Here is a 56,043-nt window from a genome sequence, read left to right on the forward strand (position 1 = left end):
CCGGCGCATTCCAGTTGCGGTACGAAGAGCGCGCATAGAACGCCCACGTGTGCCACGAGCCGCCGCGTCGCACGCGCACGGTGCCGGTTGACGGGCCCTGCGGATCGTCGCGCGGCGACTGCGCGTAGTACGCATCGTCGTGCCAGTCGGCGCACCACTCCCACGCATTGCCGTGCATGTCGTGCAAGCCGAAGGCGTTCGGCGCGAAGCTGCCGACCGGCGCGGTGAAGGCGAAGCCGTCGCGGCTGGCCAGCGCGAATTTGCTCCAGCGCACCCAGTCGGCTTGCGCGTCGGCGTCGAACACGTTCGCCGCCATCGACAGCGACTGCGGATCGTCGCCGCTGTGATAGCGCGTGCGACTGCCGGCGCGTGCCGCGTACTCCCATTCGGCCTCGGTCGGCAGACGATAGGTGACGCCCTCCTTTTCGCTCAGCCATTTCGCCATCGCCACCGCGTCGTTCCAGCTCACGTTCACCACAGGATGATCGTCGCCCTGCGGGAAGCCGGGATTGCGCCACGAATATCTGGGATGGCGGCCCTCGAACGCATCGCCGCGCGCGGAGCTTGCGGGATCGTAGTCGCGGTTGTAGCCGTAGCCGCCGGTGCCGTCGGCCTCCGATTCCGGCCGGTGGCCGGAGGCGTCGAGGAAGCGCCGGAACTGCCCCACCGTGACCTCGTGCTGCCCGAGATGGAAGGCGTGCGTGATGCGCACCCGGTGCACTGGCGCTTCGTCGCCGAGGTCGAGGAAGCGCTTGCGTTCGTACTGCGGATAGGCGGTGGCGAGCGCCTCGGGCGACTCGTCGCTGCCCATCATGAACTCGCCGGGAGGGATCGGCACGAACTTCATGCCGAGCAGATTTTCAAATGCCGCCGGAGTGTCCGATGCCGTCGCAAGCACGGGCAGCGTCATCAACGAAGCGAGGAGCAGAACCGTCGTGCGTGCAGGCATGGCAGACCCGGGAAGTGGACGATAACGATCAGGGTATGCCGATGCTGTCGCGGCGGTCAAGCGCGCAGCCGATGTCCCGGCGGCCCGTGGCCGTGCCTGCGCGCCCCGCTCGGCCCGTGCGGATTACAATGGCGATCCTGTTCAGTCGCATCGGCATGGCGACACGAATCGCGGCCGATCCTTGCATGAACGCGGCGGTCCGGCGGCTGGATGAAACCGATCACTATCGTTCCAATGAGGGAGAGAATATGAAAAACAGTCTGAGCGTAGTGGCGTCCGCCTTGGTGTTGGCGGGATGCCTGACCACCGAGGTGGCGAAGAAGAGCGAAGCGGAACCCGTCGCATCGACGGCATCGGGCACGCCGGCTGCGGCCGCCGGCACGAGCACGCCAGCGGCTGCGCCGGCCGCATCGACTGCTGCTGCAGCCCCCTGCGCGCCGGGCACGCCGGCCAAGGGCAAGACGGCGGCATCCAAGCGCAAGCTGGCCGCCAAGGGCAAGCAGCCTGCGGCGAAGGACAAGGCGGAAGCCGCGCCGTGCGCAAACGTCGCGGCCGCGCCGGCTGCGGAGGCGAAACCCGCGCCGGCCGATACGGCAGCAGATGCCAAGGGCAAGACGGCCGATGCCTCAGCGGGGGGCAAGCGTGAAGTCAAGGGCCTCAACGACTGGACCGGTTATATCCAGGGCATGCCGGCATCGGGAAGCAAGTTCGGCAAGCTCAAGATCGGCATGGGCGCGAAGGAAGTCACCGACCTCGTCGGCGCGCCGACCGACCAGCAGTCCCACGTCACCGGCAAGGCATGGATCCCGTTCTATGCCGGCTCCGGGCAGTATGAAACGCTCTACTACTACAAGGGAATCGGGCGGCTCCTGTTCGCCGGCAATGGCGGCTTCAGCACCGGCACCGGTCTGATCGGGATCGAGCACGATGCGAGCGAGCGCGGCTACGCGCGATAGCAGTCAGGCGGGCATTGCGTGCCCGCCGTGCTTCGCCATTCGCGCCACAAGCGGCGCGAATGCAAACCCTTCTTTTCGGCCCCTTCTTCTCGGTCATTCCCGATCGTCGGCGTCACCATCGCTGATGCAACGCATGGCGGACGGCCCTTGGTCCGTACTTCCATGATCGCTGCTGGCTGGTCGGCGCAAGGCGACATGTCTGCGACCGGCCTGCCCTTTCTGCCATGTCCATGGGATGGCGCAGCGGCCGTCACCGGCGCTACCATCTCGTGCGGGATTTGCGCCACGACAGCGAATTGCCGACGCCGCGTTTCACGCGGCAGTCCGACGAATGCAGCAAACATTGAGGAGAACTCTGATGGAACTGGAAGTGACCTGGAGACGGACGATGCGGGTGTGGTGGTCCTACTTGTGGCGCAGTGCGCTGGCGATCATTGCCGCCGCGCTGATAGGCGCGATACTCGGCGCCGTGGCCGGCCTGCTATTGGGTCGGTTCGGCGTTGCCGTCGCGACGATCAAGACGGTCGGCTCGCTGCTCGGGGCGCTGGTCGGTCTGGTCGTTTCGGTGTTTCCCATCAAAATGATTCTCGGGAAAGACTTCGGGAAGTTTCGACTCGTCCTCGTGGCGAACGATAAATAAGCGTGATCGCGGCGGGTGCATCGTGCGCCTGCCACTCCACCAGGGATTGGCAGGCGGACCATGCCCTGCATGAAACAGAACACAGTCCGCCCTTGCTGATCTTCTGCATGCGCAAGGCGCATGCCGCGTCACACCACTCCTGCCACTCCTATTTCTGCGGCAAGCTGATCACGGTCCCTTCGCGCCGCTGATCCGCGCCGCCGTATTGCTTGCCCGTTTTCAGATCGATCACCACCCCCTGCACCGAGCCGATGGTGGAGCTGCAGGTCGGCACGCCGTTGACCAGCGGCACCAGGTGGCCGAGCGCCTGCAGTCCGAGCAGGCTGGTCGCCGGGATCGCGGGCGTCATGCCCGGTTCGCACGAGATCGCGCCGGCGGCGCTGGTGACGGACAGGCGCGGTGCATCGATGGCCTGCTGGATCGACATGCCGTGATCGACGAGGTTGAGCGTGATGTTCAAGACGGAGTTGATGATGGTCGCGCCGCCGGGCGAGCCGTAGGCGGCGAATGGTTCACCGTGCTTGAACAGCATGGTGGGCGACATCGAGGAACGCGGCCGCTTGAAGGGCGCGACGTCGTTCGCGCCCGGGTTGCCGGTGGCGGCATTGAACTGCGGCGTGAAGTTGAAGTCGGTCAGTTCGTTGTTGAGCAAGAAGCCGTAACCAGGGACGATGATGCCGGTGCCCCAGGTGTTCTCTATCGTGGTGGTATAGGCCACCACGTTGCCCTGCTTGTCGACGACCGAGAAGTGCGTGGTATGCACGCCTTTTTCCTCCTCCAGCGGCGCCAGCGCGAGTTTGGTCTTCGGCTTCAGGTAGGCCGTGTCGCAGGGCAAGGGATTGCCCGGCAGCGCGCTGGCCATGCGTGCGTTCGGATTGATCAGCACCTTGCGCGTATCGACGTAGCAGTTCGAGATCAGGCCTCGCTTCGGTACCGGCACGAAATCCTCGTCGCCCATCCACACCGCGCGGTCGGCAAAGCCCAGGCGCATCGCCTCCGTCATCACGTGCAGGGTCTTGGTCGCGCCGAAGCCGAAACCACTCTTCTCATTGCCGATGGGGAATTGCTCCAGCATCTTCAGCATCTGGATCACGGTCAGGCCGCCGGAGGACGGCGGCGACATCGACTTGACCGTCACGCCGCGATACGTGCCTGTCACCGGCTGGCGGATCTTCACATCGTAGGCGGCGAGGTCGGACAGGATCATGCGGCCGACGCCGGCGCTGCCCATCGTGCTGCGCTTCTGCGCCTCGACAATGGCCTGCGCGATCTCGCCGGTGTAGAACACTTCGGGGCCGCGCCCTGCGATCAGCTTGAAGGTCTTGGCGAGGTCGGGCTGCTTGAGCAGATATCCTTCCGGCAGCGGACTGCCGTCAGGCAGGCGGAACACGGCCTTTGTTTCCGGCTGCAGTGCGGTGCGCGGATCGTTGATGTTGGCGGCGAGGAAACGGTTGATCCGGAAACCTTTCTCGGCCAGCATGATAGCCGGTTCCAGCGTCTCGGCCAGGTTCATCCTGCCCCAGCGCTTCAACGCGGTGGCGACGCCCAGCACTGTGCCGGGCACGCCGACCGAATGGCCGCTGGTGGAGGCTGCGGCAAAGGTTTGTCCGAGGAACATGTCGGGGGTCGCGGCTGCCGGCGCTTTCTCGCGCGAATCGATGATGAAGGTTTGATTCGTCTTGGCAAGGTAGATCATCATGAAGCCGCCGCCACCGATGCCGGAGAATTGCGGTTCCACCACGTTCAGCGCGAACTGGATCGCGGCCGCCGCGTCGATCGCATTGCCGCCAGCCTCGAGCATCTGCGCGCCGGCCTGCGCCGCGAGCGGATGCGACACCGCGACCACGCCCTTGTGCGTCGCCTTGTCGTTCCCATGGTGCTGATGATGGTCCTTCCTTGCATGATGCGGCGCATACCGCTCCGAATCGTGCTCACGGAAGCTCTCTTCCGAACGGTCCGCCCATGCCGGCGGCGCGATGAAACCGAATGCCAGCACGGCCGGCACAATGAATGCAGATGCGTACGACTTGATTCTTCTTGTCATGTCAAGGCTCCTCGGTGGGGACGAATTGGACGCGCCGCATCGGCAATCTCGGTTGCGGGCGAGAGCTATCTTTGTGCCGATCGTTAAAGGAATGCAATGACAAGAATCAATGAAACCATCGATTTGTTAACGCGTCGTAATGGCGACGGGTGGCAGCAATGGCGCGATGATGGCGGCACGATGATGTGCCGCATGACATCGCTGTTGAAGTGGGTTGCCGGCGAACCTCGGATGCGCTTGCGGATCGTAACGTACACTGCCAATGCGGCATTGATTCAACCGTGACTTATCCGTGACTTGACGACTTGAAAGGAGGCAGCACGATGGAAGTGAATATCGGAATCCCCGAACAGGATAGAAAAAACATCGTCGAGGGCTTGTCGCGCCTGCTGGCGGACACCTACACCTTGTATCTGAAGACGCACAATTTTCACTGGAATGTGACCGGGCCGATGTTCCAGACCCTGCATCTGATGTTCGAGACGCAATACACCGAGCTGGCCGCCGCGGTCGATCTGATCGCCGAACGCATACGCGCGCTGGGCAGCCCTGCGCCTGGCACCTACGCGGAGTTTGCGCGCCTGAGTTCGATCAAGGAACCGAGCGGCGTGCCGCCGGCGAAGGAAATGATCCAGCAGTTGGTGCAGGATCAGGAAGCGGTCGTGCGCACGGCGCGCTCGATGTTCAAGGCGGTCGATGCTGCCAGCGACGAGCCGACCGCGGATTTGCTGACGCAGCGCATGCAGGTGCACGAGAAGACGGCGTGGATGCTGCGCTCGCTGCTGGAAACCTGAGCGGCGCACGGCGCTCGTCCGGTGCGCGGGCCGGCACCGGACATGCCTGACGCCGGATCAAGCCGCCTGCTTGTTCTTGCTTTGGCGCGCGTCGATGCGCCGGCGTATCTTTCAAAGGAAATGCATGGCGGATGGCTATTGTTCTCCGAAGGCAATTACCAGGCCTCTCAACGCCGCCGTTTCTTCCACGCATAATCGGGCCCCGCCTCGGCCACGCCGGGATGGCCGACCGCGTGCGGGTTTTCCGACGCCATGGTGATGAAGCACACGCTCTCGCCGGTGCGCTGCCGGGCCCTGAGTGTTTCCATGAATGCCATCGCACCGCTCATGTCGGCGGAATCGAATTCGCGCGCGTGCGGCGTTTTCGCATCGCCCTCGGCCATCGTCCAGTACACCATGTACATCGTGCTCTCCGCGCTCAATCGTTGCGCGCGTGCGCCACGATCTCGTACGAGCGCAGGCGCGCGGCGTGGTCGTGGATCATCGAATTGATGATCAGCTCGTCGGCCTGGGTCGCGGCGACGAAGGCCTTCAAGCCTTCCTGCACTATTTCCGGACTGCCGATGATGGACGCGCTCAGAGTCGCTTCGACCGAGGCCTGTTCGTGCGGCAGCCACAGGCCATCCATGCTTGCCACCGGCGGCGGCATCCGTCCCGGCACGCCGCGCACCAGGTTCACGTGCATCTGCTTGTGCGAGGTCGACAGGTAGTGCGCCTCGTGCTCGGTGTCGGCGGCGAACACGTTGACGCCGACCATCGCATACGGCTTGTCCAGCACGTCCGAGGGTTGGAAGCGCATGCGGTACAGCTCCAGCGCGCTCTGCATCCAGGCCGGCGAGAACTGCCCGGCGAACGCGAACGGCAGGCCCAGCACGCCGGCCAGTTGCGCGCTGAAGGTGCTGGAGCCGAGCAGCCAGATCGGGATGTTCAAGCCTTCGCCCGGGACGGCATGCACCGCAGCGCTCTCGGACTGCGGCTGCAGGAAGGCGCGCAGTTCGGCCAGTTGCTGCGGGAATTCTTCGCCATCGGACTCCAGCCGCCGGCGCAGCGCGCGCATGGTGGCATGGTTGGAACCCGGCGCGCGCCCCAGGCCGAGATCGATGCGTCCCGGATACAGCGACTCCAGCGTGCCGAACTGTTCCGCGATCACCAGCGGCGCATGGTTCGACAGCATGATGCCGCCGGAGCCGACGCGGATGCGCGAGGTGCCGCCCGCCACGTAGCCGATCACGACGGCGGTCGCTGCGCTGGCGATGCCCGGCATGCCGTGATGCTCGGCCAGCCAGAAGCGATTGAAGCCCCAGCGCTCGGCATGCTGTGCGAGGTCCAGCGAGCGGTGCAGCGCGTCGGCAGCCGTGCCGTTCGCCTGGATGGGAGCGAGATCGAGGATGGACAGCGGAATGTCTTTGAGGTGTTTCATCGGATAGGTGCGTGCAAGGGATGCTTACAGCATAGCCGGAATCCGCGAAGCGGATCGGAGCCCCGATCGAAGCCCCGGATGGAAGCCCCGATCGAAGCCCCGAATTGAAGCCCCGATCGAAGCCCCGATCGAAGCCCCGAATTGAAGCCCCGAATTGAAGCCCTATCTGCAGGCCGCCTGCAGTTGCTGCGCGAACACCGGCGCGAACATGGTCTTGTTCCTGGAGCGCGTCAGTTGCGCGGCAGGCGGCAGCAGGAAATCGCCCGTCGGGTCGTCCAGCCGTTTCCACTGCATGCGATTGTTGACGATCTTCAACTCGACGCGCACCTGCACCGGCGGCGTCCCGCGCCCGCTGATCACGGTGATCGTCGCCACGCCGTCGGCGACATTGCCGGTGATCGAAGGCGTGCCGCCCTCGTCCATCTGCGTCGCGCCGGCGGTGGCGAACACGTGCGAGCCGCACACTTTGTCTTCCTTCTGGAACAGTTCGAGCACGAAATTGGCACACTTGCCCGAATCGGTCTTGATGCCGGCCGGACACATCGCCGCGACCCACGCGCCGTTGAAATCGCCGTCGCCATCCGCCGCCGGCGAGGAAGAGCAAAACGCGGTCAATGCGAACAGCGCGAGCAGTGCCGGAAGGCGCATGATTTTTCCCTGATTGTCGGTGATGGATGAACAGTCGAAAAATACTTTGCCATCAAAATCCGGCCGATATGCTGTCCCTTGTCATGTTTTTGCGGCTTGCATCAGCACGGTATCGCGCAGCAGGCAGTCAAGCGCGGAGAAGTCCTGAAGTTCTTCCTTTGGCATACCGACTGAATCCAGTCGCTCAAGATGGAATTCAATGAACCGATTGATGACGGCATGGCTGCGTCATGCTTCCACTCCAGCACACGCTGCCGGCAATCAGGTGAATTTTTCCGGCAGCGCATGGTCATATTTTTACTTTGGTAATCAAGGAGATCCAAAATGAACTGGGACATCATCGAAGGGAATTGGAAGCAATTCAAGGGCAAGGTGAAAGAGCAGTGGGGCCAACTCACCGATGATCACCTGGACACGATCGCAGGGAAGCGGGACCAGCTTTCCGGAAAAATCCAGGAAGCCTATGGAGTCAACAAGGACGAGGCGGAAAAGCAAATCAAGGAATTTGAAGACCGCAATAAGGATTATCGCCCCTGAGTGACTTCGGGGAAATTCAGTCGGGTGTGATAAATCAGCGAGCAGCGAAGAGGGGAATCTTGCCTTTTTCCTCCCTCGCCTCAATCGAGGCAAACAGAGACGAACTCGTTGATTCAATCCATGTATTGCAAGCTCATCCAAGTGGCGAATACAGAGTCAGGGCAATGGCTTTTGTGATGCTGGAAACCTTGAATGCCGATGTGTGATCACCGGCAAAAACAAACCGCTTCGACTTGTTTCATTCGTCGGCATTCGCCCGCGTCGATGACTCGCCGAACACCCAAGCAATCGCCACATCTGCTGACATCGCCAGCGTGAACTGCAAGCCGGGGTAGCCGCCGGGCGCGGTGGAAATGCTGCAATCCAGGGCCAGGGTCGAAATCGTGCACGTCACCCTGCAAGGGCCAGGCTCCTGCCTTGAATGACATTCTCGGGGCCACGTCGATCTCGTGTTCGCCAACATTCCCGAGTTGCTGCGAGATGGGAACCCCGTTGTTTCTGTTGGAGATTGACGTATCGCCGAAGTGTGAGTTGCAGCAAGCGCGGCCGGATCCGACAGTCGTCCGATCCGGCCGCAGCGGTGGCGGAGATGCACTGCGCCGGATGTGCGCGCCGCGTCTCTGCCCTCGCCTTTGCAGCGATCAGATCACGCCTTGCGCCAGCATGGCGTCGGCCACCTTGACGAAGCCGGCGATGTTGGCACCGTCGATATAGCTGACGCTGCCGTCCGCGCGCGTGCCGTACTTGAGGCAGGCGTGGTGGATGTTGTGCATGATCTCGCGCAGGCGCTGATCGACTTCGTCGCGGTTCCACGACAGGCGCATCGCGTTCTGCGTCATCTCCAGGCCGGAGGTGGCGACGCCGCCGGCGTTGCTGGCCTTGCCCGGGGCGTACAGCACGCCGTTCTTTTCAAAGAACGCCGCTGCCTCTGCGGTGCTCGGCATGTTCGCGCCTTCGGCCACGCAGATCACGCCGTTCTTCACCAGGGTCTTGGCATCGTCGAGGTCCAGCTCGTTCTGCGTTGCGCAAGGCAGCGCCACGTCCACCGGCACATGCCACGGCCGCACACCCGCTTCGAAGCGCGCGCCGACCTTTTCCGCATAGTCCTTCACGCGGCCGTAGTGGTGGTTCTTCACTTCCATCAGCAGCGCCAGTTTCTCCGGCGTGAAGCCGGCCTCGTCGATCACCGTGCCGCTCGAATCCGATACCGTCACGACTTTCGCGCCGAGCGCCATCGCCTTTTCCACCGCGTACTGCGCGACGTTGCCGGAGCCCGACACCGATACGCGCATGCCTTGCAGATCACGACCGGTGCGCTTGAGCATCTCTTCAACGAAATACACGGTGCCGTAGCCGGTCGCCTCCGGCCGGATCAGCGAGCCGCCGAAGCTCAGGCCCTTGCCGGTGAAGACGCAATCGGCGCGGTTCGACAGCTTCTTCATCATGCCGGCCATGTAACCGACCTCGCGCCCGCCGACGCCGATATCGCCGGCCGGCACATCGGTGTCGGAGCCGACGTGGCGGAACAGTTCGCTCACAAAGGCCTGGCAGAAACGCATCACTTCGCCCGGGCTCTTGCCTTTCGGATCGAAGTCGGAGCCGCCCTTGCCGCCGCCCATCGGCAGCGTGGTGAGCGCATTCTTGAAGGTCTGCTCGAACGCCAGGAACTTCAGGATCGACAGGTTGACCGACGGATGGAAGCGCAGACCGCCCTTGTACGGGCCGATCGCGGCGCTGTGCTGGATGCGATAGCCGCGATTGACCTTGACCTCGCCCTTGTCATCCACCCAGGACACGCGGAACTGGATGATGCGCTCCGACTCGACCAGGCGGTCGAGCAGGCCGTGCTCCGCATAGCGCGGGTTGGCGACCACGTATGGCCAGATGCTTTCCATGACCTCGACCACGGCCTGGTGAAACTCGGGCTGGCCCGGATTGCGTTCCTTCACGTAGTCGAGAAATTCCTCGAGGCTTTGATACTTCATTTGATTCTCCGAATGGTTCAATCGCGTTACTGGGCGCCAGAAATGGGGCGTTCATTATCACGGATTGGCCCCGCTTCTGCACCGCTCTTGTGCGTGAAAAACGTGAATGGCGCTATCGGAAAACGAATTTCTTGTGCTTGCGTTGCCTTGTTTTCAACAAGTCTTGTAAACCCGACATGACACCTCGCGCGGACTCGGTCGAGCGCGGGTGCCCGATGTCGTGCCGTGCTTGCGCGACGATCGGCAAGTCACGTGTCGCTCTTCGGGTTTCCTCAGTCCGCCTCCACCCGTGTCGACGACTCGCCGAACACCCACGCGACCGCCACCCCCGCCGACACCGCGCTGCGCTTCCTGACCAGCGAGCTGTCCTCGAAGGCCGCGCCGCCCAGCGTGTCGTAGCGCAGGAAGCCGCCGACCCAGTAGCGCGGGAAGCGCTTCGACATCGCCATCGTGAATTGCGAGCCGGCATAGCCGCCGGGTGCGCTGTAGGCGGGACGTGCCGCCGTCGCATCGGCAGCGCCGACCGAGTAGAAATAATCGTTGTATTTGCGGCTCTGGAACAGCGGTCCGGCCAGCATGCCGAGGTTCCAGCCCGCCAGGCCGGCAGGATCTTTGATGTCGAGATTCAGGTTGGGCGAGAACACCCAGCCGATGGTTTTCGGCGACGATTCGATCGTGATCGCGGCGCGCACCGGCGTGCGCAGATCCAGCTTGACCTTGTCGCCCGGCGTGCGCCACAGCGTGAAGCTGGCGGTCGGCCCCAGCTCGATGGTCGGCTTGAGGTCGCTCATGCCGCGCCGCGCCGGATTGTCCTTGCTGTCCACCGGCAGCGTCGCGTTCAGGCTGATGTTCACCTCGACGCGCTCGCTCTCGAAGAACACGCTGCGGATGCCGTCGCGATCGGCCTTGAAGAAGTCGCCGCGATACACGAAGTACGGCGCGGGCAGCACATAGGTGCCGGACTCGTCCGCGCCGCGATAGTTCGGCAGGCTGATGGTCGCGACGCCGAGACCGGCTTCCCATAGCGGCAGCTGTTCGGCATGGGCCGCCGGCAGGGTCAGGAGTCCGGCGAGGAGCAATGCTGTTTTTGTTGTCGGGATGCTTGATTTCATTGATTTGTTTTTGGCGCGTTGCAGTATTGAATGGAATCGTCCGCCGCCTGATGTCGTGCATATGCACGGATCGCCGGGGCCGCGTTGAGGTCGAGATTGTGCGCCATGAACGGAATGATGTTCAAGCGAGGTTGTATCGCCACGGCGCGCGGCCGATTCAAAACGGCAGCATCCCCTTCTGCCACAAATACCGCCCCAGCATCACGCAGCACACCGTCACGATCATCGGGCGGATGATGCGGGTGCCGCCGCGCACCACGGCGTGCGAGCCGCCCCATGCGCCGATCACCTGCCCCGCAACCATCGCCGCGCCGGTCGCCCATAGCACCTTGCCGCCGAGGATGAAGACCGCGAGCGAGGCGATGTTGCTGCCGAAGTTGAGCACCTTGGCGTTGGCGGTGGCGGTGATCAGGTTCTGCCCGCGCAGCGCGACGCCGGTCAGCGAAAAGAAGGAGCCGGTGCCGGGACCGAACATGCCGTCGTAGAAGCCGATGATGGGCACCACGGTGCTGCGATAGGTCGCATCCGTGATGCGCGGATGGCGCTCGAACGCGCCGGCATTCGGCGCGAGCAGGAAGTACAGCGCGATGGTGACCAGCACCACGGGGATGATGACGTCGAGCGCCTGCACGTTGACGAACTGCACCGCGAACGCGCCGAGGCCGCCGCCGATCAGCGAGCACAGGAACAGCAGGCGCACATCGGAGAATTTCACCAGCCCTTTGCGTATCAGCATGGTCGAGGCGGTCAGCGAGCCGAAGCTGCCTTGCAGCTTGTTGGTCGCCAGCGCATGCAGCGGCGGCACCTGCGCCAGCAGCAGCACCGGGATGGTGATGAGGCCGCCGCCGCCGGCGATGGTATCGACGAAGCCGGCCACCACGGCGGCGCTGAAGAGGATGAGAAGTATTTCCGGCGTCAATGCGAAATCCATGCGTGCTTTCTGGGTGTGATTGTTTGGCGGACGCGCTGCTGCGCTCCCTCATGCCGCATCGAGCTCCATCCCCCTCGCGGGGGCGGGAAGGGAGCATCCACGACGCGCACCATGAGATCCACATCGTAAATGAAATGCTTCAAGGCAATCCAATGCCGACTGCGCATAATTTGTTGAACAGCCATGGTCTTGATGCAACGGCAATAAAAAAGCGCGGCAAGTGCGCCGCGCCTTCACATCCTGCCTGCCCTGCCGCTTGCGTCAAGCGTTCATCACGCCATGATGAAACTGCATGTGATCCTGCATGAAGCTGGAGATGAAGTAATAGCCGTGGTCGTAGCCTTCATGCAGCCGCAGCGTGAGCGGCTGCCGCGCTTCGATGCAGGCCCGCTCGAACTCCACCGGCAGCAGCTGCTCCTGCAGGAATTTGTCCTGCAGGCCCTGGTCGATCAGCAGTCCTTCCGGGAACGGCGTGCTGCGCTGCTTCATCAGTTCGCTCGCGTCGTATTGCGCCCACGCCGCCTGGTCGCTGCCGAGGTAATGCGAGAAAGCCTTCTGCCCCCACGGCGCGCGCATCGGCGAGCAGATCGGTGCGAAGGCCGACACCGAGCAGTAGCGGTCCGGATGGCGTAGCGCCAGCACCAGCGCGCCATGCCCGCCCATCGAATGGCCGAAGATGCCGATGCGCTTTTCGTTGGCGTTGAATTCGCGCACGATCAGTTCGCGCAATTCATGCACGACGTAGGATTCCATCCTGAAATGCCGGCTCCACGGTCCCTGTGTCGCGTCGAGGTAGAACCCGGCGCCATGGCCGAGATCCCAATCCTTGTCCGCGCCTTCGATGCCGGTGTTGCGCGGACTGGTGTCCGGTGCGACCAGCATGATGCCGTGCTGCGCGGCCCAGCGCTGCGCCCCGGCCTTGATCATGAAAGTCTCCTCGGTGCAGGTCAGGCCCGCGAGGTAGAACAGCACCGGCACCAGTTTCCTGCTCTCCACCGGCGGATGGAACACCGAAAAATTCATCGGCAGGCCGATGGTTTCCGCGTCGTGCCGGTAGAACGCCTGCACGCCGCCGAAGCAGCGATGTTCGCTAACGATGTCGAGCATGGCGGCCCTTCAGTAGATGACGACGGAGCGGATCGATTCGCCGCGCTTCATCAGGTCGAAGCCGTCGTTGATCTGGTCCAGCGTCAATCGATGCGTGATCAGGTCGTCGATGTTGAGCTTGCCTTCCATGTACCAGTCGACGATCTTCGGCACATCGGTGCGACCGCGCGCCCCGCCGAACGCCGAGCCTTTCCACACGCGCCCCGTCACCAGCTGGAAGGGCCGCGTGCTGATCTCCTGCCCCGCCGCCGCCACGCCGATGATGACCGACTGGCCCCAGCCCTTGTGGCAGCACTCCAGCGCCTGCCGCATGGTGGTGGTGCTGCCGATGCACTCGAAGCTGTAATCGGCGCCGCCGTCGGTGAGCTGGACGATGGCGTCGACCACATTGTCGACGTCCTTCGGATTGATGAAATGCGTCATGCCGAATTTGCGGGCAATGGCTTCGCGCGCCGGATTCAGGTCGATGCCGATGATCTTGTCCGCGCCGACCATCTTCGCCGCCTGGATCACGTTCAGACCGATGCCGCCGAGGCCGAACACGACCACGTTGGCGCCGGCCTCCACCTTGGCCGTGAACAGCACCGCGCCGACCCCGGTCGTCACGCCGCAGCCGATGTAGCACACCTTGTCGAACGGCGCGTCGGAACGGATCTTGGCGAGCGCGATTTCCGGCGCCACGGTGTAGTTGGAAAACGTCGATGTGCCCATGTAATGAAACAGCGGCTTGCCGTCGAGCGAAAAGCGGCTGCTGCCGTCCGGCATCACGCCGCGTCCCTGGGTCGTGCGGATCGCCTGGCACAGATTGGTCTTGCGCGAGAGGCAGAATTTGCATTGCCTGCATTCGGGCGTGTACAGCGGAATGACGTGATCGCCCTTGCGCAATGTGCGCACATCGGGTCCCACATCGACCACGATGCCTGCGCCTTCGTGGCCGAGGATGGTCGGAAAGATGCCTTCCGGATCGGCGCCGGACAAGGTGTAGTAATCGGTATGGCAGATGCCGGTCGCCTTCAATTCCACCAGCACTTCGCCGGCCTTCGGCCCCGCCAGATCCACTTCTTCTATCGTGAGCGGCGCTCCGGATTTCCAGGCGACAGCAGCTTTCGTTTTCATTGGGTAACTCCTTCGGACGTTGAGAGGGCGTGGTTTGCTTGGATGGACTTTACCGCAACAAATTCCGAAACGTGCGGGGCATGCATGAGTGCATCCATTCTCGCAACCGGCGGTTGCGAGAATATGCGTGACGAAAAGTCACGTCCATGAATGGAATCGTTCATATTGGTTTCAACGCCTCAAGTCGATGTGCGCCCCCGTCGTAATCGTTCATACCCGCATCAGGCGCCCGGTCATCATTTGTTCAATGAATGATTGTCAGCGAAAGGCGGCATAACCAATTGCCATTCCACAAGGGTGTGCGCAGGAGACGACATGAAATTCACGGATATGAAAATCGGAGCGAAACTGGGATTGGCCTTCGGTTTCGTTTTACTGTTCCTGATCGGCACCACGATCCTGGCGACGATCAGCCTGGCCGACCTGAATGCGGGGACGGAGCGCATCGTCAAGACGGAATGGAGCAAGTCGAAGCTCGCGATGCAGGCACTCGACAATGCGCGCGGCAGCATCACGCGCGTGCTGCAGCTGACTGCGGAAACGGATGACAAGGAGTCAGCCAGGGCGCGTGAGCGTCTGGCCGCAAACGCCGCCGCCTTCAACAATGCGCTCGACAAGCTCGACCCGATGCTGACGCGCGCGGAAAACAGGGCCGTGCTGACCAAGGCGAAGGAAAGCAGCGCGAAGTATGTCGCCGCCTACGGCAAAACCCTGACCCTGCTCGGCGAAGGCAAGCGCGAGGATGCGACCAGGCAGGCATTCACGGAGGTCTATCCCGCGCTGCAAACCTTCGCCGAAAATCTGCGCGAGCTGAACGAGTTGCAGCAACAAGTCGTGGAAGCAGCCGGAACGCAGAGCGAGCAGACCTTCCGCTCGACCCGCGCCATCGTCATCGCGCTCGGCGTGATTGCCGTTCTTGTCGGCGTGCTGTGCGCGTGGCTGGTATCGCGCGCCATCACGCAGCCGCTGAACGAGGCGGTGCGGATCGCGCAAACGGTTGCCGCAGGCGATCTGACCAGTCGCATCGAGGTCCGCTCGAAGGACGAGACCGGTCTCTTGCTGCGCGCCTTGAAGGAGATGAATGAAAGCCTGGTGCGCATCGTCGGCGAAGTGCGCAGCGGCACCGACACCATCGCCACCGCATCGGCGCAAATCGCCTCCGGCAACCTCGACCTGTCATCGCGCACCGAAGAGCAGGCCGGCTCGCTGGAAGAAACCGCATCGTCGATGGAGGAACTCACCTCGACCGTGAAGCAGAACACGGAGAACGCGCGGCAGGCGAACGGACTCGCCGCCTCCGCTTCCGAAGTCGCCAGCAAGGGCGGTGCGGTGGTATCGCAGGTGGTCGATACAATGGGCTCGATCAACGAATCGTCGAAGAAGATCGTCGACATCATCAGCGTGATTGACGGCATCGCGTTCCAGACCAACATTCTCGCCTTGAACGCGGCGGTGGAGGCGGCGCGCGCCGGCGAGCAGGGACGCGGCTTCGCGGTGGTGGCATCGGAAGTGCGCAGCCTGGCGCAGCGCTCGGCCTCGGCGGCGAAGGAGATCAAGTCACTGATCGACGACTCGGTGGACAAGGTCGATGCCGGTACCAGGCTGGTCGATCAGGCCGGCGCGACGATGCAGGAGATCGTCGACAGCGTCCGGCGCGTGACCGACATCATCAGCGAGATCGCCGCCGCCAGCGACGAGCAGCAGGCCGGCATCGAGCAGATCAACCAGGCCGTGGTCCAGATGGATCAGGTCACGCAGCAGAACGCCTCGCTGGTGGAAGAAGCGGCAGCCGCCGCCGACTCGATGCAGGAGCAATCGAGGGCGCTCGCGCAGGCGGTCAGCGTGTTCCGGCTGAACGGCATGCAGGCGGTTGCGCCGGTCAAGCGGGTAGCGACGAAACCGGCCGCAGCGCCTGTCGCCAAACCCGTCATCAAGCACACTCGCACCACAGCCCTGCCATCGGCAAACGCAACAAGTGCAAAGGCAATGGGCGGCGGAGAGTGGGAAGAGTTTTGAGCTGGCGCTGACGCCGGCGAGAATTTGGTACGCCAGAGGCGCCCTACCAATCGCACAAGCTCTACCGCCCTACCCGATTCACTCCACGCCCGGTTCCACCGTCTCCCCGTCGCGCTTGCGTCTGCGCCGGTCGAGCCACCATGCGAGCACCGGCAGCAGGAAGAATCCGCCGGGCGACACGAACAGCACGAGGTAAGGGCTCAATGCCGCGAGCTGGCGCAGCTGCGCGCGAATCTGCCGGCGGTCGGCGTCGCTCCAGCGATAGCCGTTGCGCTGCTTCATCAGCAACTGCGTCAGGCCGCGCATCTGCGATATCTCGCGCCGCAGCCGCAGCCGCTCCCGGTGCTGCAGCGACCATGCGCGGCGCAGCAACTGGCGCAGGGAGGCAATGGGTTCACGAAGTGATGTGCGGATGCGGTGAAGCACGATGTCAGGGGCGGAGGAGTTGTTGCGTGGTATCGAAGCGAAAACGGCTGCGTGCCGATTTGCAGGCTTCATCCCTTCCCCGCGCGCGAAAACAGGGATGAAGCCGCCGCATGCCTACGGGACCGTGACCGCATCGAAGCGGTTAGGGCTTTTGCTCGCTTGCGCATAGAAGTACAACAGGATCAGGAAACCGATCAGCGGGATGATGCCGATCAGTTGCAGCCAGCCGCTGCGATCGGTGTCGTGCAGCCGCCGTGCGCCGACGGCAAAGCTCGGCAACAGCGTCGCGAGGGTAAACACCCACGACAACTTTTCGTGGATAACGGAGGTGACGATCGAGCCGATCACCAGAAACAGGAAGAACCACCAGAATTCGGACAGCGAAGCGCGGCCACTGAAGGTGGCGTACTTGGAAAAGCAGGTCTTGATCGATTCGACGAAAGTCATATGTGGTTCTCCCATGGTTGCGTTGCCGGATGGATGTTGAATGCGCCTTTGCCGGAAGGATCGTGGTCCTGCCTCGTCCGGCGGCGCAAGGGCCGCACGACCGGACAGATATACCGCGAACGTTGCAGTATAGAAACCTCACACGGTAGTGTCTATCGGTTTTGCATGAAAAGTGACTGAAAATCAAATGGCGCGGCCGGATTGCTCCGCCGCGCCGTTTGATCTGCTTCCTCCCTCCCCTGATTGCGGGAGAGGCCCGTAGCATCCGGTCGTCAAGGTCGCGTCTGCGGCATGGCTCCCGCATCCGCGACGAAACGCATGCCCGACGTCGCGAAGGTGGTCGCGACGATGCCGAGCAGCAGCGCGCCGCTGCCGATGAAAAGCTGCGCCGGCGTCGCCACGCGCATGACCCAGCCCGTGGCTGCCGCGGCCATCGGTGCGATGCCCATGAAGATGAACATGAACACGCTCATGGTGCGGCCCAGCATGGCTGGCGGCACGCGGCCTTGCAGCCAGGTGTAGACGGTGACTTGCAGGAATCCACCCAGCACGCCGATCGCGAGCAGCAGCACCACACCCTGCCAGGCGGCACTGATCAGGCCCACCGGGATGAACAGCGCGCCGATTACCGCGTCGATCAGCAGCATTGTCATGCCCAGGTTGCCGACGCGCAGCTTCGGCTTGATGCCGGACACGATCATGCCGACCAGTGTGCCCGCGCCATACGCGCCCGCCAGCGCACCGAACGCTGCCGCGCCTTGCGGCAAGCCGTCGGCCAGCACCGGCATCGCGACCTGGATCGGGCCGCTGACGAAGAACGCGACCGCCGCCCAGTACAGGAAACAGGTGCGCAGGCTGCGGTCGTTCCAGCAATGACGCAGTCCCTCCGCGACGGCATGCATGGTCGATTGCGCGCCGGCCGGTTGGGTCGCCGTGCCTGTCCGCAGACCGACCTTTGCGAGCGTCCAGGCCGACAGCGCGAAGCTGAACGCATCGAACAGGAATGCCAGTCCCAGCCCCTTGGCATCGGTCACCGCGCCCGATGCCTCATTGCCGGACAGTGCGATCAGCACGCCGGCCAGCAGCGGCCCGGCAAACATCGACAGCTGGCGCAAGCCCATCATCATGCTGTTGGCCGCCTGCAAGTGTTCGCGCGGCACCACATGCTGCATGATGGCTGTGCCCGACGGAATGCTGAAGGCGGTAGACAGGCCGATGCACAGCGCCAGCGCATACACCATCCACAGCGTCGCCGCGCCGGTGAGCACCAGTGCAGCCAACACACCGAGCAGCAGGGTGTTGATGTATTTCGTCAGCATCATCACGCGCTTGGGCGAATAGCGGTCGACCACCGCGCCGCCGATCAGGATGAACAATGCGCGCGGCACAGCGACCAAGGCGAGCACGGTGCCCAGCGCCAGCGTGTCCCCGGTCATCTTCAGCACCAGCCACGGCAAGGCGATCAGCGTGAACTGATCGCCCAGCATGGAGATCAGTGCGCCGGCCAGCAGCCAGAAGAAATTGCGGTCTTTGAGCAGTTGTCCGCGCAGCGCGGTGGATTCTTTTTCAGGCATGGTTTTACCGAGTTATGTGGATGGACGCTGTCGCATGAAATGCGCGATGCCGTGGGCAAGAAATGCGATCATGGCCTGGTCGAGTCCGGTGCCCAGGAGCAGATCGGGCTCCTGACGGTCGGCGGCAATCACCTTCTGGTGCAACGCCGGATCGTCGCCCCATTCGGCACGGAACAACTCTGCCCACCGCGCACACAGGGATTGCACCTCGGGACTGCACGGATCGGCATGCTGCTCCATCTGCTGTCTCACCTGTGCAATCAGTTCCAGCCATTGCGGGATATTCCTGCCGGTCTTTCCACGCACCGCGTCGATCTCGGCGGGGCTCAGGTATTTGGCATAAATGCTCAGGCGGAATACGGAGAAGGCGCGCGCCATGTAGTCGAGCAGCGCGCCATCGACGCCGCTTCTGGCCTGCACGGCAGGCTCGTTCCGGTGCATCGAATGGACCTTCAGCATGAGACGCGGATCGCCGTCCATCTTGTCCTTTGCGAGCAGCATCCACTGCCGCGACAAGGCCTGAGCCGATTCGCTCTCCGGCGGGATGCCGCGTTCCATCGATGCGCGAATGGCGTTGACGAGTGCAGGCCAGCGCGATGCGGCATCGTCGCGGAACCGTTCCTTCTGCGTGCGCAGCGTTTTCAATTCCTCCGTGGTGAAGTAGCGGTCGTGGACGGCCATCAATTCCAGTGTGGCAAGCCACGTCGGGAGATCGGGTTCCACCTTGTCGTTCAGGTGTTGCAACAGATCCTTGAGCCGGTCACGCAATTCGAGAGCGCGGGCGGCCTGCCGGTCGAGCGCCGCGATCTGCTGTGCGATGACCGTTTGCAGATCGGCACCGTTGCGCTCCAGCAGCGAGCCGATCTCGCCGAGCGACAGGTCGAGCCGCCGCAGCGCCTGAATGCGATGCAGGCGCTCGATGTCGTGGCGGTTGTACAGTCGGTAGCCGGCATCGGAGCGTGCAGAAGGCTTCAGCAAGCCGATGGCGTCATAGTGATGCAGTGCGCGGACGGTCAGCCCGGTGCGTTTCGCAAGTTCGCCGATTTTCAGCAGCATGATGGATTCCCCTCTTTCTGACGGCATTTTGAAGTCTCACGCTGCGTGAGGGTCAAGCAGTTTATTCGCGCATCATGCGCTGGCGGTGTGCCGTGCGCGTGCGGCACTTCATCGATAATACGGTGAACCCCTTTTCCGTCCGCCATCATGCCCAATCCGCAGTCCCAGTGGAAAACCCTCGGCATCCTTTCCTTCACGATGATCGTGGCGTGGGGCTCGCTGTATTACGCCATTGCCATCCTCGCGCCGGACATCCAGCGCGAACTCGGCTGGCGCGCCGAAGTGGTGTTCGGCGCATTCTCATGGAGCCTGCTGATCGCCGGGCTTGCTTCCACGCCGGCCGGCATGCTGATCGACCGCTTCGGCGGACGCTGGGTGATGAGCGCGGGGTCGCTGCTGTCCGGCGCGGGCCTGATCCTGCTCGGCATGACGCACGGTGTTGCGCTCTACTTCGCCGCATGGACCCTGGTCGGACTCGGCATGGCGCTGTGCCTGTACGAAGCCGCGTTCGCGACCATCATTCGCGAGTTCCCGCACAATGCGCGCCAGGGCATTTCCACGCTGACGCTGTTCGGCGGCTTCGCCAGCACCGTGTTCTGGCCGCTGACCCTGCAGCTCAAGACCATGATCGGCTGGCGCGAAACATGGATGCTGTACGGCGTAGTGCACCTGCTGCTGTGCGCGCCGCTGCATGCGCTGCTGGCCGGCGGCCGCAGGCGCGCGTCCGTTGCGGCCCCCGCGCATGCCGACACCGCGAGAAACTACAGCCTGCGCGAAGCGCTGCGCGACCCCGCGTTCTGGAAGCTCGCCTTCGCCTTCGCCGCCAACATGTTCATTTTTTCCGCGCTGTCGATGCAGCTGATCCCGATGCTGCAGCAGTTCGGCCATCCGGTCGCGACGGTGGTGTTGCTCGCCGCATTGATCGGGCCGATGCAGGTGCTGGGCCGCATCGGCGAGATGCGCTTCGCGCGTCACACGCCGCCGCAGACGGTGGGCAAGCTCACCTTCGCCGCGCTGCCGGCGGCGCTGCTCGCCCTGCTGTTCCTCGGCGCGCATCAGTGGGCGGTCGCGGCCTTTTGTGTGCTGTACGGCCTGAGCAACGGCATCCTGACCATCGTGCGCGGCACGGTGCCGCAAGCCATGTTCGGTCGGGAAAACTATGGTGCGATTTCCGGTGCGATGGCCGGTCCCGGGATGATCGCGAAGGCCGCCGGCCCGCTCGCAGTCGCGGCGATCGTCGAGCTCAGTCCCTCGCCGCATCTCCTGCTCGGCGCGCTGCTGGCGATCGCGCTAGTGTCGTTCGGATTCTATGTGGCGGCGGTCAACGCGCCGCGTGGTGTCGAGCGGGGGCGGACAAGCCGGACGGATGCATCGATGCCGTAGGGTAATGAAATGGACGCCTCCCACCCACGACGGCATCGCGATGTGCCAAAGTGGAAGAGTGATCAACCACTGAGTGAGGGGAAGCGTCATGGACAAGATTAGCGTAGTTGGCCTGGATTTGGCAAAGAACGTATTCCAGGTACATGGTGCCAATGCACAAGGGAAAAAGGTTTTGTCGCGGCGGTTCAAACGGGCAGAGGTGCTGGAGTTTTTTGCGAGCTTGCCGGCCTGCCGTGTCGGCATGGAAGCGTGTGGTGGCGCCCACGAGTGGGCCCGGCGCATCAAGGCGCTGGGCCATGCCGTCAAGCTGATGGCGCCGCAGTATGTGAAAGCCTACGTACAGGGCAACAAGACCGATGCGCGGGATGCGGCGGCGATCTGCGAAGCCGCTAGTCGGGACTGTGTGCCGGCGGTTGCCATTCGCAGCCGGGATAGCCAGCAGGTGCAGGCCTTGCACCGGGTACGCGAAGGCTGGATGAAGCAGCGTACTGCCACGGCGAATCAAGTGCGGGGCCTGGTCGCCGAGTTTGGCCAGGCGCTCACGCCCGGCATGCGCCGCCTGCGCAGCGAAGTGAGTGCATGGCAGGACAAGGCACGGGCCGATCTGGGGCTGCTATGCGGATTGATCGACGACTTGCTGGCGCACCTGACGCAACTGGAAGAGCGGATTGCACAAGTAGACAAGCAGCTCATGCAGGTGCATCGGGACAATGCAGCGTGCCAATTGATCGAGAGCATTCCGGGCATCGGAGTCATGACCGCCACGGCCGTGGTGGGCAGTTTCGGCCGAGCGGACATGTTTGCGGACGGGCGCAAGTTTGCGTGCGCGCTGGGATTGACGCCAAGAGAACACAGCAGCGGCGGCAAGCAGATATTGCTGGGGATCAGCAAGCACGGCAACGGTTATGTGCGCAAGTTGCTGGTGCATGGCGCGCGCGCGGTGCTCAAGGCACGGATGGGCAAGCCGGCGTATGCCGACGATTGGGTGGTCAAGCTGGCGGCGCGACGTGGCCACAACGTTGCGGTGTGCGCGCTGGCGGCGAAGAATGCGCGGCGTATCTGGGCCATGCTGCAAAGCGGCGAGGTGTTCCGTGCCGATTATGCGCAGACCAACGGCGTCTGCGCATAATCGGCACGGCAGAAAGATGAACTGAACACGACAACGGAGGAAGTGCAACCGATTGCCATGGCAATCCCAAGTGATGACAGGACAGGTCAGACCGGGGTGGTCACAGCTCGCCGAGCGCACCGTGCGTGAAGCACGATAGGGTGATTGAGCGGCCACCAGCGAATTTCATCATGCGTCAGCAGCCCATACGTCGGCTGCAACAAAGACCGAATGTATGGCTGCAATCGACTTCGTCAGGAAACACTTGAAGATTTGTTCTTGCAAAAGGGAGGCGTCCATGTATGCGCCACGCGCACCGGATATTTGCGGCCTGCGGGGCACATCAATGATTCGGACCGAGGCGATGATTCGCACACATGTCTGCGATCGACGCGAAACGCGCACGGCAATCACCGGATTCCGCCTTTCACGCAAGGGACAGGCGCTGCCCTCAATGCGACATCAAGGTCGGAATTCGCATCGAATCGAGCACGGTCTGCGTCACCCCGCCCAGCAGCACTTCGCGAAAGCGCGAGTGCCCGTAGCCGCCCATCACCATGAGGTCGGCGTTGAAGTCGCTTGCGTGCGCGAGCAGCGCTTCGCCGTTGGCGATGCCGGTGGTCATGGTCTGGTGCGCGATCTCGACGCGGATGCCGTGCCGTGCGAGATGGTGCGCGAGTTCGGTGCCGGGTTGCGTGCCGTGCGTGGCGGCGCCGGAGCGCGTGCTGAACGCGGCGACCTGCACCGCCTCCGCTGACTTGAGCAGGGGAATCGCGCCGGCCACCGCGCGCGCCGCTTCGATGCCGCCATCCCATGCGATGATCACGCGCTTGCCGACGTGCTCGAACTGCCGTTCGTACGGAATGATCAGCACCGGCTTCCCTGAATTCATCACCACGTATTCCGGAAAATCGCCGCGCACCGCCGGCAGCGATTCATCCGGATCGTTCTGCCCGACCACCACCAGGTCGCTGCAGCGCGCGTGCAGACTGATGGCGGCGGCGGCCTCATCCTCGATCACGCGCATGTCGTACGAGGCGACACCCATTTTCTGCGCGGTCGCCTCGAACACCAGCAAGGCACCGTCCGCGCGCTCGCGCAGGTATTGGAGATAGGCGGTCAGCGTCACGCCTTCGCCGAGCGCCCCTGGCAGATAGAACGCGCCAGGCAGTGCGGTCGCGGCCATGCCGATCAGGTGCGCGTCGCAACGCATCGCGATCTCGGCGGCAATCCTGACCTGTTCCGGCGTGTGCGTCGATTCGTCGACGTGCACGAGTATCGTCTTGTAGCTCATGGCGCGCTCCTTGCGAAAGGCTGCTCTTCCACTTCGACCACGGGCGATGCCGAGAGTGCGCTTTTTGTGCAGATCGCCCGGGAAGAAATGCCACGCTGCGATGCTCGGCAACATGCTTGCGGACAGGCAAGACATGCCGCATCCGCGCTCTTATTTCACGAAAACCGTCGTATGCACTTCCGACAGGATCGCCTCCACCGCCGGATGCTTGATCTTGCGCTCGTTGGAAATCGCGTAGAACTGTTCGCGCACATGAATCTCGCCGACCGGCACCGCGCCGAATTGCTCCTTCACATCGCCGGCCAGCGCGAACGGCGCGGGAAACAGTCCCAGGCCGTTGCGGCCGAAGGTGTTCAGCAAGGCATTGTCGTCGAATTCCCCCACCACATCGGGCCGCACCTCGATGACTTCGAACCAGTGGTCGAGCCGGCCGCGAATCGCATGGTTGCGCGTGGGCAGCAAGAGCGGCGCACCGTGCAGGCTCTTCGGAAAGCCGGCCTTGTAGCGGCGCGCCAGGTCCGGCACGCCGAACAGCGCGGTGTCGCTTTCCCCGAGCAAATGGCTGAAGACACGCAAGGTCGCACCCGATGGCACCGGACGGTCGGTCAGGATCACGTCGAGCTTGTGCAGCGAGAGATCGCGCAGCAGCGATTCGTAATCGTCCTCATGGCAGATCAGCTTGACGCGCTCGGGCAGGTGCAACGCCGCTTCCAGCAGACGCGAGGCGATGAGCTTCGGCAGGGAATCCGACAGCCCGACCGTCAGCCGCATGGTGCGGCCGATGTCGCTTTCGGCCAGCACATCCTGCAACTGTTCGCCGAGCAGGAAGATCCGGTCTGCGTAAGACAGCGCGACGCGCCCGGCTTCGGTCAGCACCAGCCGCCGTCCCTGCGGCGCCAGCAAGGCCTTGCCGATCGACTGCTCCAGCAGCGCCAGCTGCGCGCTGATGGTCTGCACCGCGACATCCAGCCGCTCCGCCGCGCGCGTGACGCTGCCTTCCTTGGCGACGATCCAGAAGTAATACAAATGCCGGTAGTTAAGATGAGAGGTTTTCATTATTGGAGTTCCGGAAACGGGGGCGCCATTCTTTATGCAAAAGACAATATTCGTTTTTTGCGAAGTAACAATCCTATTATCTTCGCTTTTTAAAGAAGGCATGCGGCCTTAACATGGTGCCGTTTCAACTCGGGAGTTACCGATGCAATGATCGACATCTGCGCAGCTTGATATCGGACAGAGACATGCACCATGCGCGGAGCGTCGGCGCAGCCGTCCTGTCTGATCCAGACAGGCTTCCACCGTTCGCATCAGTTTCCACTTAACAGGATATGAGAATGAATAATCGCTACCAATCCCTTCGTACCGGCAGCAGCGCAATGCGCGGGCAAACCGCAAGCGCTGTCCTCGACAGCTCGGCGCATCGCGTGTTGCGCAATACCTACATGCTGCTGTCGCTCACGCTTGCCTTCAGCGCCATCGCCGCCGGTGTATCGGCTGCGCTGCGTCTGCCGCATCCGGGTATCCTGATCACGCTGGTCGGCTACTTCGGCCTGCTCTATCTCGTGAACAAGAATCGCGATCGAGGCCTGGGCGTGGTCTTCGTGTTCGCGCTCACCGGCTTCATGGGCTACACGCTGGGTCCGATCATCAGCCACTATCTCAGCATGCCCAACGGCACGCAAATCGTGATGACGGCGCTGGGCGGCACGGCGGCGATCTTCATGGGACTGTCGGCGTACGCACTGGTCAGCAAGCGCGACATGACGTTCATGGGCGGCTTCCTGTTCATCGGCATGCTGGTGGCCTTCCTTGCGGGACTGGCCGCGATTTTCTTCAGCATCCCGGCGCTCTCGCTGGCCGTGTCCGCCATCGTCGTGCTGCTGATGTCGGGCATGATCCTGTACGAAACCAGCAACATCGTGCGCGGCGGCGAGACGAACTACGTGATGGCCACGCTCTCGCTGTTCGTGTCGATCTTCAACCTGTTCACGAGCCTGCTGCATTTGCTGGGTTTCGCGAACAATGATTGATTGATCTGCAATCCCGGCCCGGCCGGGCGAATGAAGGAGGGGCGTCATGCATTGCCGCATGACGCCCCTCTTCGATACAAGGAATGAAATTGCACAACGATGCCCGTACAACCATCGCGCGCGCGACGTGCCGCGCCACATCGATAAGAGAATACCGACATGCTTGAACTGCTTTCCGATCCGAATGCGTGGATGGCATTCGCCACCCTGACCGCGCTGGAACTGGTGCTGGGCATCGACAACATCATCTTCATCTCCATCCTGGTGGACAAGCTGCCGCCCGAGCGCCGCGAATTCACGCGCCGGCTCGGCCTGTTCATGGCGATGTTCATGCGCATCGGCCTGCTGCTGGTGCTGGCGTGGATCGTCGGCCTGACCGCGCCGCTGTTCGCGGTCCTGGGCCACGAGGTTTCGGGCAGGGATCTCGTGCTGATTGCGGGCGGCTTGTTTCTGCTGTGGAAGAGCGTGGGCGAAATCCATGAATCCTTCGAAGGCGCGGAAGGCACGACCGATCGCGCAGTGCGGGCGAGCTTCGCCGGCGTGATCATGCAGATCATGGTGCTCGACCTCGTGTTCTCGCTCGACTCCATCATCACGGCGGTCGGCATGGTCGATCAGATCGCGGTGATGGTCGCGGCGGTGATCGCCTCGGTGGCCTTGATGATGTTCTTCGCCGGACCGATCGGACGCTTCGTGTCGGAGCATCCGACCATCAAGATTCTGGCGCTGTCCTTCCTCGTCGTGGTCGCGGTGGTGCTGATCGCGGAAGGCTTCGGACATCACATTCCGAAGGGCTACATCTACAGCGCAATGGCCTTCTCGGTGGTTGTCGAAATGCTCAATCTGCGTCTGCGCAAGCGGTCCGAGCATCCGGTGCGGCTGCATGCCCCCTTCGGGCCGGATGGCGAGGTGGTCACGCGCCAGCAAGACTTGCCGAACTGACAGGCAAGCTCTCCGCAAAGCCCCTCTGTTGCCCCTCTGTTGCCTGTCAGGCAACAGAGGGGCTTTTGCATTTATGAATGATTTCATTTATTCAGTCTGCCGGTCGCCTGTCGTTAACGACTTGCCCCCGTGCACCACGCAAGGCGAATGTGTGCATTTCCGGCAACATGCGGGCGGGGCATGCCGAACAATTACTTTCGACGAAAGCAGAGCTGCAAGATGAAACTGACCAACCTGAACATCGGCACTCGCCTGAGTGCCGGCTTTACCGTGATCCTGATTCTGGTGGTGCTGATGACCATCGTCGGTATCTGGCGCCTGCAAGAGATAGCAGGGGCAACCGGCCGCATGGAACAAGCCACGCACAAGCAGCAGCTCGCGCAGGAGTGGCTCGCCGGCAACGTCACCAATGCCGTGCGTTCGCTGGCGCGGGCCAGGAGCAACGATCTCGGCAATCAGCAATTCTGGGAAGGCGAAATGAAAACCCAGAGTGCGAAAATCACTGAAATCCAGAAGAAGGTGGAGGCGCTGCTCACGAGCGAAGAAGAAAGGAAGCTGTTCGCCACCGTCGTCCAGCGTCGTGTCGAGTACATCGACGTGCGCGCACACATATTCAAGTTGCGCGCCGAGGGCCAGGTGGAGCTAGCCAAGCAGCTCATCGACAGCAAGATGCAGCCTGCCATGAATGTCTATAACGACTCGATACAAGCCGTGCTCGACCTGCAAGGCGAGGCCTTCAAGCAATCGGTCAACAGCGTCAACGCGATCTACGCCTCCGGCCGCATGCTGATGATCGCACTGGGCCTGGTCGCCGTCGCCTTGGGGGCGGCACTGGCGTGGCGCTTGGCTGCCAGCATCACCGGCCCCCTGAGGCATGCAGTCGAGATCGCCCGCACGGTCGCCTCGGGCGACCTGACCAGCCGCATCGACGTGCGTTCGAAGGATGAAACCGGACAGCTGCTGCAATCCCTGAAGGAAATGAACGCCAGCCTGCAGCGCACCGTCGCCGAAGTGCGCAGCGGCACCGAGACGATTTCCACGGCATCGAGCCAGATCGCCTCGGGCAACCTCGACCTGTCCTCGCGCACCGAGCAGCAGGCCAGCTCGCTGGAGGAAACGGCGTCGTCGATGGAAGAACTGACCTCGACCGTCAGGCAGAACGCCGACAATGCACGCCAGGCCAACCAGCTCGCCGCCACCGCTTCGGGCGTGGCGGTCAAGGGCGGCGACGTGGTGTCGCAGGTGGTCGAAACGATGGACTCGATCAATGCCTCGTCGAAGAAGATCGTGGACATCATCAGCGTGATTGACGGCATCGCGTTCCAGACCAACATCCTCGCCTTGAACGCGGCGGTGGAAGCGGCGCGCGCCGGCGAACAGGGCCGCGGCTTCGCGGTGGTGGCTTCCGAAGTGCGCAACCTCGCGCAGCGTTCGGCCTCGGCGGCCAAGGAGATCAAGTCGCTGATCGACGACTCGGTGGACAAGGTCGACGCCGGCAGCCGGCTGGTGGGTGAGGCGGGCACGACGATGGAAGAGATCGTGACCAGCGTCAAGCGGGTGACCGACATCATGGCGGAGATCCTCGCGGCGAGCGAGGAGCAGAGCGCGGGCATCGAGCAGGTCAACCAGGCGATCAGCCAGATGGACACGGTGACGCAGCAGAACGCGTCGCTGGTGGAGGAAGCCGCGGCGGCGGCGGAATCGCTGCAGGACCAGGCGCGCAACCTGGTGCAGGTGGTCAGCGTGTTCAAGGTGGATCAGCGCCACGCTGCGCCGAATGCGATGCTGCTCGCATAAGAGGCAACAAGAGAGGCATTCAATTCGGGGCCTTGCCCCCTTTTCCCCACTTGCACACAGGGCATCACGCGTCGTCGCGTGATGCCCTTTTTTCATGCTTGCACGCCGTGTGCGAGTGTGCCCGCGTGCCTCTGGCGTCGGCTTGACGCTTTGTCATGGCGCATGACGGGATCGAGACGGCGTTGTTGTTAACTGCAAGACAATCATTCCTGTCCTTCGTTGTGCTTGTGTTGTGCTTGTATCAAGCGCGCGAAAAATAAATCCATTGTGTCTATTAATTTCGATATCCGCCTGGCCGTTAAAGCTTAGGCTGGATACTCGTCCGGCTTCGATGCGCTGCGGCAGCTTGTTGAAAGGTTGCCATGATCCATGGCGGTTCGATGCGCGCACATCAGGGAATCGCTACTGAAGATGGAAAGCAGGATTGCAAAAATGAAAATGACAGACTTGAAAATTGGTGTTCGTTTGGGTTTCGGCTTCGCTGCGGTGTTGATACTGATGGCGAGCATCACCGTGATCGGCGTATGGCGTCTGCAGCAGCTCGGGCAGGCGACAGATGATCTGCAGGATGCGATGACCAAGGCGCGGCTCGCGCGCGAATGGATGGCCGGCATCGAGATCAATGCGGCACGCACGCTCGCCTACGTGAAGAGCCTCGACCAGGACGACAAGAAAATACTGGATGCGCAGATCGCTGCGCAGAGCAAGATCAACACCGGGATTCAGAAGCAGCTGGAAAAGGAGATTCAGTCGCCGGAAGGAAAGGGGCTGATGGCCGATGTCGGCAAGATGCGTGAAGCGTATCTCACAGTGCGCGGCCAGGTATTCAAGCTGAAGGCGGAGAACCAATGGGACAGCGAACTCCAGATCAAGGACCTGATCAACAACAAGATGATTCCCGCGATGGATGTCTACACCAAGGCGGTGCAGAAGCTGCTTGCCCATGAAGAGGTATTGGCCAGGGAGGCCGATGAGGCAGCCGATGCGATCTACGCGTCGGGCCGCGTCATCCTGATCGCGCTCGGCGTCATCGCACTCGCGCTCGGCGCGGTGTTTGCCTGGCTGCTGTCCGCCAGCATCACCGGCCCTCTCAAGCACGCGGTCAAGATTGCCGGCACGGTGGCCGCCGGCGACCTTACCCATCGCATCGAAGTGCGTTCGAAGGATGAAACCGGGCAGCTGCTGCAGGCCTTGAAGGACATGAACAACAGCCTCGTGCGCATGGTCGGTTCGGTGCGTCAGGGCACCGACACCATCGCCACCGCATCGAGCGAGATCGCGGCCGGCAATCTCGACCTGTCCTCGCGCACCGAGCAGCAGGCCAGCTCGCTGGAGGAAACCGCATCCTCGATGGAAGAGCTGACCTCGACGGTGAAGCAGAACGCCGATAATGCGCGCCAGGCCAACCAGCTCGCCGCCACCGCGTCGGGCGTGGCGGTCAAGGGCGGCGACGTGGTGTCGCAGGTGGTCGAGACGATGGACTCGATCAACGCCTCGTCGAAGAAGATCGTCGACATCATCAGCGTGATCGACGGCATCGCGTTCCAGACCAACATCCTCGCGCTGAACGCGGCGGTGGAGGCGGCGCGCGCCGGCGAGCAGGGCCGCGGCTTCGCGGTGGTGGCATCGGAAGTGCGCAGCCTCGCGCAGCGTTCGGCCTCGGCCGCCAAGGAAATCAAGTCGCTGATCGACGACTCGGTGGACAAGGTCGCTGCCGGCAGCCGGCTGGTGGGCGAGGCGGGCACGACGATGGAAGAGATCGTGACCAGCGTCAAGCACGTGACCGACATCATGGCGGAGATCCTGGCGGCGAGCGAGGAGCAGAGCGCGGGCATCGAGCAGGTCAACCAGGCGATCAGCCAGATGGACACGGTGACGCAGCAGAACGCGTCGCTGGTGGAGGAAGCCGCGGCGGCGGCGGAATCGCTGCAGGACCAGGCCGCCAACCTGGTGCAGGTGGTCAGCGTGTTCAGGGTGGATGCGGCGCATGTGGCGATCCCGGCGGCGGCGAGGCCGGCATTGCCGGCATAGACCAGCGCCCTGCGCATGTCCCGCATGCGCGAGTTGGATGGGAGAGTTGGAGGAAGTCGTCAGCCCTGCCTTGACTGCATCAAGGCAGGGCTGACGACCGCAGCGCGAAGCGCGGATGACAGACGTTGTCCTACCCAAAGCATGGGATGGTCTTTTTTGCAAGCCTCTGTTAACCTCCCTCGCGGTCGCCGGCGGCTCCTCCGCAGCGACACTCACCATCCATACACACAGGTCATCCAACTCATGAAATCTTCCTTCCTCAAATTCCCTGCACTTCTCGCGGCCAGTTCCGCAATCCTGCTGTCGGCCTGCGGTGGTGGTGGCGGCGGCGACGCTCCGGCAGCGTCATCCAGCCAGCAGGCATCCACCATCACGGTCGCCAATGCGAACGATGTCGCGGCGCAAACGTACGCGGCGTCGAACTCGCTCAACGATCAGGTCAGCGGCTCGGCCGGCATGGTCATCGGCGTCTCGGTGGAGACGCACTCCACCGGTCTGCTCAATGCAGCGATGCAGCAGCTGTACCGCGCGCTCGATGCGAAACCCGCCGCCATGGCGGTGGGCGTGGAGGCGACCAACACAATCAACTGCAGCGGTGGCGGCACTCTGAGCTTCGCATACAAGGTTACGGATACGGCCACGATCACGAGCGGCGACACGGTCGCGATCAGCGCCAGCAACTGCGTGGAAGATGGCGCAAGACTCAACGGCGGGCTGACCATCACATTCGCCAGCGCCAGCGGCACACCCTCGCCATCGTCGGCATGGAGTGCGGCGATGACGATGAAGTTTGCCAACCTCGCCATCACCGGAAATGGCGTCACCGATACCGCGAACGGCGACATCACACTCAGCTACAGCCGCACGGCCGCCGGCGCGGAAACCTTCTCCGCCACCGGCGCATCGCTGCAAACGGGCACGACGAAAAGCAGCGGCACTGCTTCTCGCACCATGTCGAATTACGAGTATTCCGGCGATGTGACTCCCGCCGACCTGTATACCTACCGTGACAACTTCACCATCACCGGCAACCTGCCGCGCCTCGGCAGCAACGTCACGTACACGGTCAAGACGCTCACGGACTTCAAGCAGCTGGGAAATGCCTACCCGCACCAGGGCGCCATGATCGTCACCGCGTCCGACAAGACCAGCCTCACGTTCACCGTGCTCAACAACACCAGCGTGCAGATCGGTGTTGACAAGAACGGCGACGGCACGGTCGATGACACCATGACCAAGAGCTGGAGCGAGTTTTCCAGCCTGTTCTGACATCGTCTGAACAGCGTCACCACGGGGCGCATCATGCGCCCCTTTTCATTTGCATACACACCAGTCCATGAAACGCCTCTTCCTCCCGCTAGTCCTGCTGCTCGTTCTCGCCCACGCCAGCCCTGCCTTCGCACAATGGCAGTTCTCCGCAGAGGCCGGCGCGCGCTATGTGCGCATGACCGAAACCGGCACGGATAACCGGACAATGGTGCAGGAATACGGATGGCTGCCGGGCATCGGCGGGGCCGCCCGTTATGCGACGCAGGGCTGGCAGTTCGGCGTGTCCGGCGACTTCTACCGCAACGACATCACCTACGACGGCCGGCTGCAAAGCGGCGCCAGCTTCGTCAGCGAGACCGGCACGACGCAGGCGCGCATCCGCCTCGAAATCGGCCGGCAGGTCAGCGAGGCGGTGCAGTTGATCGCGGCGCTCGAGCGGGACGTCTGGCAGCGCGACATCCGCGGCCGCGACGGCGTGGCCGGCCTGCAGGAACGGTACACCTCGTGGCGGCTGCTGACAGGCGCGACGGGGCGTGTCGCGCAGTGGAGCGCAGGCAGTCTCGATCTGACCGGCCTGATCGTCTTCGCGCGGCCGGAGCAAATGCGCGTCCAATTCGACCGGCAGCTTTTCGACGACGCAAGCTTGTCCACCAAATCGGCGGTCGGCCTGAGGTTCGGGCTCGGCTTTCAACCGGCGGCGCTGCCGAACCTGACGCTCCAGGCCGATCTCGACTGGATCGACATCGGCCGCAGCGACAAGGCGGTGCTGCGCCGCAACGGCAACGCGGTCGGCACCATTACGCAACCACGGCATGAGCGGGCGGCGTTCGGCTTGCGGGCCGTCTATCGCTTTCAGTGAGACTGGCTGCCGGCATGGCGGTTTGATCGACCCGCCATCGCGCCGGATTCGCGCACAAAATCTGCGGCTTCCGCCAGATGTCGTGCCCATTCGTTCGGCACCACTTCGATCCTCGTGACTTGCTTGAATGTTTGCGTCTTGCAATTGGAAAGATGCCGAAACGGCGGTATCCGGGCAGGCCTGAGCAAGAAAAAACCACCGCTTCTTCAAGTTTCGCGAATACATGAGACGGCCTGTCTCAACCGGAAACGCAAGCCTGCTTATCCTGCCACATAAGCCGATTGGAGCGCGACACATGCGTGTGCGCTGTCCACGAGCCGGCTGTCAACAAGATCACATAGGCAAATATCTCGAATGTGGAGACGATTGACACAGCAAGCGATTGACTCGAAAAAATGTCTGGCGCGCGCAGAAAAAGAACGGGAGCGCACATGCAAAGGGCAACAAGTGGCGCTGATCGCCGATAGATGAACGCCAGCGGATAGCTGAATATGGCAGAGACAATGGCCGCGGAAATGAATCCCTGGCCGAGAAGTGTTGCATAGACGAAGGACCGATTCGACGACAGAGGAATGACGCGCTCGACGAAGTCCAGGCTCGTTCCATATGCGACAAAACCGACCCAGACAACGGCAGGAATCAGGAGCGTTTTCAGTACTTTTCCGAGTATTCGCATAGGGACTCCGGGTTTCATCAAGACAGGCTGTGCGATGGCAGGCAATGCCGTGAAAACGGCTTGTCCTGTTTCTTCAGCAGAGCCGCCGATCAGCCGGCGTGGCACCGCACCTCATAAAACTCCTTGCCAATGCATTATGTGGCATCGGCAGCATGCCGGTTCCATCAGTGAACTATTTCAATTTCGACGCCACTCATCTGTGCCTTGCGTATGTGGAGCCGATACAGGCGCGGGCAGCCTTTGCAATTTTCAAGGATTGTCGTGACAACGAAAATGGAATGCTTGAGCAGCATCGTCAATGAGGTGGGCCGCCGCGATGGCGTCGATGGCCTGCGGCTCAGTCCCGAGGGGACGGCGGCAATGACGTTCAGGAGCGGCAAGAAAATCAACTTCGAGTACGTGGCGCAGAGCGCGCGGCTTTTCGTCTACACGTCGCTGATGCCGCTCGGCTCCGACGAGACGCGGCTGTTTCCGCTGTTCGAATCGATGTTGCGCTGTAATTTCCTCAAGCTCGGCACGGGCAAGGGCGAGCTGTCGATTTCGCTCGATACGCAGCAGGCGATCTACCAGATCGGGCTGGACATCGACGGTCTGGATGCGGATGCGCTGGACGATGCGATCGACGAAGTGTTGAAGCAGCACGATGAATGCCTCTGCCAGCTGCGACAGGGCGTGCCGGTCGCGCCGGGGCTGCCGCTGCCGGCCGCGGCAGCCGGCGCGGGGCACCGCATTGTCCGTTACAGCCCCAACTGAATGTCAGTGCCGCATGCCGGCCTGTCGTCATCACAAACGAAGAACGCTTATGCAAGTAAAAGAAATGATCATGCCCCGGACCGATGCGGACGCGGGCTGGACCGGCAAGACCCGGTCGAGCGAACGCGAAGGCGCCGTGCTGGCCATGCCGCCGCCGAGCGCATCGCTTCGCTTCCTGCACGTTGACGGCATCGCGGCTGCCTGTCATTCCGGTTGCAGCGAGGAATCCCGTGGCATGACATTCGAGATTCCCTGGGACTGTTGACATTCAATTCGGGAGTGCGAACGGGCCGTATGCGTTGCAGGCCAAGGCGCGGCGACGCGTCGTGGCGGCGAAGTGTGCACGACAGCGGCAAGGAGCCGCAACGCCGGCATGCGGCGCATACGGCCCGTTCCCTCCGGGTTCTTTCCCGAATTGCATGTCAACAGGCCCTCGCATTTGCCCGGAATGACGGGATCGGGATCGTCGGGATTTCGCAGGGAGCGCCTGCTCAACTCAGGCTCAGGCATCAGGCATCAGGCACGTGAGCGCGACACGACGGGCAATGTTTCCATTCGGCACGCATGCACATGCACCGGGCCGATCTCGATTTCCTTCATCAAGTTTGAGCGCACGCAAGTCCCGTGAGGTGCGAGTTCCGATCATGGACAGGATAAGCGGCTTGGGCGCAGCCTTGCGCACAGCCGCCGACCGTATCCACATGCATGCGAAGGAGTCAAACCATGCCAGTGATCAACACGCAATCCGGAACCAGCGTCGATGAAATCGCCGACCACATCTTCCGCATCTCGACGCCGGTGCCGCCCTCCGTCATGCCCGGCGGCTTCACGTTCAACCAGTACCTGATCGCCGACGACCGGCCCTTCCTGTATCACAGCGGGCCGCGCCGCCTGTTCGCGATGGTGAGCGAGGCGGTGGCGCATGTGCTACCGCTGTCGACGCTGGCCTATGTCGGCTTCTCGCATGTCGAGGCTGACGAGTGCGGCTCGCTCAACGACTTTCTGCGCGCCGCGCCGCAGGCGGTGCCGGTGTGCGGACGGATTGCGGCGATGGTGTCGATCGGCGACCTCGCCGACCGCGCGCCGCTGTCGATGGCGGACGGCGATCTGCTGGAGCTCGGGCACCATCGCCTGCAGTGGTTCGAGATGCCGCATCTGCCGCATGGATGGGAGAACGTCACGGTGTTCGACCAGACCAGCAACACGCTGCTCTGCGGCGACCTGTTTACGCAGCCCGGGCACGAGCCTGCGCCGATCACGGAGCAGGACATCCTTGAACCGAGCGAAGCGTTTCGTCTGGAGATGGATTACTACGCGCATGCGCCGGATACGCGGCAGATGCTGACGCGGCTTGCGAGGCTGCATCCCTCGACGCTGGCCTGCATGCACGGCAGCGCGTGGGTGGGGAAAGGCGATGCGCTGCTGCTGGAGCTGGCCGAGCGCGTGAGTCCGGGGTGAGCGGGATGCCTGATTGCAGGCGTTGAAAATCAAGACGACGGCAACCTGGTGTTTGCTCCTTCCCCTTCAAGGGGAAGGATGGGATGGGGATGGGTTTTGAGCTGCGGACCTTGTCCCATCCCTTGCTCCATCTCCTGCGATACCGCGCGCCCCGAATGACAGGTCAGGGCCATCGCACCTAAGAGAGCGCCTAACAAAATGATTCTGAGGGTGTTGTGCCGCCTTGCCGTACAGGTCGTACTGTCTGCGGCGGCACCCTTGCAGGGCGCGCACTGGCTTGCATGCCAGCGCCGTTTCGCAGGCGGGCAGCATGCTGCCCGAATTCCCTGCTGCACCCTACTCAGAACCGCTTCGCTTCATTTTGTTAGACGCTCTACAGACCGATCACCACCCCCGCCACAAAGGTCCGTCCCGCCGCCGGTTCGTAGTAGCGCCGGTTCGCTTCGTTGACGATGACCGAGCCGCTGTAGCTGCGGTCGAACAGGTTGTCGACCCGCACGAACAGCCGCGTTTGGGTGCGGCCGACGCGGAAAGTGCGACCGGCATTGAGGCCGAGCGTGAAGTAGCCGGGCGCGGCTTCCGAGTTGATGTCGTTCGCGTAGATGCGGCTCTCCGCGTGCAGCACCGCGCCGACGCTGGTGTCCTGCGAGGGTCGCCAGGTCGCTTCGAGCTGGAAGGTGTGGCGCGCGGTGGCTGGCAGCTGGTTGCCGGCGTTGACCTGGCGTCCGTCGGCGTTGACGAAACCCTGCGTGAAGCTGGCATACAACAGCGTGTAGGCGAGCGACCAGTCGATGCTGCGCCAGCCGGTCCGGGCGCCGAGCTCCAGCCCGTAGCGCCGGACGCCATCGACGTTGCCGAAGGTCGCGCGCCCGCCCTGGTTCGACAGCGGCACGATGTCGTCGTCGGTCATGCTGTAGAACAATGCGGCTTCCAGCGCGAGCGCGTCGCGCTGCATCTTCGCACCGGTTTCGAAGTGGCGGCTGCGCGCCGGCTGCAGGCCGAAGTTGACCCCCGTGCCGCCGGGGCGGTAGGCGATTTCGGTGAAGGTCGGCGTCTCGAATCCGCGCCCGGCATTGGCGAAGACATTGAGCGATTCGCTCGCGCTCCACAGCACGCCCAGCACCGGACTGAACTGACTGTACGACACGCTGCCGCTGTCGTTCGGACTGGCGGCGGTGATGAAGTGATCGTCGACCTTGAAGCGCACGTCGCTGTAGCGCGCACCCGCCAGCAGCTGCACGTCGGGCCGCACGTACGCGCCCAGCTGGCCGTACGCGCCGTACGAGGTGGCGTCGTTGTCCTCGTCGCGCCGCAGCGCGCCCTCGCTGCCGTTGTTGTTGACGAAGCCGCGGCGCTTGTCGCGCATCGCCTCGATTTCCGCGCCCGCGCTCCAGCGCAGCGGGATGCGGTCGCCCGAATCGGGCTGGCGCTGCCAGCCGATGCCGGTGCCGAAGTAGTTGCGGTCCAGATCGACCACGCCGCCGGAACTGGTCGGCGCGACGCCGCTGAAGCCGAGGAATTGCGTGAGCGTGCGATTGCCGGCGTAGGCGGTCAGGCTCAATCTGTCGCGCGCGGTGATGCGCCGTTCGGCCTGCACGCCGAGCTGGTATTGATCGACCGTCTTGCCGGTGTCGAACTGGAAGGCGAGCGGATTGGTCATGCCGGGGTCGCGCTCGAATTCCGCCTGCGTCAGGCCCATCGGATCCTGCGCCTGCGGCTGCGAGAAGCCGTTGATGCCGACGCGTACGGATGTTGCCGCATCCGTCTGCCAGTCCGCGCGCAGATCGAGATAGCGCCGCCGCGCGGCAGAATGCGCGCGCACGCCGTCGGTGGAGAAGCCCTCGGCCGCCGCCTGCAGGCCGAGCGCCGGATTGATGCGCATGCCGCCGCTGGCCATCATCTGCGTGAAGTCGAGACTGCCCGCCGCCAGCCGCAGCGACGCGGTCGGCGTGTCCGGCGCGCGCCGACTCTCGACCAGCAGCACGCCGCCGCCGGCGTTGCCGTACATCTGCGCCCACGGCCCGCGCAGCACCTCGACATGCTGCGCCGACGCGAGATTGATCGTCGATGCCTGGCCCTGTCCGTCGGGCATGGACGCCGGGATGCCGTCCACCAGGATGCGGCTGCCGCGCACGCCGAAGGTGGCGCGGCTGCCGAAGCCGCGGATCGACAACTGCACATCCTGCGAGAAATTCTGGCGGTCGCGGACCGCCATGCCCGGCACACCGGCCAGGGGTTCCGCCACGCTGATGCCGAGCACATTGCTGTTGCGCCAGTCGAGATCGACGCGATTGACCGCCGCCGGCGTATCGAACACGCGCTGTTCGACGCGGCTGGCGCTGACTACCACCGGATCCAGCGTGCGCTCCTGCGCGGCCGCACCAATGGCAAGCAAACATGCGGACAGGGCGGCGACGCGCGCAAGGGGCAGACAGTTGTGCATGAGCATTGAATTTTGACAAGACTGTGTCGGACGAGCGTAACGCACTGTGCATGCAGCGAGCGTGATCAATGTCAATGAAACTTTCGCAATCGCAACGCGACGCGATTTTCCGCCGCAGCACACAGAAAGATGTTCGCAGATCAAACTTGCCGAATGACGCGGCACATAGAATAGTGTCAACAGGAAGGCGCTGCGACGATGCGCAGCCGGCGACAGAACCTCAGACCGATACGGAGAGCGGAACATGCCATTCCAGGAACACACTCGCAGCACAGGCAAGCGCCTGACCTATACCATCGAGTACGACGACGGCGAATACTTCATCCATCGCGACGGCATCATGAAGAAGGCCTTTCCCGATCCGTTGGCGGCCGGCATGGATCCGCACGAGGCCAAGGCGCACCTGATGCTGCGCATGGCGATTGCCGATATTGAATGCCTGAGCGGCATGGATGAATGACACGATTCAGGCGCGATGATCGAGACCTGCAACATTCATGACACCGCTTGTGCTTGTCATTCCATTCCGGCGAAAGCCGGGATGACGAAAAGTCGTCGTGAATTCTGTAGAAATCAATAACGGCACAATAACGACACGATGGGCGCATGCGCCGATCCACCCTGCCTTTCTTGCGTGATTTTTGCGATGCACGCCTTGCTGCCAAGAACTTTTTCCCGCGCGACACATCAATACCCTCATGACCGGCAAGGATGCCGGGTCGCCACACGAAAGCAGGCAGCAGGGAGTCATGGAACACGTATTGAGCATTTTGTATGGCGCATCCGGCATCGCCGCCACTGCCTTGTATCTTCCGCAAATCATCAAATACCATCGCGACCGCGATGCCTGCCAGTCAATATCGCTTCTGACATGGAGCGGCTGGGTCCTCATCACGGCGATCACGATTCTCTACGCGCTATACGTGCTGAACAGCCGGCTCTTCGCGACAGTTGCCGCGATGAATGTGATGGCGCAACTGACCGTGCTCGGCTACGGCATCAACGCGCGTGCCGCCCGGCGTTGCGCGATGTCCCGCAATCCTGCAGCCGGCGCGGCCGATGCCGGTCCGCGTCCATCTGCCATCGCATCAGGTGACGCGAACACCTGATTCCGTCCAGGCAATCCTCGATCCCATCCTCGATCCAATCAGCGCTTGAGAAGGATCAAGCCGCTTGATTTATCGCGCGTTTGATCTCGCTATCAGTCAATGCGTGACATATAAACAAATGCACGATGCGCCGGTTCCTTGCCACCGCATTGCTGCCTGCCCACGCATCGCTTCACGCGAAAGGCGCGTGCATGCGCTGCAACAAGGCGAGAACAGTCCGCGCAATCCCCCTTGCAACAGAATGCACTCGTCTGGAGACCACCATGACGCCTCCCAGCTCGCCGCTGCCCCCATCCCGTTCTGAAGACTGGCCCGACCTGCCTTGGGATGCATGGAAGGACACCTGCGCCACGCTGCACATGTGGACGCAGATCGTCGGCAAGATACGGTTGACGCAAATGCCGTGGATCAACCATTCCTGGCACGTCACGCTCTACGTCACCGCGCGCGGCATGACGACCATGTCCATTCCCTATGGGGCGCGCAGCTTCCAGCTCGATTTCGATTTCATCGACCATCAGCTCTTCATCGAGACGAGCGACGGCGCGGTCCGCACGGTCGCGCTGCGTCCGCGCACAGTCGCCGATTTTTATCAGGAACTGATGGCCGAGATGAAGGATGTCGGCCTCGACATCCGCATCCACACCACGCCGAACGAACTGCCCGATCCCATCCCCTTCGAGCAGGACCGCACCCACGCCGCGTACGACGCGGAATACGCCAACCGCTTCTGGCGCGCGCTGGTGCAGATCGATCGCGTGTTCAAGGAGTTCCGCGCGGGCTACCTCGGCAAGTGCAGTCCCGTGCATTTCTTCTGGGGCAGCTTCGACCTCGCCGTGACGCGCTTCTCCGGACGCACCGCGCCCGAGCATGCCGGCGGCGTGCCGCACTGTCCCGACTGGGTCACGCGCGAAGCCTACTCGCACGAAGTCAGCAGCTGCGGCTTCTGGCCCGGCGGCGACGCCGTGCCCTATCCCCTCTTCTACACGTACGCCTACCCCGAGCCCGAAGGATTCAAGGATGCGCCGGTGCGCCCGCCGCATGCCACCTACCATCCGACGATGTACGAATTCGTCCTGCCCTACGATGCGGTGCGGCTGGCGCAATCGCCGGACACGACGCTGCTGGAATTCATGCAGAGCACGTATGAAGCCGCCGCCAATCTCGGCAAATGGGATCGGGCGGCGCTGGAATGGAAGGAGAAATGATGCGTGCGACGGGCGTGGTGTCATAGCCGTACGGATGATCACCGGCTGCGCCAACTTCCGATTCAGTCCGTGATCTGGCCGTCTTCGAACGCGTCGAAGGACTACGGCTTCATGTACCAGCACGGTTTCGAGGATCTCGACGGGCATCTGTGGGCGCTGGTCCACATGGTGCCGAGCGGCGAGTGCGAAGAATGAGCGTTTCTTGGCTTGCATGACATCAAGCTGTTGCTGTCATCCAGGTAAACGGCAAGCGTGTCCGAGGATGCTGCCGCGATTCGACGCTGCCTGAAACTGTTTCCCGAAACGCGACTCTATTCCTGTTTGAGCGATACAAGACAGAAGGCGCGCATCATGCAGGTACAAATCATTCACGAAGACGCGTACGGCGCGAAAACCGATTTCGGGATTCAGGAACTGGACCAGATGCCGCCGGTGTCGGAGCCGTTTCTCGTGGACAGCCGCACTTATTACACCGCGAAAGCGTACCTCGGCCCCGATGAACGCGGCATGTATCTGTTGATACTGGAAGGCCAGCCGCGACTGGTCGAATAAGGTCCGCAATTCACGTTCGCAATTCCTCGTCCTGATTTCCGAAAGGAAAGCCATCGCCGCGTTTGCGGGGCATGCCTGCAGCGCTTCGGTCCGGCTGATACCATTTCGATGCGCCTGCGCAATGTGCGCACACTGCGTGCATTGCGTGGTGCATGAGTCCCCGCCCGCCGATCGTTCCAATTCAACAAGAACACAGCATGTTTCAGTTTCGCTTGATGCAAGAGTCCGATATCCCCTGCCTGCTTTTCATCCAGAGTGAGTGCTACGCCGCCGAGATGGTGGAAGACGAAGCGACGATCCGCGCACGCTTTTGCGCCGCGCCCGCGTTCGCATGGGTGGCGGAAGACGCTGCCGGCGTGTGCGCGTATTTCGTCGGCTATCCGTCCGAGCTCGGCAAGGTCACGCCGCTCGGCAGCGTCTTTTCGGTGTCGCCCGCACCGACCAGCATGTACTTCCATGATCTGGCGGTGGCGCGCCGAACCGCCGGCAAGGGCGTCGGCTCGGCATTGGCGCGGTTCGCGCTGGAGGCGGCGGCGCTGCGCGGCTTCCGCCATTCATCGCTGGTATCGGTGCAGGGTTCGGCCGTGTTCTGGCGCGCCCTCGGCTACGAGGACTGGCACGGCCTTGATGCGGCACAGACCGGCAATCTGGCCACCTATGCGCAGCCGGCACGCTACATGGTCAAGGCATTGAATTGATCGAATGACAATGCGGGATGATTTTGCCTTGCCGCTAAAGTAATACTCCCTTCCTGCCGTAACTACCAGTGTCGAATGCCTTTCAAGCGCCGCGCATATTGGCGTTTTTGCAAGCATTCATCGATAACGACATCAACATGGAAGGTGGCTTGGGATGCAAAACGAACAACAAAATCAGGGCGGCATCGAAGCACTGGCGTTTACGCTCGGCAGCGAGGAATACGGCATCAACATCCTGAAGGTGCAGGAAATCCGCGGCTACGACGCGGTGACGAAGATCGCCAATGCGCCGGAGTTCATCAAGGGCGTGGTCAATCTGCGCGGCGTGATCGTGCCGATCGTCGACATGCGCATCAAGTTCAATCTCGGCACCCCCACCTACGACCAGTTCACGGTCGTCATCATCCTCAACATCGGCGAGCGCGTGGTCGGCATGGTGGTCGACAGCGTGTCGGACGTGATCACGCTGCCCCCCGAACAGATCAAGCCGGCGCCGGAGATGGGCACCGCGCTGAACACCGACTACCTGATCGGGCTCGGCACCATCGACCAGCGCATGGTGATCCTGGTCGACATCGACCGCCTCATGTCGAGCGCGGAGATGGGCATCATCGAAAAAATCGCCGCATAGCGCACGAGATGGCGTCATCCCTCGCCGGCGCGCCCGACCTGCTGTCACGCGCCGACCCACAACCCAGCAAGATGCGATTGTCATGAACAGAATCTACAAATTACTTATCAGTACGCGTCTGGCCATCGGCTTCGGACTCGTTCTCCTGCTGTCGATCATCACGACGGCGTTCGGCATGTGGCAGCTGCATGCCGTGGCCGACGCAACCAGCCACATGATGGAAAAGCCGCTGGCCAAGGAGCGCATGGTCTCCGACTGGTATCGCAATACCTTCGGCTCGATCCGGCGCACCAGCGCGATTGCGAAAAGCACGGACGACACCCTCGGCAAGTTCTTTGAAAAAGACATCGAGGCCACGACCAGGAGTTCATCGGAGCTGCAAAAGGCGGTGGAGCCACTGCTGGCCGATGATGCAGAGAAGGCGATCTATGCCAGGATCGGCGAGGTGCGCAAGAAATACAGTGCGGCGCGCGATGCCGCCGTCAAGCTGAAGAGCGAGGGCAACGCCGAAGAGTCGAAGCGGATTCTCGAGCAGGAATACCTCCCGCTGTCGGCGCAATACGAAAGCCTGCTGCTCGAACTGCTGACGCATCAGCGCAAGAGCATCGATGCCAGCGCCGTCGCCATCGACGGCGTCTATCGCCAGGGATTGAATCTGATGGCGTTGCTCACCGTGCTGCTGGTCGCGTTCGGCGTGACCTGCGGCGTCGTCATCTCGCGCAGCATCACCGCGCCGCTCAAGATCGCTGCCGATATCGCGACCCGCGTGGCCGACGGCGACCTGACCGGCACCATCGAAGTGAAGTCGACCAGCGAAATCGGCCGCCTGATGCGCGCGCTGCGCAACATGAACGACAGCCTGGTGCAGATCGTCAGCCAGGTGCGCACCGGCACCGATGCGATCGCGACCGGCTCCAGCCAGATCGCGGCAGGCAACCTCGACCTCTCCTCGCGCACCGAGCAGCAGGCCAGCTCGCTGGAGGAAACGGCATCGTCGATGGAGGAACTGACCTCGACCGTCAAGCAGAACGCCGACAATGCGCGCCAGGCCAACCAGCTTGCCGAGTCCGCCTCCGAAGTGGCGAGCAAGGGCGGCGTGGTGGTGTCGCAGGTGGTCGATACGATGGGCTCGATCAACGCATCCTCGCGCAAGATCGTGGACATCATCAGCGTGATCGACGGCATCGCCTTCCAGACCAACATCCTCGCGTTGAACGCGGCGGTCGAGGCGGCGCGCGCCGGCGAACAGGGCCGCGGCTTCGCCGTCGTCGCCTCCGAGGTGCGCAACCTGGCGCAGCGTTCCGCCTCCGCCGCCAAGGAAATCAAGTCGCTGATCGACGACTCGGTCGAGAAGGTCGATACCGGCGCCAAGCTGGTCGACCAGGCCGGCGCGACCATGCGCGAGATCGTCGACAGCGTGCGGCGCGTGACCGACATCATGTCCGAGATCACCGCCGCCAGCCAGGAACAGACCGCCGGCATCGAGCAGGTCAACCAGGCCATCACGCAGATGGACGAGGTCACGCAGCAGAACGCCTCGCTGGTGGAGGAAGCCGCCGCCGCCTCGCAGTCGCTGCAGGATCAGGCCGCCAACCTGGCGCACGTGGTCGGCGTGTTCAAGCTGAATGGGCGGACGGCAGCGCCGGCGCCCGCGCCTGTCATGCAGGAGCGCGCTATGCCGCAGGTGACCGTGCGTGCCGCAGCGTCGATTCCCGCTCCCGCGAAAAAGCCGGCCATCGCAGCAGCAGCCGGCAAGGCCATCGTGGCACCGCAACCGCGCAAGGCTGCGCCCGCGCGCACGAGTGACGATGACTGGGAAGAGTTCTGACGGGGTGTTTCTTCATCGTGGCAGGTTGGGCTGCAAAGCCCAACATCCAAAGATGTCGTGCCGATGGGATGTCGAAGCTTGAACGTCGTGAAGGATTTTCACGATCAGTCTGGCAAATCGGAGTACCTTCTTGCCGATCACTTTCAGCTGTTGCGAAGGTTGGCGAAAGGAATCAGGCCGCCCCGTGCTTTGAGAGAGTTGGGCTTTGCAGCCCAACCTACTGTGCTAAATCACGTTAAATTGAAGCTATGAGAAGCCGAATCGAGTTCATCGTATATTTGCTTGGTGTGATGCTTTTTGGCTTGTTCTATGCACCAGTGAAAGCTTATTTCGGAGGCGGACTCTTGTTTTTCGTTGCCGCAATTGGATATCTCATGGTACTACGAGCGATCGGTTCTTTCGTGAAGCGCAAATTTTAAAACGAGGATAGCCGGGTAGGGTGGGCACGCAGCTCGTAGCTCGTAGGGCGTAGGGCGTAGTAGGGCGTAGGGCGTAGGGCGTAGGGCGGAAAAGCGCAGCGCCTTCCGCCGCATGCCCAACGTTCCTTTGCAGCCTTCATCTTGTTCGGGCTTTCATTCGGATATGCGACCGATAATTTGCGCTGCTGAAGGAGCGTGATTGCGGCAGTTTGGCATGGAGGGGCACGAGCGTGGCACACGGCGGAAGGCGCTGCGCTTTTCCGCCCTACTTGCTGTAGCGTGGGCACGCAGTGCCCACGCGGACACTGAAAAAACATTTGACAAGAAATTACGCCCCGCGCGGTTTCCTGAGTTCGATGTCACGGAGTCGAGTTGGATGGACAGGGTTTGATATCCAATTCAAGTTGGAGCGCTATGGAATCGTTATTCTCTATTCTTCCTGTAACTGTACTTGTTGCCATCGGCATCTTCGTGCTTAAAGAGCTCTTTGAGGGCGTACGTCGCTACCGGGGTGACATACGGAAGAAGAAAGCACTGCGAACACTTCTCGCCAGAGAGTGCGAACTGAACCATTGGACGATCAAGTCTATTCGGCATATCGTTGAGACGATTCGGGATGAATCTGAAAACGGAGCTCAGTTTGAATTCATATTTCCAAAGAATGGCAACGTTCTGTTTCGGGTTAAGCACTCAGACTCTGATTCAAAGAGCGGCTCTGCGTTGGCTGGGACACACCGCGCGGTCATGGATAAGAATCTCCTAGAGGTTGCCACCTTGGACAATAAGCTCTATTCAGTCTTGCAGACCGCATACGATGCCACTGCCCAGCTTGAGCACGTCCGCCAGAGCTTGATTTACTTTGTTGATCCAGAAGATGAGCAAGACAAAATGCACCTCGACGGGTTCGTGCACTATGCTTTAGATGAACTTCAGGATGTTTTTACGAAGATCGAATGCCTTTACAAAGAGTGCACGGACAAGGGTCTTGAGACGTACCGACTACGATAGTGAATCCATAGCCGGTTAAGGTGGGCACTGCGTGCCCACCCTACAAATTCCACTTCATCAAGGATGAGGAAGCGCGGAGCCGGTACGACTTCGATTGCTGCTTCTCGACGCGATAACCACCCGGCAAGGCAAGGCTCGCGACTCGCGGAAAAGATTCTTCACCACGAAGCCCGCGCAGCCGGGTAGGGTGGGCACGCAGTGCCCACGCGGACCGATCAATCATCGAATAGCCACCTTTCTTTTGTCGTCCGCTGCCGCGTGGGCACTGCGTGCCCACCCTACAAAACTCCATTTCATCAAGGATGAGAAAGCGCGGGCTCGGTACGACTTCGATTGCTGCTTCTCGACGCGATAACCACGCGGCAAGGCAAGGCTCGCGAGTCGCGAAAGCGATTCCCCACCACGAAGCCGCGCAGCGACTACCTTGACCGACTGCCCGACCAGAGCATGCGGCACGCTGACCGGGTATTTCTCGCTTATTTCCCCTTTCATCCCGTATCCCCCTTCTAACCTCCCGGCAATTTTGACTCCCGTCAACCTTTATGCATTGCATCGTTTATCGCAAGCATCCAATCAGTAGAATGGGCCAGCGACAAAAGTTGCTGCCAGTCGAGATTTCCTGCAGTCACGCATCACCTCTGCCACGTTACGGAATCAGCCCATGCCAAGAATCGCGCTTGTCACCAACAATCCGCCGCCCTATCGCATCCCGGTATTCGAACGGCTCGGCAACATGCCGGGCGTCGAGTTCCGGGCGATCTTCTGCAGCGAGCGCGAGCCGTATCGGGAGTGGGATCTGCCGCGGCTGCGCTTCGATCACGCCTTCCTGCGCGAACGCTACATCCATGCGAAGGGCCGCTATCTGCACAACAATCCGGATGTCCTTGGGGCACTGAAACGCTTCGCGCCGGAGGTGGTCGTCACCGACGGTTTCTATCCGACCCAGCTGTATGCGTTCGGCCATGCATGGATGAACCGTCTCGCGCATGTGCCGTTCACCGACGGCACATGGCTGTCCGAGCAGGCGCTGGGGAAGCTGCACAGGGCGGTGCGGCGCTTCGTGTTTGCCCGTTCGACCGCATTCCTGTCGGCCAGCGCGGGCGGGCAGCGCCTGTATGAAAGCTACGGCATCGCGGCCGAGCGGTGCTTTCTCTCTCACCTGTGCATCGACAATGAACGCTACGCCGCGCCATCGGTCGAGAACGGCAGGCCTTTCGATTTCATCTTCTGCGGTCGCATGGAGGACGGCAAGAACCCGCTGTTCGCGCTGGAGGTCGCGCAGGCGACGGCGCAGTGCCTCGGGCGCACGGTGCGCATCCTGTTCGTCGGTTCCGGCAGCCAGGACGACACGGTGAAATCGGCGGCGCAGCATGCCGGCATGGTCGATGCGCAGTTCCACGGCTTTGCAACGCAGCGCGAATTGCCGGCGCTGTACCGCTCTGCCCGCGTGTTCCTGTTTCCGACGCGCGCCGATGTGTGGGGCGTGGTCGCCAACGAGGCGTGCGCTGCCGGGTTGCCGGTGATCGTGTCGCCGCATGCGGGTGTCGCCGGCGAGCTGGTGCTGGATGGACAGAACGGCTTTGTCTGTGCGCTGGATGCGAGTCGCTGGGCCGAGCGCGCGGCGCTGCTGCTGACGCATCAAGGCATCTGGCAAGGCTTTTCGCAGCGCAGCCGCGCGCTGGTGGACGGCTATACCTTCGATCGCGCGGCAGCCGGTTTCATGGCGGCCTGTCGCTATACCGTGCCGGCTGGCATACCGGGTCGCATCAAGCTGCCGGTGTCGCGCTACAACGAGTAACCGCAACGCGTTGGCAGCATTTGGCGATCGGCAGACGCTCGATCGCCAATCATGCGGTACATCGTCGCATCACGCGTGCGCCGACAGGAAAACCGAATACGAGGGGAAATGACAATGGGTTTGTTGTTCAGCTGTTCCATCGATGACGGCCATCCGTCAGACTTGAAAATGGCCGAGCTGTTGAGCAAGCATGGCTTGAACGGCACCTTCTTCGTGCCGATCAACAATTCCGAAGGGCCGGACGTGATGTCGCGCGCGCAGATTCGCGACATCGGGCGGCGCTTCGAAATCGGTTCGCACACCCACGATCATCGCCGCCTGATGCAGATGGAGAGCCGCGACGCGCATTACCAGATCATTGAAGGCAAGAAGCGTCTGGAGGACTTGCTGGGCCACGAAGTCGAAGGTTTCTGCTATCCCGGCGGCAAGTACGGTCAGCGCGATGTTGCGCTGGTCAAGGCCTGCGGCTTTTCCTATGCGCGTACCGTGACGAATCTGTGCTTCGACAGCGGCAGCAATCCCTTCGAGATGCCCACCACCGTGCAGTTCTATCCGCACCGCCGCGCCGTCTACCTGCGCAATTACGCCAGCGCCGGCCACTGGCTCAAGCGGCGCGCGGGCCTCGGCGTGGCATTGCGGCACGGCTACTGGCTCAAGCGCATCTATGCGATGTTCGAACATGCGCGCCGGCACGAGACCACCTTCCACCTGTGGGCGCACTCGCGCGACCTCGATCTGCATGACGCGTGGCACGAACTCGATCGCTTCTTCGGCCACGTGGCTGCCCATGTGGCGCCCGCCAGCCGAGTGACCAATGCGCAACTTGCGGCGCAATCCGGCATGCGCCCGCCGCATCCGTCGACCGTTGCGCTGCCGGCGACGATGGTCAAGGCGCAGCTGATGACAATGCCGCTGGAATGGTCCGCCGACAGGGCCATGTTGTTCCAGCTGGCGGAGCAGGTTGCCACGCATTTGTGATGGCGGATGGCGGTTTTTCCGGCATCGGCTGTCCTGTCGCATGGTGCCGGCATTGCAGCCAGGCACAGAGATTGACGCGAGCCTTGCCGGCCAATACATCCCTTTGATATTTATCAAACATCAAGGTCCGTCCGCGATGGATGCTTGTTGTCGGGCACGATTTTCTGCTTGTCCACAACCATTAGAGAGGGGACACCGTCATGAAAAAATCCGTCAAGGCAGCGCCGTCTGCCACTGCTTCGCGTCGCGGTTTTCTCGGCAAGGCCGCTGCGGGCACCGCCACCGCCGTCGCGTTTCCGATGATTGCCACTGCGCAGACGCCGACGCAGATGCGCTTCCAGAGTACATGGCCAAGCAAGGACATCTTCCACGAGTTCGCGCTCGATTACGCGAAGAAGGTGAATGACATGACCGGCGGCGAAATGAAGATCGAGGTGCTGCCGGCGGGTGCGGTGGTGCCCGCGTTCGGCCTGCTCGATGCGGTGTCGAAAGGCACGCTCGACGGCGGCCACGGCGTCGTCTCCTACCATTACGGCAAGAATCCGGCGCTCGCGCTGTGGGGTTCCGGTCCCGGCTTCGGCATGGATGCCAACATGCTGCTGTCGTGGCACAAGTACGGCGGCGGCAAGGAGCTGCTGGTGAAGGTTTATCAGGCGGTCGGCGCGAATGTGCAATCCTTCCTCTACGGACCGATGCCGACGCAGCCGCTGGGCTGGTTCAAGAAGCCGGTCACCAAGGCCGAGGACATGAAGGGTCTCAAGTTCCGCACCGTCGGCATTTCGATCGACGTCTTCACCGGCCTCGGTGCTGCCGTCAATGCGCTGCCCGGCGGCGAAATCGTGCCGGCGATGGATCGCGGCCTGCTCGATGCGGCGGAATTCAACAATGCCAGTTCCGACCGCTTGCTCGGCTTCCCCGACGTCTCCAAGGTCTGCATGCTGCAAAGCTTCCATCAAAACGCGGAACAGTTCGAAATCCTGTTCAACAAGACGAAGTTCGATGCCTTGCCGCCCAAGATGCGCGCGATCCTCGAGAATGCAGCCGAGGCGGCGTCCGCCGACATGTCATGGAAGGCGGTCGACCGCTATTCGAAGGATTACCTCGAGATGCAGACCAAGAGCGGCGTGAAGTTCTACAAGACGCCGGATGCGGTGCTGCAGCGGCAGATCGAAATCTATGACGAGGTGGCGGCGAAGAAGTCGGGCGAGAATCCGCTGTTCAAGGAAATCACCGAGTCGCAGAAAAAGTTTGCCGAACGTGCATTGCGCTGGGACCTCGACACCAACGCCAACCGCCGCATGGCCTACAACCACTACTTCGGCAAGAAGGCGCCCCCCAAGAAGACCTGAGTCCGGCAGCAAGGGAAATGCGCGCCTGCGTGAGGCGAGATGCGCCGCACGCAGGCGGCGCGTCCACTTGCGCGTGCCGCTGCTTCAACCAATGTCGCGGGCCTGCATGCCCGCTGTCACGCGTCATGGCGAAGGGAAGGAACGATGCAGAAGCTGCTGCTTTTCATTGACAAGGTGAGCACGCTGGTCGGCCACATCTTCTCGTGGCTGATCCTCGCGCTGACACTGCTCGTGTCGTGGGAAGTGTTCTCGCGCTATGCGCTCGACACGCCGCATCCGTGGGCCTTCGACGCCATGATCATGCTGTACGGCACGCTGTTCATGATGGCCGGCGCCTACACCCTCGCCCAGAACGGCCATGTGCGCGGCGATGTGCTGTACGGATTCTTCCCGCCGCGCCTGCAGGCCGGGCTCGACCTCGCGCTGTACATCCTGTTCTTCATTCCGGGCGTGGTGGCGCTGGTGCTGGCCGGCTACCACTACGCGGCGGAGTCGTGGGCCATCAACGAGCATTCCAACATCACCGCCGAAGGTCCGCCGATCTATCCGTACAAGATCATCATCCCGATCGCCGGCGCGCTGCTGCTGGCGCAGGGCATCGTCGAGATCGTGCGCTGCATCGTCTGCCTGAAGCAGGGATTCTGGCCCTCGCGCCAGGAGGACGTGGAGGAAGTGGACGTCGAGAAGCTCAAGGAAATGGTGGACGTGACCGACAGCGACATTGCCGCAGCGGACCGCGCCGCCGCTGCGCAACAAAGGGAGAAGAAATGAGAAAGGAAGTCTGGTTCGGCCTCTCGATCATGGCGCTGGTCGTGTTCGGCGTGTTCTTCCTGATGCCGCCGCCGTCGGAGATGACGAACGGCCACCTGGGCCTCCTCATGCTGGCATTGATCGTGGTCGCGATCATGCTTGGCTTTCCGACCGCCTTCACGCTGATGGGGATGGGCGTGCTCTTCACATGGCTGGCCTACCGCAGCCAGAGCCCGGACCTTGCGGTGCGGCAGACGCTCGACCTGATGGTGCAGCGAACCTACTCGGTGATGTCGAACGACGTGCTGATATCGATTCCGCTGTTCGTCTTCATGGGCTACCTGGTCGAGCGAGCCAACCTGATCGACCGCCTCTTCAAGAGCCTGCATCTGGCGATGGCGCGTGTCCCCGGATCGCTCGCGGTGGCGACCATCGTCACCTGCGCGATCTTCGCCACCGCCACCGGCATCGTCGGCGCGGTGGTCACGCTGATGGGACTGCTCGCGTTCCCCGCGATGCTCAAGGCCGGCTACAACATCCGGCTGTCGGCCGGCGCGATCACCGCCGGCGGCTGCCTCGGCATCCTGATTCCGCCGTCGGTGCTGCTGATCGTGTACGGCGCGACTGCCGGCGTGTCGGTCGTCAAGCTGTACGCCGGCGCGTTCTTCCCCGGCATCATGCTGACCGCGCTGTATGTCGGCTACGTGGTTGTGGTGGCGAAGCTGCGGCCCGACTATGCGCCGCCGCTGTCCGCCGAGGACCGCAAGGTGACGCTGCCGCCGACCTCGCAGGCGATCGTCGCGGGCGGCCGCAACAATGTGATTTCCGGTCTGCTCGGCGCGATGAAGGGCCGGCGCAATGCGGCCGTTCCGATGCGCGTGCTGCTGTCGCAGCTGTTTGTCGGACTGCTGCCGGCGCTGGCATTCGTGCTGGTGATGGGCGCGCTCTACCGCGTCGTGACCGCACCGCCAGCCGTGATCGAGGCCGGCGTGGTCGAGATGGGCGTGGATGCGCAGGAGCAGGGCGGCGCGGACGACGACAAGGGCGGCCTTGCCGAACCGCCGGCCGAGAGCGGCCTGACCGAGCCGGCCGCCGAAAATGGCGGCCCCGCAGTGGTCACGCCTGCACCCGCGCCCGCGCTCGACAACAGGCCGATGGAGCGGACGGCTCCGGACGCGTCCGCCGCCGCGCAGGAGGCGGGCCCGAGCGAACCCGCGCCCTCGGGCTACTGGATCGCGTTCGGCATCCTGCTCGCCGCGCTGCTGGCGTTCTATGCATTCTTCACGTTCGCGCGCCTGGAAATCTTCAAGATGCTGCTGGGCTCGTTCTTCCCGCTCGCGCTCCTGATCGTCGCCGTGCTCGGCACCATCGTGTTCGGCCTCGCCACGCCGAGCGAGGCGGCGGCGATGGGCTCGCTCGGCGGCCTGCTGCTGGCGGCGGCCTATCGCCGGCTCAATTACAGCGTGCTCAGGGAATCGGTCTATCTGACCGCGAAAACCAGCGCGATGGTGTGCTGGCTGTTCGTCGGTTCGAGCATCTTCTCGGCCGCGTTCGCGCTGCTCGGCGGACAGGAGGTCATCAATGCATGGGTGATCTCGATGGACCTGACGCCGCTGCAGTTCATGATCCTCGCGCAGATCATCATCTTCCTGCTCGGCTGGCCGCTGGAGTGGACCGAGATCATTGTGATCTTCATGCCCATCTTCGTGCCCCTGCTCGCGCATTTCAACGTCGATCCGCTGTTCTTCGGCCTGCTGGTCGCGCTCAATCTGCAAACCGCCTTCCTGTCGCCGCCGGTCGCGATGGCCGCGTTCTACCTGAAAGGCGTATCGCCGCCGCACGTGACGCTGAACCAGATCTTCCTCGGCATGCTGCCCTTCATGGCGATTCAGGTTGTCGCGCTGGTGCTGCTGTACATGTTCCCGGCCATCGGTCTGTGGCTGCCGGAAGTGCTGTACAAGTGAGGTGATGGCGAGCAAATGAAAAGGCGCGGCGGAGCGTTCCGCCGCGCCTTTTCTGCATCCCTGCGATTCAAGCCTGCTTGCCGCCGCGATACTCCGAAAACACGCCCAGCTCGACGTAACGCTCCACCTGCGCGAAGCCCGCATCCTCCAGCGTGCGCATCACGCTCGCCGGCGGCGCGCACGCCTCGATCGAATCCCAGTAGTAGCGCCACAGCACCGAAGTCTCGCCATTGCGCGAAGCCAGTTTCGCCAGCGTCGGCACCACGCCGCGCAGGTAGGCCTTCAGCAGCGTCTTCTGCAACGGCTTCTCCGGACAGGTGATCTCCAGAATGCACAGCCGCCCGCCCGGCTTCAGCACGCGATGGAACTCCCTGAAGGCGACGGCAAGATCGCTGATGTGGCGCAGCGCGTAGCCCATGCTGAGAAAGTCGAAGCTGTTGTCCGGAAACGGAATCCGTTCCGCGCTGCCTTCGACCAGCACGACGCCGTCCGGCACCCGCGCGTTTTGCAGCATGCCGGGGCTGGGATCGACTCCGGTCACCGCAGTCGGATCGCCGAGAATCGCGGCCGCCTGGCGCGCCACGAGGCCGGTGCCGACGCCCACATCGAGTGCGCGCATGCCGCGCTGCAAGCCCGCCCGCAGCAGTGCCTGGCGGCGATACCACGAGCCGCTGCCGAGCCCGAGGATGGCCTCGATGCGGTTGTAATCCGCCGCCGTGCTGTCGAACATGTGGCGCACCCAACCCTTGCGGTCGTCTTCGTCGCGGTAGTAATCGGTCAGCGGCGCGTGCGGTGCGTGGACGACGTGGTCTTGCGTCTGATCTGGAGCGGGCATCATGGATTCCGGTTGTGGTGGTCGGCAGGCGAGGTTCGATTGAAGGCCCGATTGAAGGCTCGATTCGGGCAGACAGCCTAAACCAGTTATGGCGATTACGGCAATTTTTCACATCGCGGAGGGTTGTCGTATGGATATCTACAGGGCAAAAGATTGATGATAAAGTCCTGTTCCACTCAAATACCGCAGAGTTAGCCCATGAAAGCGAATGCAGCAGCCCCGGAAGTCAGCGAATGCGATGTCCTTGTGATCGGCGGCGGTCCGGCCGGTTCGACGGCGGCGGCCTTGCTGGCGCAAAAGGGCTATCGCGTCACGCTGCTGGAAAAGGCGCGTCATCCGCGTTTCCATATCGGCGAATCCTTGCTGCCAGCCAATCTTCCGCTGCTGGAAAAGCTCGGCGTGGCCGACGAGGTGCGCGCCATCGGCATGGAGAAATGGGCGGCGGAATTCGTCTCGCCCTGGCACGACCACAAGCAGGTGTTCCACTTCGCCGACGCCATCGACAAGTCGATGCCCTACGCCTACCAGGTGCAGCGCGCGGAATTCGATGAAATCCTGATCCGCAACGCCGCGCGCAAGGGGGCGCACGTGATCGAGGGCTGCCGCGTCAAGGATGTGGCCTTCCTGCCCGATGACCAGGGCGCGGTGATCGAGGCGCAGCATGACGACGGCACGGCTGCATCGTGGCGCGCGCGCTTCGTGCTGGATGCCTCGGGCCGCGATACCTTCCTCGGCAACCGCTTCAAGGCAAAAGTGCGCAACGAGAAGCACAACAGCACCGCGATCTACGCCCACTTCGACGGCGTGACGCGCAACGAGGGCCGGGACGAAGGCAACATCAGCATCTACTGGTTCGAGCATGGCTGGTTCTGGTTCATCCCATTGGCCAACGGCAAGACCAGCATCGGCGCGGTGACCTGGCCGTATTACCTGAAGACGCGCAAGAAGCCTGTGGCGGAATTCCTGATGGACACCATCGCCTTGTGTCCCAAGTTGATGGAACGCATGCAGGGCGCGCAGATCGTGTCCGACACCGAGGCGACCGGCAACTATTCCTACGTGTGCGACCGCACCCACGGCGCGAACTATCTGCTGCTGGGCGATGCCTATACCTTCATTGACCCGGTGTTCTCGTCGGGCGTGATGCTGGCGATGAACAGCGCCTTCGTCGGCGCGGACACGGTGGACGAATGCCTCTCCCGGCCGGCGCAGGCCGCCGCCGCGCTCAAGCGTTTCGACCGCAGCATGCGCGTCGGGCCGAAGCAGTTTTCGTGGTTCATCTACCGCGTCACGAACCCGACCATGCGCGACCTGTTCATGGGGCCTCGCAACCTGTGGCGCATGCAGGAAGCCCTGCTGTCGGTGCTGGCCGGCGACGTGTTCGGCAAGACCCGCATCGGTGCGCCGCTGCTGGCGTTCAAGGGTGTCTATTACGGCGTGTCCCTGCTGAACTGGAAGCGCACGTACACCGCGTGGCGCAACCGCAGGAACAATATCCGCCGTGTTGATGATATTGCCGGGATGACGAATTGACCGATTTGACAGATTCACAATTGCAGTGCGCGTATCTGCCGTTCGAAACGTACCAGCAGCAGGCGGCAGCGTACGATGGCCGCGTGCTCGGCGCTGTCTGTTTTTCATCCGCATCCGGCGAGCCGGCGACAACGGCCGCGCCGTGTGCGCACGTGCCGATGATGCCGCTGGACGCCGCCTCTGCGCATTCGGCGGCTGCCTGCGAGCTGTGGGCCGCCGGCGGCCGACCCGCGTATGGCGAGCGCGGCGGGGTTCGTTACGGCCACAACGATGACATCCTGTTCGGCGCGATCCAGCTGGACGAATCCGCCTTCGCGATGACATCCGACGGCAAGACGCCGCTGCAGCAGGCCGCCGAGTCGGCCTACAAGGCGATCTTCGCGCTGACCGACGCGCTGGCGTTCCCGTACATCCTGCGTTTCTGGAATTACATCGCCGACATCAACGGCGACAGCCACGGCCTCGAGCGTTATCGCCAATTCAACATGGGACGGCAGGACGGTTTCCTGAGCCGGGGCCGCGAAGTGCTGGGCAGCGTGCCTGCAGCCTCCGCGGTCGGCTTCGAGGCCGGCCCGCTCACCATCTACTTCCTCGCCGGACGTGGCGCGACGCCGATAGCGATCGAGAATCCGCGCCAGGTCAGCGCCTACCACTATCCGCAGAACTACGGCCCGCGCAGCCCGACGTTTTCGCGCGCCAGCGTGGCGCGCATCGGCGGCAGCGAAGTGCTGTTCCTGTCCGGCACCGCCAGCATCGTCGGCCACCGCACGCTGCACGCGGGCGACGTCGCGGCGCAGACGCGCGAGACGCTCGCCAACATCCGCGCGATGCTCGCCGAAGCCGCTCGCGTCGTGCCGCAGGCGCACTTCACGCTGGACGATCTCTGCTACAAGATCTATGTGCGCCATGCGAAGGACGTGGCGGCGATTCATGAAGAATTGCGGCTTGCGCTGGGCGATGCGGCGCGCCTGATGTTCCTGCGCGCCGATATCTGCCGTGACGACCTGCTGATGGAAATCGAGGCGAGCGCGGGACATCCGCTCGAATTCGGGTTGCGGGGTTGATGCCGGATTGGCGCGACGGAAGCTTGCAGCGTCCTGTTCCCGAAACGATTGCGGCGGGATCGGACGCAGGCATTGGCGTTGCGCCATTGGCAATATTCGCCTGCGTTACTTCCTATATCATGTCGTCCCGCTGACTGCGGTTCGCCGTGACAGAATCGCGTATTGAAATCCATGAAACCCGTTTTGCGCATCTTGTTGACAATGTATGAATACGCGGTGTTCTACTTCGGCGTGTTCTGGTTCGGCGTGCTGTCCCTGCTCTGGACCATGATCGCGGTGGTGCTGCAGCCGCTCCTGCCGCGCGACGCGGGCCGCGCGCTGGGCCGCTTCGTCATCATGGCGGGCTTTCGCTTCTTCCTCGGCTGCCTCGCGATATCCGGCCGCTTCCGCTTCGACCTCACGGAACTCGACGCGCTGCGCGACGAGAAGTCGCTGATCATCGCGCCCAACCACCCTTCGCTGTGGGACGCGGTGCTGATCGTGTCGCGCCTGCCGGACGTGGCCTGCATCATGAAGGC

56 protein-coding genes (2 of these 56 only partly in view) are annotated in these 56,043 nt (G+C 62.7%); 35 read left to right on the forward strand and 21 right to left on the reverse strand.

Features of this window, described 5'->3' with window-relative positions:
* A protein-coding gene (locus D3870_RS18090) for a formylglycine-generating enzyme family protein (protein WP_119741321.1) crosses the window boundary here: on the reverse strand, window positions 1-949 show its 5' portion. It extends 62 nt beyond the left edge of the window; the window shows 949 of its 1,011 coding nt (coding positions 1-949); it begins with the start codon at window positions 947-949; its stop codon lies off the left edge, out of view.
* Window positions 950-1,197: 248 nt separating this feature from the next.
* On the opposite strand from D3870_RS18090, the gene D3870_RS22585 reads away from it, so the two are divergent.
* Window positions 1,198-1,905, forward strand: a complete 708-nt coding sequence (locus D3870_RS22585) for a hypothetical protein (protein ID WP_199710700.1) — start codon at window positions 1,198-1,200, stop codon at window positions 1,903-1,905.
* On the opposite strand, the gene D3870_RS18100 is transcribed toward D3870_RS22585, so the two are convergent.
* Entirely contained in the window at window positions 1,893-2,249 is a 357-nt protein-coding gene (locus D3870_RS18100; protein ID WP_119741323.1) for a hypothetical protein, read from the reverse strand. The two genes, D3870_RS22585 and D3870_RS18100, sit on opposite strands and share 13 nt — an antisense overlap.
* 14 nt (window positions 2,250-2,263) lie before the next feature.
* On the opposite strand from D3870_RS18100, the gene D3870_RS18105 reads away from it, so the two are divergent.
* Window positions 2,264-2,545: a hypothetical protein gene (locus tag D3870_RS18105; RefSeq protein ID WP_119741325.1), complete on the forward strand. Its 282-nt coding sequence runs from the start codon at window positions 2,264-2,266 to the stop codon at window positions 2,543-2,545.
* 148 nt (window positions 2,546-2,693) lie between these two features.
* Here D3870_RS18105 and ggt read toward each other — a convergent pair whose 3' ends face one another.
* Window positions 2,694-4,589, reverse strand: a complete 1,896-nt coding sequence (gene ggt, locus D3870_RS18110; RefSeq protein WP_119741327.1) for a gamma-glutamyltransferase — start codon at window positions 4,587-4,589, stop codon at window positions 2,694-2,696.
* A gap of 96 nt (window positions 4,590-4,685) precedes the next feature.
* Between ggt and D3870_RS18115 the strand changes: the two genes are divergently transcribed.
* Together D3870_RS18115 and D3870_RS18120 are read left to right on the forward strand one after the other, a co-directional pair.
* Entirely contained in the window at window positions 4,686-4,874 is a 189-nt protein-coding gene (locus D3870_RS18115; RefSeq protein ID WP_119741329.1) for a hypothetical protein, read from the forward strand.
* A 38-nt stretch (window positions 4,875-4,912) separates the two neighbouring features.
* Window positions 4,913-5,383 carry a Dps family protein gene (locus D3870_RS18120; RefSeq protein WP_119742331.1) on the forward strand — a complete coding sequence of 157 codons (471 nt, stop codon included), beginning with the start codon at window positions 4,913-4,915 and terminating at the stop codon, window positions 5,381-5,383.
* 167 nt (window positions 5,384-5,550) lie between these two features.
* On the opposite strand, the gene D3870_RS18125 is transcribed toward D3870_RS18120, so the two are convergent.
* The 3 genes from D3870_RS18125 to D3870_RS18135 form a co-directional block, all read right to left on the reverse strand.
* A complete protein-coding gene (locus tag D3870_RS18125) occupies window positions 5,551-5,787 on the reverse strand; it encodes a hypothetical protein (protein ID WP_119741331.1) in 237 nt (78 codons plus the stop codon).
* 14 nt (window positions 5,788-5,801) lie between these two features.
* Window positions 5,802-6,803, reverse strand: coding sequence for an LLM class flavin-dependent oxidoreductase (locus tag D3870_RS18130; RefSeq protein WP_119741333.1), 1,002 nt, complete (start codon window positions 6,801-6,803; stop codon window positions 5,802-5,804).
* Window positions 6,804-6,965: 162 nt separating this feature from the next.
* Complete coding sequence (locus D3870_RS18135; protein WP_119741335.1) at window positions 6,966-7,451, reverse strand: hypothetical protein; 486 nt, start codon at window positions 7,449-7,451, stop codon at window positions 6,966-6,968.
* Between the two features lie 324 nt (window positions 7,452-7,775).
* Here D3870_RS18135 and D3870_RS18140 point away from each other — a divergent pair, with 324 nt between their 5' ends.
* Window positions 7,776-7,988, forward strand: coding sequence for a CsbD family protein (locus D3870_RS18140; RefSeq protein WP_119741337.1), 213 nt, complete (start codon window positions 7,776-7,778; stop codon window positions 7,986-7,988).
* 238 nt (window positions 7,989-8,226) lie between these two features.
* Here the strand turns inward: D3870_RS18140 and D3870_RS22390 are convergent, their stop codons facing one another.
* The 6 genes from D3870_RS22390 to D3870_RS18165 all read right to left on the reverse strand — a co-directional run bounded on the left by D3870_RS22390 (window position 8,227) and on the right by D3870_RS18165 (window position 14,239).
* Complete coding sequence (locus D3870_RS22390) at window positions 8,227-8,382, reverse strand: hypothetical protein (RefSeq protein ID WP_158590502.1); 156 nt, start codon at window positions 8,380-8,382, stop codon at window positions 8,227-8,229.
* Between the two features lie 247 nt (window positions 8,383-8,629).
* Entirely contained in the window at window positions 8,630-9,973 is a 1,344-nt protein-coding gene (gene gdhA, locus D3870_RS18145; RefSeq protein WP_119741339.1) for an NADP-specific glutamate dehydrogenase, read from the reverse strand.
* Between the two features lie 272 nt (window positions 9,974-10,245).
* On the reverse strand, window positions 10,246-11,085 hold the full coding sequence (locus tag D3870_RS18150; protein ID WP_119741341.1) for a MipA/OmpV family protein: 840 nt from the start codon (window positions 11,083-11,085) through the stop codon (window positions 10,246-10,248).
* A 157-nt stretch (window positions 11,086-11,242) separates the two neighbouring features.
* Window positions 11,243-12,016: a TSUP family transporter gene (locus D3870_RS18155; protein ID WP_119741343.1), complete on the reverse strand. Its 774-nt coding sequence runs from the start codon at window positions 12,014-12,016 to the stop codon at window positions 11,243-11,245.
* A 261-nt stretch (window positions 12,017-12,277) separates the two neighbouring features.
* A complete protein-coding gene (gene fghA, locus D3870_RS18160; RefSeq protein ID WP_119741345.1) occupies window positions 12,278-13,123 on the reverse strand; it encodes an S-formylglutathione hydrolase in 846 nt (281 codons plus the stop codon).
* 9 nt (window positions 13,124-13,132) lie between these two features.
* Window positions 13,133-14,239: an S-(hydroxymethyl)glutathione dehydrogenase/class III alcohol dehydrogenase gene (locus D3870_RS18165; RefSeq protein ID WP_119741347.1), complete on the reverse strand. Its 1,107-nt coding sequence runs from the start codon at window positions 14,237-14,239 to the stop codon at window positions 13,133-13,135.
* Between the two features lie 315 nt (window positions 14,240-14,554).
* Here D3870_RS18165 and D3870_RS18170 point away from each other — a divergent pair, with 315 nt between their 5' ends.
* Window positions 14,555-16,255 carry a methyl-accepting chemotaxis protein gene (locus D3870_RS18170; RefSeq protein WP_119741349.1) on the forward strand — a complete coding sequence of 567 codons (1,701 nt, stop codon included), beginning with the start codon at window positions 14,555-14,557 and terminating at the stop codon, window positions 16,253-16,255.
* Between the two features lie 78 nt (window positions 16,256-16,333).
* Here the strand turns inward: D3870_RS18170 and D3870_RS18175 are convergent, their stop codons facing one another.
* The 4 genes from D3870_RS18175 to D3870_RS18190 form a co-directional block, all read right to left on the reverse strand.
* Window positions 16,334-16,753 carry a hypothetical protein gene (locus D3870_RS18175; RefSeq protein WP_199710702.1) on the reverse strand — a complete coding sequence of 140 codons (420 nt, stop codon included), beginning with the start codon at window positions 16,751-16,753 and terminating at the stop codon, window positions 16,334-16,336.
* A gap of 42 nt (window positions 16,754-16,795) precedes the next feature.
* Complete coding sequence (locus D3870_RS18180) at window positions 16,796-17,128, reverse strand: DUF805 domain-containing protein (protein WP_119741351.1); 333 nt, start codon at window positions 17,126-17,128, stop codon at window positions 16,796-16,798.
* A 272-nt stretch (window positions 17,129-17,400) separates the two neighbouring features.
* On the reverse strand, window positions 17,401-18,702 hold the full coding sequence (locus D3870_RS18185) for an MFS transporter (protein WP_119741353.1): 1,302 nt from the start codon (window positions 18,700-18,702) through the stop codon (window positions 17,401-17,403).
* A 12-nt stretch (window positions 18,703-18,714) separates the two neighbouring features.
* Window positions 18,715-19,758, reverse strand: coding sequence for a MerR family transcriptional regulator (locus tag D3870_RS18190; RefSeq protein WP_119741355.1), 1,044 nt, complete (start codon window positions 19,756-19,758; stop codon window positions 18,715-18,717).
* A gap of 147 nt (window positions 19,759-19,905) precedes the next feature.
* On the opposite strand from D3870_RS18190, the gene D3870_RS18195 reads away from it, so the two are divergent.
* Entirely contained in the window at window positions 19,906-21,141 is a 1,236-nt protein-coding gene (locus D3870_RS18195) for an MFS transporter (protein WP_119741357.1), read from the forward strand.
* Between the two features lie 88 nt (window positions 21,142-21,229).
* Window positions 21,230-22,270, forward strand: a complete 1,041-nt coding sequence (locus D3870_RS18200; RefSeq protein ID WP_119740988.1) for an IS110 family RNA-guided transposase — start codon at window positions 21,230-21,232, stop codon at window positions 22,268-22,270.
* Window positions 22,271-22,700: 430 nt separating this feature from the next.
* Here the strand turns inward: D3870_RS18200 and D3870_RS18205 are convergent, their stop codons facing one another.
* Both D3870_RS18205 and nhaR read right to left on the reverse strand, forming a co-directional pair.
* The gene (locus tag D3870_RS18205) at window positions 22,701-23,543 is read right to left on the reverse strand and encodes a universal stress protein (RefSeq protein ID WP_119742335.1); all 843 of its coding nucleotides are present in this window, start codon (window positions 23,541-23,543) and stop codon (window positions 22,701-22,703) included.
* A 150-nt stretch (window positions 23,544-23,693) separates the two neighbouring features.
* A complete protein-coding gene (gene nhaR, locus D3870_RS18210; RefSeq protein WP_119741359.1) occupies window positions 23,694-24,599 on the reverse strand; it encodes a transcriptional activator NhaR in 906 nt (301 codons plus the stop codon).
* A 278-nt stretch (window positions 24,600-24,877) separates the two neighbouring features.
* On the opposite strand from nhaR, the gene D3870_RS18215 reads away from it, so the two are divergent.
* The 6 genes from D3870_RS18215 to D3870_RS18240 all read left to right on the forward strand — a co-directional run bounded on the left by D3870_RS18215 (window position 24,878) and on the right by D3870_RS18240 (window position 32,471).
* On the forward strand, window positions 24,878-25,573 hold the full coding sequence (locus D3870_RS18215) for a Bax inhibitor-1/YccA family protein (protein ID WP_199710704.1): 696 nt from the start codon (window positions 24,878-24,880) through the stop codon (window positions 25,571-25,573).
* Between the two features lie 159 nt (window positions 25,574-25,732).
* Window positions 25,733-26,515: a TerC family protein gene (locus tag D3870_RS18220; RefSeq protein ID WP_119741363.1), complete on the forward strand. Its 783-nt coding sequence runs from the start codon at window positions 25,733-25,735 to the stop codon at window positions 26,513-26,515.
* Between the two features lie 219 nt (window positions 26,516-26,734).
* Window positions 26,735-28,312, forward strand: a complete 1,578-nt coding sequence (locus tag D3870_RS18225) for a methyl-accepting chemotaxis protein (RefSeq protein ID WP_119742337.1) — start codon at window positions 26,735-26,737, stop codon at window positions 28,310-28,312.
* Between the two features lie 432 nt (window positions 28,313-28,744).
* Window positions 28,745-30,343: a methyl-accepting chemotaxis protein gene (locus tag D3870_RS18230; RefSeq protein WP_119742338.1), complete on the forward strand. Its 1,599-nt coding sequence runs from the start codon at window positions 28,745-28,747 to the stop codon at window positions 30,341-30,343.
* A gap of 243 nt (window positions 30,344-30,586) precedes the next feature.
* The gene (locus tag D3870_RS18235) at window positions 30,587-31,612 is read left to right on the forward strand and encodes a hypothetical protein (protein WP_119741365.1); all 1,026 of its coding nucleotides are present in this window, start codon (window positions 30,587-30,589) and stop codon (window positions 31,610-31,612) included.
* A 67-nt stretch (window positions 31,613-31,679) separates the two neighbouring features.
* Window positions 31,680-32,471, forward strand: coding sequence for a hypothetical protein (locus D3870_RS18240; protein WP_119741367.1), 792 nt, complete (start codon window positions 31,680-31,682; stop codon window positions 32,469-32,471).
* 238 nt (window positions 32,472-32,709) lie between these two features.
* Here D3870_RS18240 and D3870_RS18245 read toward each other — a convergent pair whose 3' ends face one another.
* Window positions 32,710-33,252: a hypothetical protein gene (locus D3870_RS18245; protein WP_147375826.1), complete on the reverse strand. Its 543-nt coding sequence runs from the start codon at window positions 33,250-33,252 to the stop codon at window positions 32,710-32,712.
* Here D3870_RS18245 and D3870_RS22395 point away from each other — a divergent pair.
* The 4 genes from D3870_RS22395 to D3870_RS18265 all read left to right on the forward strand — a co-directional run bounded on the left by D3870_RS22395 (window position 33,246) and on the right by D3870_RS18265 (window position 35,358).
* Window positions 33,246-33,449: a hypothetical protein gene (locus D3870_RS22395; protein ID WP_158590503.1), complete on the forward strand. Its 204-nt coding sequence runs from the start codon at window positions 33,246-33,248 to the stop codon at window positions 33,447-33,449. The two genes, D3870_RS18245 and D3870_RS22395, sit on opposite strands and share 7 nt — an antisense overlap.
* On the forward strand, window positions 33,430-33,900 hold the full coding sequence (locus D3870_RS18250; RefSeq protein ID WP_158590504.1) for a type III secretion system chaperone: 471 nt from the start codon (window positions 33,430-33,432) through the stop codon (window positions 33,898-33,900). The genes D3870_RS22395 and D3870_RS18250 overlap by 20 nt, the downstream gene beginning before the upstream one ends.
* Before the next feature lie 70 nt (window positions 33,901-33,970).
* Window positions 33,971-34,165, forward strand: coding sequence for a hypothetical protein (locus D3870_RS18255; protein ID WP_147375827.1), 195 nt, complete (start codon window positions 33,971-33,973; stop codon window positions 34,163-34,165).
* 458 nt (window positions 34,166-34,623) lie between these two features.
* Window positions 34,624-35,358: an oxygen-binding di-iron domain-containing protein gene (locus D3870_RS18265; protein ID WP_119741377.1), complete on the forward strand. Its 735-nt coding sequence runs from the start codon at window positions 34,624-34,626 to the stop codon at window positions 35,356-35,358.
* Window positions 35,359-35,731: 373 nt separating this feature from the next.
* Here D3870_RS18265 and D3870_RS18275 read toward each other — a convergent pair whose 3' ends face one another.
* Window positions 35,732-37,801 (reverse strand): TonB-dependent receptor family protein, encoded by a 2,070-nt coding sequence (locus D3870_RS18275; protein ID WP_242490025.1) that lies wholly within the window; start codon window positions 37,799-37,801, stop codon window positions 35,732-35,734.
* 244 nt (window positions 37,802-38,045) lie between these two features.
* On the opposite strand from D3870_RS18275, the gene D3870_RS18280 reads away from it, so the two are divergent.
* The 14 genes from D3870_RS18280 (at window position 38,046) to D3870_RS18350 (ending at window position 52,093) form a co-directional block, all read left to right on the forward strand.
* On the forward strand, window positions 38,046-38,261 hold the full coding sequence (locus D3870_RS18280) for a hypothetical protein (protein ID WP_119741381.1): 216 nt from the start codon (window positions 38,046-38,048) through the stop codon (window positions 38,259-38,261).
* A 289-nt stretch (window positions 38,262-38,550) separates the two neighbouring features.
* Entirely contained in the window at window positions 38,551-38,910 is a 360-nt protein-coding gene (locus D3870_RS18285; protein WP_147375828.1) for a hypothetical protein, read from the forward strand.
* A gap of 263 nt (window positions 38,911-39,173) precedes the next feature.
* On the forward strand, window positions 39,174-40,118 hold the full coding sequence (locus D3870_RS18290) for a DUF5996 family protein (protein ID WP_119741385.1): 945 nt from the start codon (window positions 39,174-39,176) through the stop codon (window positions 40,116-40,118).
* A gap of 69 nt (window positions 40,119-40,187) precedes the next feature.
* Complete coding sequence (locus D3870_RS18295) at window positions 40,188-40,313, forward strand: hypothetical protein (RefSeq protein ID WP_422879671.1); 126 nt, start codon at window positions 40,188-40,190, stop codon at window positions 40,311-40,313.
* A 156-nt stretch (window positions 40,314-40,469) separates the two neighbouring features.
* Complete coding sequence (locus tag D3870_RS18300) at window positions 40,470-40,670, forward strand: hypothetical protein (protein ID WP_147375829.1); 201 nt, start codon at window positions 40,470-40,472, stop codon at window positions 40,668-40,670.
* Window positions 40,671-40,867: 197 nt separating this feature from the next.
* Complete coding sequence (locus D3870_RS18305; protein ID WP_199710706.1) at window positions 40,868-41,368, forward strand: GNAT family N-acetyltransferase; 501 nt, start codon at window positions 40,868-40,870, stop codon at window positions 41,366-41,368.
* Between the two features lie 154 nt (window positions 41,369-41,522).
* On the forward strand, window positions 41,523-41,999 hold the full coding sequence (locus D3870_RS18310) for a chemotaxis protein CheW (RefSeq protein WP_119741389.1): 477 nt from the start codon (window positions 41,523-41,525) through the stop codon (window positions 41,997-41,999).
* A gap of 82 nt (window positions 42,000-42,081) precedes the next feature.
* Window positions 42,082-43,827 carry a methyl-accepting chemotaxis protein gene (locus D3870_RS18315; RefSeq protein WP_119741390.1) on the forward strand — a complete coding sequence of 582 codons (1,746 nt, stop codon included), beginning with the start codon at window positions 42,082-42,084 and terminating at the stop codon, window positions 43,825-43,827.
* An 833-nt stretch (window positions 43,828-44,660) separates the two neighbouring features.
* A complete protein-coding gene (locus D3870_RS18320) occupies window positions 44,661-45,254 on the forward strand; it encodes a hypothetical protein (protein ID WP_119741392.1) in 594 nt (197 codons plus the stop codon).
* Window positions 45,255-45,915: 661 nt separating this feature from the next.
* Window positions 45,916-47,052, forward strand: a complete 1,137-nt coding sequence (locus D3870_RS18330) for a glycosyltransferase family 4 protein (protein ID WP_242490026.1) — start codon at window positions 45,916-45,918, stop codon at window positions 47,050-47,052.
* Window positions 47,053-47,166: 114 nt separating this feature from the next.
* Window positions 47,167-48,030 (forward strand): polysaccharide deacetylase family protein, encoded by an 864-nt coding sequence (locus D3870_RS18335; protein ID WP_158590505.1) that lies wholly within the window; start codon window positions 47,167-47,169, stop codon window positions 48,028-48,030.
* 200 nt (window positions 48,031-48,230) lie between these two features.
* The gene (locus D3870_RS18340) at window positions 48,231-49,379 is read left to right on the forward strand and encodes a TRAP transporter substrate-binding protein (protein WP_119741398.1); all 1,149 of its coding nucleotides are present in this window, start codon (window positions 48,231-48,233) and stop codon (window positions 49,377-49,379) included.
* A gap of 144 nt (window positions 49,380-49,523) precedes the next feature.
* Window positions 49,524-50,150 (forward strand): TRAP transporter small permease subunit, encoded by a 627-nt coding sequence (locus D3870_RS18345; protein WP_119741400.1) that lies wholly within the window; start codon window positions 49,524-49,526, stop codon window positions 50,148-50,150.
* Window positions 50,147-52,093, forward strand: coding sequence for a TRAP transporter large permease (locus tag D3870_RS18350; protein WP_119741402.1), 1,947 nt, complete (start codon window positions 50,147-50,149; stop codon window positions 52,091-52,093). The genes D3870_RS18345 and D3870_RS18350 overlap by 4 nt, the downstream gene beginning before the upstream one ends.
* 67 nt (window positions 52,094-52,160) lie before the next feature.
* On the opposite strand, the gene D3870_RS18355 is transcribed toward D3870_RS18350, so the two are convergent.
* Window positions 52,161-52,928 (reverse strand): class I SAM-dependent methyltransferase, encoded by a 768-nt coding sequence (locus tag D3870_RS18355; protein ID WP_340638452.1) that lies wholly within the window; start codon window positions 52,926-52,928, stop codon window positions 52,161-52,163.
* 198 nt (window positions 52,929-53,126) lie between these two features.
* Between D3870_RS18355 and D3870_RS18360 the strand changes: the two genes are divergently transcribed.
* The 3 genes from D3870_RS18360 to D3870_RS18370 form a co-directional block, all read left to right on the forward strand.
* Window positions 53,127-54,461 (forward strand): NAD(P)/FAD-dependent oxidoreductase, encoded by a 1,335-nt coding sequence (locus D3870_RS18360; RefSeq protein WP_119741406.1) that lies wholly within the window; start codon window positions 53,127-53,129, stop codon window positions 54,459-54,461.
* Entirely contained in the window at window positions 54,458-55,525 is a 1,068-nt protein-coding gene (locus D3870_RS18365; protein WP_242490027.1) for a chorismate transformation FkbO/Hyg5 family protein, read from the forward strand. The genes D3870_RS18360 and D3870_RS18365 overlap by 4 nt, the downstream gene beginning before the upstream one ends.
* Window positions 55,526-55,696: 171 nt before the next feature.
* A protein-coding gene (locus D3870_RS18370) for a lysophospholipid acyltransferase family protein (protein WP_119741408.1) crosses the window boundary here: on the forward strand, window positions 55,697-56,043 show its beginning. The gene runs 424 nt beyond the window's last position; only the first 347 of its 771 coding nucleotides appear in the window; the start codon lies at window positions 55,697-55,699; its stop codon lies beyond the right edge, outside the window.

The organism is Noviherbaspirillum cavernae (assembly GCF_003590875.1).
In the GTDB taxonomy this organism is placed as follows: domain Bacteria; phylum Pseudomonadota; class Gammaproteobacteria; order Burkholderiales; family Burkholderiaceae_D; genus Noviherbaspirillum; species Noviherbaspirillum cavernae.

What these genes read in the sequence shown, in the direction of transcription:
- D3870_RS18340 (WP_119741398.1), top strand. Translation starts at nt 48,231, where the DNA reads ATGAAAAAATCCGTCAAGGCAGCGCCGTCTGCCACTGCTTCGCGTCGC.
- D3870_RS18105 (WP_119741325.1), top strand. Translation starts at nt 2,264, where the DNA reads ATGGAACTGGAAGTGACCTGGAGACGGACGATGCGGGTGTGGTGGTCC.
- D3870_RS18185 (WP_119741353.1), bottom strand. Translation starts at nt 18,702, where the DNA reads ATGCCTGAAAAAGAATCCACCGCGCTGCGCGGACAACTGCTCAAAGAC.
- D3870_RS18235 (WP_119741365.1), top strand. Translation starts at nt 30,587, where the DNA reads ATGAAATCTTCCTTCCTCAAATTCCCTGCACTTCTCGCGGCCAGTTCC.
- D3870_RS18115 (WP_119741329.1), top strand. Translation starts at nt 4,686, where the DNA reads ATGACAAGAATCAATGAAACCATCGATTTGTTAACGCGTCGTAATGGC.
- D3870_RS18320 (WP_119741392.1), top strand. Translation starts at nt 44,661, where the DNA reads ATGGAATCGTTATTCTCTATTCTTCCTGTAACTGTACTTGTTGCCATC.
- D3870_RS18350 (WP_119741402.1), top strand. Translation starts at nt 50,147, where the DNA reads ATGAGAAAGGAAGTCTGGTTCGGCCTCTCGATCATGGCGCTGGTCGTG.
- gdhA (WP_119741339.1), bottom strand. Translation starts at nt 9,973, where the DNA reads ATGAAGTATCAAAGCCTCGAGGAATTTCTCGACTACGTGAAGGAACGC.
- D3870_RS18195 (WP_119741357.1), top strand. Translation starts at nt 19,906, where the DNA reads ATGCCCAATCCGCAGTCCCAGTGGAAAACCCTCGGCATCCTTTCCTTC.
- D3870_RS18165 (WP_119741347.1), bottom strand. Translation starts at nt 14,239, where the DNA reads ATGAAAACGAAAGCTGCTGTCGCCTGGAAATCCGGAGCGCCGCTCACG.
- D3870_RS18335 (WP_158590505.1), top strand. Translation starts at nt 47,167, where the DNA reads ATGGGTTTGTTGTTCAGCTGTTCCATCGATGACGGCCATCCGTCAGAC.
- D3870_RS18255 (WP_147375827.1), top strand. Translation starts at nt 33,971, where the DNA reads ATGCCCCGGACCGATGCGGACGCGGGCTGGACCGGCAAGACCCGGTCG.
- nhaR (WP_119741359.1), bottom strand. Translation starts at nt 24,599, where the DNA reads ATGAAAACCTCTCATCTTAACTACCGGCATTTGTATTACTTCTGGATC.
- D3870_RS18230 (WP_119742338.1), top strand. Translation starts at nt 28,745, where the DNA reads ATGAAAATGACAGACTTGAAAATTGGTGTTCGTTTGGGTTTCGGCTTC.
- D3870_RS18130 (WP_119741333.1), bottom strand. Translation starts at nt 6,803, where the DNA reads ATGAAACACCTCAAAGACATTCCGCTGTCCATCCTCGATCTCGCTCCC.
- D3870_RS18330 (WP_242490026.1), top strand. Translation starts at nt 45,916, where the DNA reads ATGCCAAGAATCGCGCTTGTCACCAACAATCCGCCGCCCTATCGCATC.
- D3870_RS18265 (WP_119741377.1), top strand. Translation starts at nt 34,624, where the DNA reads ATGCCAGTGATCAACACGCAATCCGGAACCAGCGTCGATGAAATCGCC.
- D3870_RS18345 (WP_119741400.1), top strand. Translation starts at nt 49,524, where the DNA reads ATGCAGAAGCTGCTGCTTTTCATTGACAAGGTGAGCACGCTGGTCGGC.
- D3870_RS18290 (WP_119741385.1), top strand. Translation starts at nt 39,174, where the DNA reads ATGACGCCTCCCAGCTCGCCGCTGCCCCCATCCCGTTCTGAAGACTGG.
- D3870_RS18150 (WP_119741341.1), bottom strand. Translation starts at nt 11,085, where the DNA reads ATGAAATCAAGCATCCCGACAACAAAAACAGCATTGCTCCTCGCCGGA.
- D3870_RS18310 (WP_119741389.1), top strand. Translation starts at nt 41,523, where the DNA reads ATGCAAAACGAACAACAAAATCAGGGCGGCATCGAAGCACTGGCGTTT.
- ggt (WP_119741327.1), bottom strand. Translation starts at nt 4,589, where the DNA reads ATGACAAGAAGAATCAAGTCGTACGCATCTGCATTCATTGTGCCGGCC.
- D3870_RS18155 (WP_119741343.1), bottom strand. Translation starts at nt 12,016, where the DNA reads ATGGATTTCGCATTGACGCCGGAAATACTTCTCATCCTCTTCAGCGCC.
- D3870_RS18140 (WP_119741337.1), top strand. Translation starts at nt 7,776, where the DNA reads ATGAACTGGGACATCATCGAAGGGAATTGGAAGCAATTCAAGGGCAAG.
- D3870_RS18275 (WP_242490025.1), bottom strand. Translation starts at nt 37,801, where the DNA reads ATGCACAACTGTCTGCCCCTTGCGCGCGTCGCCGCCCTGTCCGCATGT.
- D3870_RS18305 (WP_199710706.1), top strand. Translation starts at nt 40,868, where the DNA reads ATGTTTCAGTTTCGCTTGATGCAAGAGTCCGATATCCCCTGCCTGCTT.
- D3870_RS18135 (WP_119741335.1), bottom strand. Translation starts at nt 7,451, where the DNA reads ATGCGCCTTCCGGCACTGCTCGCGCTGTTCGCATTGACCGCGTTTTGC.
- D3870_RS18200 (WP_119740988.1), top strand. Translation starts at nt 21,230, where the DNA reads ATGGACAAGATTAGCGTAGTTGGCCTGGATTTGGCAAAGAACGTATTC.
- D3870_RS18220 (WP_119741363.1), top strand. Translation starts at nt 25,733, where the DNA reads ATGCTTGAACTGCTTTCCGATCCGAATGCGTGGATGGCATTCGCCACC.
- fghA (WP_119741345.1), bottom strand. Translation starts at nt 13,123, where the DNA reads ATGCTCGACATCGTTAGCGAACATCGCTGCTTCGGCGGCGTGCAGGCG.
- D3870_RS18280 (WP_119741381.1), top strand. Translation starts at nt 38,046, where the DNA reads ATGCCATTCCAGGAACACACTCGCAGCACAGGCAAGCGCCTGACCTAT.
- D3870_RS18240 (WP_119741367.1), top strand. Translation starts at nt 31,680, where the DNA reads ATGAAACGCCTCTTCCTCCCGCTAGTCCTGCTGCTCGTTCTCGCCCAC.
- D3870_RS18170 (WP_119741349.1), top strand. Translation starts at nt 14,555, where the DNA reads ATGAAATTCACGGATATGAAAATCGGAGCGAAACTGGGATTGGCCTTC.
- D3870_RS18205 (WP_119742335.1), bottom strand. Translation starts at nt 23,543, where the DNA reads ATGAGCTACAAGACGATACTCGTGCACGTCGACGAATCGACGCACACG.
- D3870_RS18285 (WP_147375828.1), top strand. Translation starts at nt 38,551, where the DNA reads ATGGAACACGTATTGAGCATTTTGTATGGCGCATCCGGCATCGCCGCC.
- D3870_RS18215 (WP_199710704.1), top strand. Translation starts at nt 24,878, where the DNA reads ATGAATAATCGCTACCAATCCCTTCGTACCGGCAGCAGCGCAATGCGC.
- D3870_RS22585 (WP_199710700.1), top strand. Translation starts at nt 1,198, where the DNA reads ATGAAAAACAGTCTGAGCGTAGTGGCGTCCGCCTTGGTGTTGGCGGGA.
- D3870_RS18190 (WP_119741355.1), bottom strand. Translation starts at nt 19,758, where the DNA reads ATGCTGCTGAAAATCGGCGAACTTGCGAAACGCACCGGGCTGACCGTC.
- D3870_RS18315 (WP_119741390.1), top strand. Translation starts at nt 42,082, where the DNA reads ATGAACAGAATCTACAAATTACTTATCAGTACGCGTCTGGCCATCGGC.
- D3870_RS18180 (WP_119741351.1), bottom strand. Translation starts at nt 17,128, where the DNA reads ATGACTTTCGTCGAATCGATCAAGACCTGCTTTTCCAAGTACGCCACC.
- D3870_RS18360 (WP_119741406.1), top strand. Translation starts at nt 53,127, where the DNA reads ATGAAAGCGAATGCAGCAGCCCCGGAAGTCAGCGAATGCGATGTCCTT.
- D3870_RS18125 (WP_119741331.1), bottom strand. Translation starts at nt 5,787, where the DNA reads ATGTACATGGTGTACTGGACGATGGCCGAGGGCGATGCGAAAACGCCG.
- D3870_RS18225 (WP_119742337.1), top strand. Translation starts at nt 26,735, where the DNA reads ATGAAACTGACCAACCTGAACATCGGCACTCGCCTGAGTGCCGGCTTT.
- D3870_RS18120 (WP_119742331.1), top strand. Translation starts at nt 4,913, where the DNA reads ATGGAAGTGAATATCGGAATCCCCGAACAGGATAGAAAAAACATCGTC.
- D3870_RS18355 (WP_340638452.1), bottom strand. Translation starts at nt 52,928, where the DNA reads ATGCCCGCTCCAGATCAGACGCAAGACCACGTCGTCCACGCACCGCAC.
- D3870_RS18175 (WP_199710702.1), bottom strand. Translation starts at nt 16,753, where the DNA reads ATGAAGCCTGCAAATCGGCACGCAGCCGTTTTCGCTTCGATACCACGC.
- D3870_RS18300 (WP_147375829.1), top strand. Translation starts at nt 40,470, where the DNA reads ATGCAGGTACAAATCATTCACGAAGACGCGTACGGCGCGAAAACCGAT.
- D3870_RS18100 (WP_119741323.1), bottom strand. Translation starts at nt 2,249, where the DNA reads ATGTTTGCTGCATTCGTCGGACTGCCGCGTGAAACGCGGCGTCGGCAA.